The organism is Armatimonadota bacterium (assembly GCA_031460175.1).
Taxonomy (GTDB): domain Bacteria; phylum Sysuimicrobiota; class Sysuimicrobiia; order Sysuimicrobiales; family Sysuimicrobiaceae; genus Sysuimicrobium; species Sysuimicrobium tengchongense.
In genome coordinates, this window is sequence record JAVKGW010000002.1 from 227,696 (window position 1) to 285,366 (window position 57,671).

47 protein-coding genes and 3 tRNA genes (2 of these 50 running past the window's edge) are annotated in these 57,671 nt (G+C 69.6%); 8 read left to right on the top strand and 42 right to left on the bottom strand.

The features are described from left to right. The 8 genes from pyrH to topA all read right to left on the bottom strand — a co-directional run. On the bottom strand, positions 1-200 hold the 5' end (the start) of the coding sequence (gene pyrH / locus QN206_03865) for a UMP kinase (protein MDR7613941.1). Its footprint begins 532 nt before the window's first position; the window shows 200 of its 732 coding nt (coding positions 1-200); the start codon lies at positions 198-200; its stop codon lies off the left edge, out of view. 13 nt (positions 201-213) lie between these two features. Then, positions 214-807, bottom strand: coding sequence for a translation elongation factor Ts (gene tsf / locus QN206_03870; protein ID MDR7613942.1), 594 nt, complete (start codon positions 805-807; stop codon positions 214-216). A gap of 23 nt (positions 808-830) precedes the next feature. Continuing rightward, a complete protein-coding gene (rpsB, locus tag QN206_03875) occupies positions 831-1,673 on the bottom strand; it encodes a 30S ribosomal protein S2 (protein ID MDR7613943.1) in 843 nt (280 codons plus the stop codon). Positions 1,674-1,843: 170 nt separating this feature from the next. Continuing rightward, positions 1,844-2,587, bottom strand: coding sequence for a GTP-sensing pleiotropic transcriptional regulator CodY (locus QN206_03880; GenBank protein MDR7613944.1), 744 nt, complete (start codon positions 2,585-2,587; stop codon positions 1,844-1,846). A 60-nt stretch (positions 2,588-2,647) separates the two neighbouring features. Further along, on the bottom strand, positions 2,648-4,036 hold the full coding sequence (hslU, locus tag QN206_03885) for an ATP-dependent protease ATPase subunit HslU (protein MDR7613945.1): 1,389 nt from the start codon (positions 4,034-4,036) through the stop codon (positions 2,648-2,650). A 26-nt stretch (positions 4,037-4,062) separates the two neighbouring features. Next, positions 4,063-4,593: an ATP-dependent protease subunit HslV gene (gene hslV, locus QN206_03890; GenBank protein ID MDR7613946.1), complete on the bottom strand. Its 531-nt coding sequence runs from the start codon at positions 4,591-4,593 to the stop codon at positions 4,063-4,065. Next, entirely contained in the window at positions 4,590-5,537 is a 948-nt protein-coding gene (locus QN206_03895; protein MDR7613947.1) for a tyrosine recombinase XerC, read from the bottom strand. The genes hslV and QN206_03895 overlap by 4 nt, the downstream gene beginning before the upstream one ends. Then, a complete protein-coding gene (topA, locus tag QN206_03900) occupies positions 5,465-7,564 on the bottom strand; it encodes a type I DNA topoisomerase (GenBank protein ID MDR7613948.1) in 2,100 nt (699 codons plus the stop codon). Before topA ends, QN206_03895 begins: the two co-directional genes overlap by 73 nt. Positions 7,565-7,650: 86 nt before the next feature. Here topA and QN206_03905 point away from each other — a divergent pair, with 86 nt between their 5' ends. Further along, a complete protein-coding gene (locus QN206_03905) occupies positions 7,651-10,110 on the top strand; it encodes an adenosylcobalamin-dependent ribonucleoside-diphosphate reductase (GenBank protein MDR7613949.1) in 2,460 nt (819 codons plus the stop codon). Here QN206_03905 and dprA read toward each other — a convergent pair. The 3 genes from dprA to QN206_03920 form a co-directional block, all read right to left on the bottom strand. Then, on the bottom strand, positions 10,107-11,165 hold the full coding sequence (gene dprA, locus QN206_03910) for a DNA-processing protein DprA (protein ID MDR7613950.1): 1,059 nt from the start codon (positions 11,163-11,165) through the stop codon (positions 10,107-10,109). The genes QN206_03905 and dprA overlap by 4 nt on opposite strands. Before the next feature lie 10 nt (positions 11,166-11,175). Beyond that, positions 11,176-12,699: a YifB family Mg chelatase-like AAA ATPase gene (locus tag QN206_03915; protein ID MDR7613951.1), complete on the bottom strand. Its 1,524-nt coding sequence runs from the start codon at positions 12,697-12,699 to the stop codon at positions 11,176-11,178. A gap of 158 nt (positions 12,700-12,857) precedes the next feature. Next, on the bottom strand, positions 12,858-13,067 hold the full coding sequence (locus tag QN206_03920) for a hypothetical protein (protein ID MDR7613952.1): 210 nt from the start codon (positions 13,065-13,067) through the stop codon (positions 12,858-12,860). A 78-nt stretch (positions 13,068-13,145) separates the two neighbouring features. Here QN206_03920 and QN206_03925 point away from each other — a divergent pair, with 78 nt between their 5' ends. Next, entirely contained in the window at positions 13,146-14,114 is a 969-nt protein-coding gene (locus QN206_03925; protein MDR7613953.1) for a dihydrodipicolinate reductase, read from the top strand. On the opposite strand, the gene QN206_03930 is transcribed toward QN206_03925, so the two are convergent. The 19 genes from QN206_03930 to QN206_04020 all read right to left on the bottom strand — a co-directional run bounded on the left by QN206_03930 (position 14,111) and on the right by QN206_04020 (position 37,634). After that, on the bottom strand, positions 14,111-15,727 hold the full coding sequence (locus QN206_03930; GenBank protein ID MDR7613954.1) for an amidase: 1,617 nt from the start codon (positions 15,725-15,727) through the stop codon (positions 14,111-14,113). The two genes, QN206_03925 and QN206_03930, sit on opposite strands and share 4 nt — an antisense overlap. Continuing rightward, a complete protein-coding gene (gene dtd / locus QN206_03935) occupies positions 15,724-16,176 on the bottom strand; it encodes a D-aminoacyl-tRNA deacylase (protein ID MDR7613955.1) in 453 nt (150 codons plus the stop codon). Before dtd ends, QN206_03930 begins: the two co-directional genes overlap by 4 nt. 2 nt (positions 16,177-16,178) lie before the next feature. Next, the gene (locus QN206_03940) at positions 16,179-16,913 is read right to left on the bottom strand and encodes an enoyl-ACP reductase (GenBank protein MDR7613956.1); all 735 of its coding nucleotides are present in this window, start codon (positions 16,911-16,913) and stop codon (positions 16,179-16,181) included. Positions 16,914-16,970: 57 nt separating this feature from the next. Further along, complete coding sequence (locus tag QN206_03945; protein ID MDR7613957.1) at positions 16,971-19,172, bottom strand: bifunctional (p)ppGpp synthetase/guanosine-3',5'-bis(diphosphate) 3'-pyrophosphohydrolase; 2,202 nt, start codon at positions 19,170-19,172, stop codon at positions 16,971-16,973. A 7-nt stretch (positions 19,173-19,179) separates the two neighbouring features. Next, entirely contained in the window at positions 19,180-22,500 is a 3,321-nt protein-coding gene (gene recJ / locus QN206_03950) for a single-stranded-DNA-specific exonuclease RecJ (protein MDR7613958.1), read from the bottom strand. Then, positions 22,475-22,783, bottom strand: a complete 309-nt coding sequence (locus QN206_03955) for a hypothetical protein (GenBank protein ID MDR7613959.1) — start codon at positions 22,781-22,783, stop codon at positions 22,475-22,477. The genes recJ and QN206_03955 overlap by 26 nt, the downstream gene beginning before the upstream one ends. A gap of 25 nt (positions 22,784-22,808) precedes the next feature. Continuing rightward, positions 22,809-23,783 carry a protein translocase subunit SecF gene (gene secF / locus QN206_03960; GenBank protein MDR7613960.1) on the bottom strand — a complete coding sequence of 325 codons (975 nt, stop codon included), beginning with the start codon at positions 23,781-23,783 and terminating at the stop codon, positions 22,809-22,811. Next, on the bottom strand, positions 23,780-25,129 hold the full coding sequence (secD, locus tag QN206_03965; protein MDR7613961.1) for a protein translocase subunit SecD: 1,350 nt from the start codon (positions 25,127-25,129) through the stop codon (positions 23,780-23,782). The genes secF and secD overlap by 4 nt, the downstream gene beginning before the upstream one ends. Positions 25,130-25,132: 3 nt before the next feature. Next, positions 25,133-26,365, bottom strand: coding sequence for a thiolase family protein (locus tag QN206_03970; GenBank protein ID MDR7613962.1), 1,233 nt, complete (start codon positions 26,363-26,365; stop codon positions 25,133-25,135). A gap of 12 nt (positions 26,366-26,377) precedes the next feature. Then, positions 26,378-27,157: an enoyl-CoA hydratase-related protein gene (locus tag QN206_03975; protein ID MDR7613963.1), complete on the bottom strand. Its 780-nt coding sequence runs from the start codon at positions 27,155-27,157 to the stop codon at positions 26,378-26,380. A 10-nt stretch (positions 27,158-27,167) separates the two neighbouring features. Continuing rightward, positions 27,168-29,816 carry a valine--tRNA ligase gene (locus tag QN206_03980; protein MDR7613964.1) on the bottom strand — a complete coding sequence of 883 codons (2,649 nt, stop codon included), beginning with the start codon at positions 29,814-29,816 and terminating at the stop codon, positions 27,168-27,170. Positions 29,817-29,912: 96 nt separating this feature from the next. Next, entirely contained in the window at positions 29,913-30,890 is a 978-nt protein-coding gene (locus QN206_03985; protein MDR7613965.1) for an ornithine cyclodeaminase family protein, read from the bottom strand. Positions 30,891-30,905: 15 nt separating this feature from the next. After that, a complete protein-coding gene (gene lon / locus QN206_03990) occupies positions 30,906-33,341 on the bottom strand; it encodes an endopeptidase La (GenBank protein ID MDR7613966.1) in 2,436 nt (811 codons plus the stop codon). Positions 33,342-33,414: 73 nt separating this feature from the next. Next, a complete protein-coding gene (gene clpX, locus QN206_03995; GenBank protein ID MDR7613967.1) occupies positions 33,415-34,680 on the bottom strand; it encodes an ATP-dependent Clp protease ATP-binding subunit ClpX in 1,266 nt (421 codons plus the stop codon). 41 nt (positions 34,681-34,721) lie between these two features. Then, positions 34,722-35,345: an ATP-dependent Clp endopeptidase proteolytic subunit ClpP gene (clpP, locus tag QN206_04000; protein MDR7613968.1), complete on the bottom strand. Its 624-nt coding sequence runs from the start codon at positions 35,343-35,345 to the stop codon at positions 34,722-34,724. Continuing rightward, the gene (gene tig, locus QN206_04005; protein ID MDR7613969.1) at positions 35,342-36,625 is read right to left on the bottom strand and encodes a trigger factor; all 1,284 of its coding nucleotides are present in this window, start codon (positions 36,623-36,625) and stop codon (positions 35,342-35,344) included. Before tig ends, clpP begins: the two co-directional genes overlap by 4 nt. A gap of 15 nt (positions 36,626-36,640) precedes the next feature. Then, a tRNA-Leu gene (locus tag QN206_04010) sits at positions 36,641-36,725 on the bottom strand. Positions 36,726-36,798: 73 nt separating this feature from the next. After that, positions 36,799-36,874, bottom strand: a tRNA-Lys gene (locus tag QN206_04015). Between the two features lie 37 nt (positions 36,875-36,911). Next, on the bottom strand, positions 36,912-37,634 hold the full coding sequence (locus tag QN206_04020; GenBank protein ID MDR7613970.1) for a DUF881 domain-containing protein: 723 nt from the start codon (positions 37,632-37,634) through the stop codon (positions 36,912-36,914). 146 nt (positions 37,635-37,780) lie between these two features. Here QN206_04020 and groL point away from each other — a divergent pair, with 146 nt between their 5' ends. Then, the gene (groL, locus tag QN206_04025; protein ID MDR7613971.1) at positions 37,781-39,406 is read left to right on the top strand and encodes a chaperonin GroEL; all 1,626 of its coding nucleotides are present in this window, start codon (positions 37,781-37,783) and stop codon (positions 39,404-39,406) included. A 64-nt stretch (positions 39,407-39,470) separates the two neighbouring features. On the opposite strand, the gene aceA is transcribed toward groL, so the two are convergent. From aceA to QN206_04050, 5 genes are all read right to left on the bottom strand, one after another. Next, positions 39,471-40,784, bottom strand: coding sequence for an isocitrate lyase (aceA, locus tag QN206_04030; GenBank protein MDR7613972.1), 1,314 nt, complete (start codon positions 40,782-40,784; stop codon positions 39,471-39,473). Further along, positions 40,781-41,002, bottom strand: coding sequence for a hypothetical protein (locus QN206_04035; GenBank protein MDR7613973.1), 222 nt, complete (start codon positions 41,000-41,002; stop codon positions 40,781-40,783). Before QN206_04035 ends, aceA begins: the two co-directional genes overlap by 4 nt. A 115-nt stretch (positions 41,003-41,117) precedes the next feature. After that, positions 41,118-42,218 carry a bis-aminopropyl spermidine synthase family protein gene (locus QN206_04040; GenBank protein ID MDR7613974.1) on the bottom strand — a complete coding sequence of 367 codons (1,101 nt, stop codon included), beginning with the start codon at positions 42,216-42,218 and terminating at the stop codon, positions 41,118-41,120. 78 nt (positions 42,219-42,296) lie between these two features. Further along, entirely contained in the window at positions 42,297-43,004 is a 708-nt protein-coding gene (locus QN206_04045) for a LytTR family DNA-binding domain-containing protein (GenBank protein MDR7613975.1), read from the bottom strand. Beyond that, positions 43,001-44,161: a histidine kinase gene (locus QN206_04050; protein ID MDR7613976.1), complete on the bottom strand. Its 1,161-nt coding sequence runs from the start codon at positions 44,159-44,161 to the stop codon at positions 43,001-43,003. The genes QN206_04045 and QN206_04050 overlap by 4 nt, the downstream gene beginning before the upstream one ends. Before the next feature lie 160 nt (positions 44,162-44,321). Between QN206_04050 and QN206_04055 the strand changes: the two genes are divergently transcribed. The 3 genes from QN206_04055 to QN206_04065 all read left to right on the top strand — a co-directional run bounded on the left by QN206_04055 (position 44,322) and on the right by QN206_04065 (position 47,898). Beyond that, entirely contained in the window at positions 44,322-45,158 is an 837-nt protein-coding gene (locus QN206_04055) for a sigma-70 family RNA polymerase sigma factor (GenBank protein ID MDR7613977.1), read from the top strand. 56 nt (positions 45,159-45,214) lie between these two features. Beyond that, positions 45,215-47,050 (top strand): phosphoenolpyruvate carboxykinase (GTP), encoded by a 1,836-nt coding sequence (locus QN206_04060; GenBank protein MDR7613978.1) that lies wholly within the window; start codon positions 45,215-45,217, stop codon positions 47,048-47,050. 104 nt (positions 47,051-47,154) lie between these two features. After that, positions 47,155-47,898, top strand: coding sequence for a ZIP family metal transporter (locus tag QN206_04065; protein ID MDR7613979.1), 744 nt, complete (start codon positions 47,155-47,157; stop codon positions 47,896-47,898). A 9-nt stretch (positions 47,899-47,907) separates the two neighbouring features. Here the strand turns inward: QN206_04065 and ppdK are convergent, their stop codons facing one another. Further along, entirely contained in the window at positions 47,908-50,556 is a 2,649-nt protein-coding gene (ppdK, locus tag QN206_04070) for a pyruvate, phosphate dikinase (GenBank protein MDR7613980.1), read from the bottom strand. 88 nt (positions 50,557-50,644) lie between these two features. Between ppdK and QN206_04075 the strand changes: the two genes are divergently transcribed. Continuing rightward, a complete protein-coding gene (locus QN206_04075) occupies positions 50,645-51,646 on the top strand; it encodes a CapA family protein (GenBank protein ID MDR7613981.1) in 1,002 nt (333 codons plus the stop codon). Here the strand turns inward: QN206_04075 and QN206_04080 are convergent. From QN206_04080 to QN206_04090, 3 genes are all read right to left on the bottom strand, one after another. Next, positions 51,634-52,794, bottom strand: coding sequence for a VLRF1 family aeRF1-type release factor (locus QN206_04080; GenBank protein MDR7613982.1), 1,161 nt, complete (start codon positions 52,792-52,794; stop codon positions 51,634-51,636). The genes QN206_04075 and QN206_04080 overlap by 13 nt on opposite strands. Positions 52,795-52,858: 64 nt before the next feature. Further along, positions 52,859-53,851 carry a zinc-dependent alcohol dehydrogenase family protein gene (locus QN206_04085; protein ID MDR7613983.1) on the bottom strand — a complete coding sequence of 331 codons (993 nt, stop codon included), beginning with the start codon at positions 53,849-53,851 and terminating at the stop codon, positions 52,859-52,861. Between the two features lie 52 nt (positions 53,852-53,903). Then, a tRNA-Pro gene (locus QN206_04090) sits at positions 53,904-53,980 on the bottom strand. A 36-nt stretch (positions 53,981-54,016) separates the two neighbouring features. Between QN206_04090 and QN206_04095 the strand changes: the two genes are divergently transcribed. Further along, complete coding sequence (locus QN206_04095) at positions 54,017-54,598, top strand: DUF2939 domain-containing protein (GenBank protein ID MDR7613984.1); 582 nt, start codon at positions 54,017-54,019, stop codon at positions 54,596-54,598. Here the strand turns inward: QN206_04095 and QN206_04100 are convergent. The 3 genes in view from QN206_04100 to QN206_04110 are tightly spaced (at most 16 nt apart) and all read right to left on the bottom strand, a layout consistent with a single transcriptional unit that may run on beyond the window. Next, complete coding sequence (locus QN206_04100; GenBank protein MDR7613985.1) at positions 54,595-55,812, bottom strand: type II secretion system F family protein; 1,218 nt, start codon at positions 55,810-55,812, stop codon at positions 54,595-54,597. The genes QN206_04095 and QN206_04100 overlap by 4 nt on opposite strands. Positions 55,813-55,827: 15 nt before the next feature. Then, entirely contained in the window at positions 55,828-56,985 is a 1,158-nt protein-coding gene (locus tag QN206_04105) for a type IV pilus twitching motility protein PilT (protein ID MDR7613986.1), read from the bottom strand. A gap of 16 nt (positions 56,986-57,001) precedes the next feature. Then, positions 57,002-57,671, bottom strand: the 3' end of a protein-coding gene (locus tag QN206_04110) for a DnaB-like helicase C-terminal domain-containing protein (protein ID MDR7613987.1). The gene runs 869 nt beyond the window's last position; only the last 670 of its 1,539 coding nucleotides appear in the window; the start codon falls outside the window, past its right edge; it ends in the stop codon at positions 57,002-57,004.

The following is a 57,671-nucleotide window of genomic DNA, read 5'->3' on the forward strand; positions in this document are numbered from 1 at the left end:
AGCCGACGGCTCAGGTCCCCGCCCCGGACGATGTTCCCACCCCCCACCACCAGGGCCACCTGGACGCCCAGCTCGTGAACGGCCTTCACCTCCCGCGCCACCAGCTCCAGGACCCGGGGATCCAGGATCTCCCGGCCGTTCCCGCTCAGCTCCTCCCCGCTCAGCTTGAGGACGATGCGCCGGTAGCGCAGGTCCGCCATGGCAGGCCCGTTCCTACGAGGCCTCCCCCACCCGGAACCGGCAGAAGCGCCGGACCACGATGTTCTCCCCTGTCCTCGCCACCACCTCCGCGATCACGTCCGAGACCTTCCGCTTCTCATCCCGGATGAAGGGCTGCTCCAGCAACACCACGCCCTCAATCCACTTCTCCACCTTCCCTTCCACCGCCCGTTCCAGGGCCTGAGGGGGCTTTCCCGCCATGGTCTCCTGGAGCTGGCTCCGGGCGATCTCGCGTTCCCGCTCCAGCTCCTCGGGAGGGATCTGGTCCCGGGAGATGTACTTCGGGTCCGTGGCCGCCACCTGCATGGCCAGGTCCCGGACCAAACGCCGGAATTCCTCCGTGCGGGCCACGAAGTCCGTCTCGCAGTTCACCTCGATGAGCACCCCCAGCACGCCGTTCCCGTGGATGTAAGCGTCCACCACGCCTTGGGCCGCCGAGCGGCCCGACCGCTTCGCGGCGGCCGCGAGCCCCCGGGACCGCAGGATCTCGATGGCCCGCTCCAGGTCCCCCTGCGCCTCCACCAGGGCCTGACGGCAGTCCAGCACACCGGCACCCGTACGGGCCCGGAGTTCCCGGATGGCCTCCATGGAGACTTCCTGGTTCCTCCCGCTCACAGATCCTCATCCTCCTCGAGGTCAAAGGCTTCCTCCATCTCCGACTCCAGATCGAAGGTCTCCATCTCCTCCAAGGACTCGGCCGCCACGGGCTCCTCCGCGGGCACGGGCACCGCGGGCGGCACCGCCACCGCCTCCTCTCCCAGCAGCTTCCGCCGTTCCTCCACGCCCTCCAGGCAGGCGTCCGCCATCTTGCTGGTCACCAGCCGCACGGCTCGGATGGCATCGTCGTTTCCGGGAATCGGGTAATCCACCTCGTCCGGATCCGCGTTGGTGTCCACGATGGCCACGATGGGAATGCGCAGCTTCCGCGCCTCCGCCACCGCGATGTGCTCCTTCCGGGTGTCCACCACATACACCGCACCCGGCAGCTTGGGCATGTTCTTGATCCCGCCCAGGTACTTCTCCAGGCGTTCCAGCTCCTCCAGGAGCCGCACCTGCTCCTTTTTGGGCAGGAGCTCGAGCTCTCCCAAGTGCCTTCGCATCTCCAGCTCCCGCAGGCGATCCACCCGGCGGCGAATGGTCTGGAAGTTGGTCAACAACCCCCCCAGCCACCGCTGGTTCACATAGGGCTGACCCGCCCGCGTGGCCTCCTCCCGGATGGCATCCTGGGCCTGCTTCTTCGTGCCCACGAACAGCACCTGATCCCCGGCCGCGGTGACGCTGCGCACGAACCGGTAGGCCTCTTCCAAAAGCGGCAGGGTCTTCTGAAGGTCGATGATGTGGATCCCGTTGCGCTCCGTGAAGATGAAGCGGGCCATCTTGGGGTTCCACCGGCGGGTCTGGTGCCCGAAGTGGACCCCGGCCTCCAAGAGCTGCTTCATGGTAACGACCGACATCCTCTCTCCCTGCCTCCTCCGCCCGCACGTGCGCGGGGTTCTCGAGTCCCTGGGCTCTCGCCGAAGACACAACAGGCCCTGGGCGGGCCCACGCGCCCGCGGTAGTATACCAGACCCATTTCCGGTCCGGAAGCGTGGGCCCCGGGGGACCATCCCCCGGATCCGGATCTTCAGCGGCCGGACCGGCCGTGCTCCAGCGCCTCCCGCAGGAAGGGATTGAGGATCTTGATGTAGGTTCCCTTCATCCCCAGGGAGCGGGATTGGATGACGCGGGCGCTCTCCAGCTTGCGCAGGGCGTTCACGATCACGGACCGGGTGATGCCCGCCCGGTCCGCCACCCGGCTTGCGACCACGATGCCCTCGGCATCCCCCAGCTCCTGGAGGATGTGGCGGATGGCCTCCAGCTCCGAGTACGAGAGGGCTCCAAGGGCCGTCCGGACCTGCTCTGCGGCCTGGGGTTCGAGAAGGGCACGGCTTTCCACCACCAGCACGTGGAGGGCCAGTACCGCCGCCCCGTACCCCACGAGCCCCTCCTCCTCCGGCCGGAAGGCCTCTTTTCGAAGCAGCAGGAGGGTCCCGACCCGACGGCCGGAGGCCTGCAGAGGAAAAGCCAGCAACGCGTTCTCCCCTCCATCCAGGGCCTCGAGGAGGGGACCGGACCGGAGGTTGACCGCGGGCTCCGTCAGCTCCTCCAGGGCCTGCATCGCGGCGGGCGGCAGCCCCGCGCCCTCCTCCAGGGGACGGGGCAGGACTCCGCACGTGGCGAAGACCTTCCCTTCCGCGTCCAGGAGCACCCCCGCGCTTCGGGTGGCCTCGCCCAGGATGGTCAGAACTTCCCGGGCACTTGCCCGTCCCACTTCCCTGCCGATCGCCTGGGCGATCCGCCTCGCGCTCTCCAGGAGTACGTCCTTCAAGCCTCCTCCATGGGCGCTCCCCTCGGGGCCGCGTCTGTAATTTTACCATAAATTAGGAAGTTACAGGATGTAGCGGCTCAAGTCCCGATCCTGCAGCACGTCCGCGAGCCGGGCCCGGACATACGCGGCGTCAACGACCACCTTCCGCGGGCCTTCGGGACCGGCGAAGGAGATCTCCTCCGTGACCTTCTCCAGCACGGTGTGCAGCCGCCGGGCACCGATGTCTTCCGTGTGCTCGTTGATCCACGCGGCGATGTGGGCCATCTCCCGCACCGCGTCCGGGGTAAAGGTGACCTCCACCCCCTCCGTCCGCATGAGGGCCACGTACTGCTTGAGGAGGGCGTTCTGGGGCTCCGTGAGGATGCGGACGAAGTCCTCCTCCGTGAGGCGTTCCAGCTCCACCCGGATGGGCAGCCGACCCTGGAGCTCCGGGATGAGGTCCGAAGGCTTGCTCCCGTGAAAGGCCCCCGCGCAGATGAACAGGATGTGGTCCGTGCGTACAGGTCCGTACTTGGTGGAGACCGTGCAGCCCTCGATGATGGGCAGTAGATCCCGCTGCACGCCCTCCCGGGAGACGTCGGGCCCTACGGTGGATCCGGAGCTCGCGATCTTATCGATCTCGTCGATGAACACGATTCCCAGCTCCTCCGCCCGCCGCACCCCCTCCCGCTGCACCTCTTCCTGGTCCACGAGCTTGGCGGCCTCCTCCTGGGCGAAGATCCGCAGGCCCTCCGCCACGGTGACCCGACGACGCTTGCGCCGTTTGGGAAGCAGGCCTCCCAGCAGGTCCTGCACGTTGATGCCCATCTCCTCCACGCCCTGGGCACCGATGATCTCCACCACGGGGATCCCCCCCTCCTCCACCTCGATCTCCACCACCTCCCGGTCCAGCTCTCCCCGCACCAGGCGCGGCCGCAGCGCCTCCCGGCGGGCCCTTGCGGCCTCCACCTCCCGATCATAGGACTCGCCCGGACCCGCCGGACCCCGCCCGCCGAAGAGGATCTCGAAGGGGTTCTGGGCTCCCGGGCGAACGGGGTCCGGAGCCAGCACGTGCAACATCCGTTCCTGCGCCAGGCGCCAAGCCTCCTCCTGCACCGCGCTCAACCGCTCCGTGCGTACCATCTGGACGGAGACCTCTACCAGGTCCCGGATGATGGCGTCCACGTCGCGACCCACGTAGCCCACCTCGGTGAACTTCGTGGCCTCCACCTTCACAAAGGGGGCCCGCACGAGGTGGGCCAGTCGCCGGGCGATCTCGGTCTTCCCCACCCCCGTGGGCCCGATCATGAGGATGTTCTTGGGGATCACCTCACGGCGCAAGGGGTCCGGGAGGAGGGCCCGGCGGTACCGGTTCCGGAGGGCGATGGCCACGGCCCGCTTGGCCGCCCGCTGCCCCACGATGTACTTGTCCAGCTCCTCCACGATCCGCCGGGGCGTGAGCTCCCGCATGGACTCCAGGAGGACATCTTCCGGCCTCACGGTAGGGTCTCCACGGTGATCTCCGCGTTCGTGAAGATACAGATCTCCGCGGTGATCCGCATGGCCTCCCGGGCGATCTCCGCCGCGGAGAGGTCCGTGTGACGCGCCAAGGCCCGGGCCGCGGCGAGGGCATAGGGACCTCCGGAGCCCACCGCGGCGATCCCGTCATCCGGTTCCACCACGTTGCCGTCTCCGGAGAGGACGAAGAGGTGCTCCCGGTCGCACACCACCAGCAGGGCTTCCAGGCGCCGCAGGACCCGATCCGTGCGCCACTCCTTCGCAAGCTCCACCGCGGCCCTCGGGAGGTTCCCGCGGTATTCCTGGAGCTTCGCCTCGAACTTCTCGAACAGGGTGAGCCCGTCCGCCGCGCTCCCCGCGAACCCTGCCAGCACTCGGTCCCCCACCCGCCGCACCTTCACCGCCCGGTGTTTGAGCACAGTCTCCCCCAGGGTGACCTGCCCGTCACCCGCCACTGCAGCCTCTCCCCGTCGGCAGATGCCGAGGATGGTGGTGCCCCAGAACCTCATGCCCTGGGATGCGATCGGTCGTACACCTCCTTCAGCCGGGCTCGGGAGAGGTGGGTGTAGATCTGAGTGGTGGCCAGGTTCGCGTGGCCCAGCAGCTCCTGGACGACTCGGAGGTCGGCCCCGCCCTCCAACAGATGGGTGGCGAAGGTATGGCGGAAGGTGTGGGGACTGGCCCGCCATCCCCACCGCCGCGCTACCCAGCACTGCACCAGCCACTGCAGCCCCCGCACGGAGAGGGGTCGACCCCGGACGCTGACGAAGAGGGCCTCCTCCTGTCCCCGCACGAGCCGCGGCCGGCCCTGCCGGAGGTAGGCGTCCAGGCTCGCCCGCGCGGCCTCCGTGAGGAGCACCACCCGTTCCCTCCCGCCCTTGCCCACCACCCGCAGCTCCCGCCCTCCCTGCTGGACATCCTGCACCCGCAGGCCCACCACCTCGGAAGCGCGCAGCCCGCTCCCGTAGAGGAGCTCCAACAGGGCCCGATCCCGAAGGCCCACAGGACCCGGCCGCACGGGCGAGGCGAGCAAGTTCCGCATCTGCTCGAGGGTGAGGCAATGCGGGAGCCGGCGGGCCGTCTTGGGGGTCCGGACGGTGCGGGCGGGATTGGCGGGAAGGCGCCCTGCCCGGACGAGGAACCTACACAGTCCCCGCAGGGCGCTGAGTTCGCGGGCCACGGTGGCGCGGGACACCCGTTGGCTTCTGCGCGCGAGGTACCGGCGCAGCAGGGTCGGCGAGAGCTCCTCCCACCGGGAGAGGCCCTCCTCCTGGAGGAATCGCGCCACCTCCGAAAGGTCCCGGGCATAGGCCCGCTGGGTATGGGGAGAGACCCCCTGCTCCGCCACGAGCGCCTCCAGGAAGCGGGCGATGTCCACCGCTAGGGGTGAGCCATCGCGGCTTCCTGGACGCGGGACGGGACCACGGTGGTGGCGCACTCGGGATTCAGGCATCGCAGTTCCACCTCCCCCCGCCGGGTCCGCTTCTCCGCCATGGGGTAGCCGCACGCGGGGCACCGCACGTCCTGCGGCCGGTCCCAGGAGGTGAAGGTGCAGGCAGGGTAGTTCACACATCCGTAGAATAGCCGACCCCGGCGGCTGCGGCGCTCCACGATCTCTCCCCCGCACCGGGGGCATCGGACGCCGATCCCCACCGGCCGGGTGTAGGTGCACGCGGGGTAGCGGGTGCACGCGATGAACTCCCCGAAGCGGCCCTGCTTACGCACGAGGGGAGAGCTGCATTGCGGACAGCTCTCGCCCGTGGGCTCGGGGCGCAGCTCCACCTCCTCGATGAGCTGCTCCGCGCGCCGGAGGTCCTGCTCGAAGGGCTCGTAGAAGGCTCGGACCACCCCCACCCAGTCCGCCTTGCCCTCCTCGATGCGGTCCAGGCTGCTCTCCAGACGGGCCGTGAACTCCACGTCCACCACGTTGGGAAAGTGGGTGGTGAGCAACTGGTTCACGAGCCGACCCAGGGGCGTGGGCACCAGCCGCTTCTGCTCCGTGCGCACGTATCCTCGTCTCTTGAGGATCTCCAGGGTCGGTGCATAGGTGGAGGGCCGACCGATGCCCTTCTCCTCCAGGGCCTTCACCAGGGTGGCCTCCGTGTAGCGCGGGGGCGGGGTGGTGAAGTGCTGCTGAGGACGGAGGTCCAACAGCTCCAGTTCCTCCCCCACCGCGAGAGCAGGCAGCCAGGTTCCCTCCTCCTGGTCCTCCCGGTACACCGCGAGGAACCCGGGGAACTTCAGCCGCTGCCCCGTGGCCCGGAAGAGGTAGGGACCGGCCGCGATGTCCACGGAGAGGGTGTCGAAGAGGGCGGAGCTCATCTGACTCGCCACGAACCGGTCCCAGATCAGCTTGTAGAGCTTGAACTGATCGGGCCGCAGGTACGGCCGTACCCGATCCGGTGTGCGGGCGACGGAGGTCGGCCGGATGGCCTCGTGCGCGTCCTGCGCGGACCGCTTGGCCGCGTAGCGGCGGGGGACCGGAGGGACGTAGTCGGGCCCGTACCGCTCCTGGACGTACGCCCGTGCCTCCGCCACCGCGCTCTCGGCCACCCGCACGGAATCCGTGCGCATGTAGGTGATGAGGCCCACGGTCCCCTCCTCCCCCAGGTCCAGCCCCTCGTAGAGCTGCTGCGCGATGGCCATGGTGCGGGCGACGGTGTACCCCAGCCGGCGGTAGGCCTCCTGCTGGAGGGTGCTGGTGGTGAACGGGGGGGCAGGGTGGCGCTGTTGGTCACGCCGACGTACCTCCACCACCCGGTACGTGGCTCCCTCCAGATCCGCAAGCACGGCCCGCACGGCCTCCTCGTTGGCGAGCTCCACCCGTTCCTCCCCCCGGCTGTGGAGCCGGGCCTCGAAGGAATCCCCGTCCTGTGGTTTGCGGAGGAGGGCGGAGAGGCTCCAGTACTCCTGAGGCACGAAGGCCTCGATCTCTGCCTCCCGCTCGCACACCAACCGCAGGGCCACGGACTGCACCCGCCCCGCGCTGAGCCCGCTGCGGACCTTGCGCCAAAGGAGCGGACTCAGCTTGTACCCCACCAGCCGGTCCAGGATCCGACGGGCCTGCTGAGCCGCCACCAGGTTCAGGTTGATGTCCCGGGGGTTGTCCAGGGCCCTCCGCACCGCCTCCGGGGTCACCTCGTGGAACTCGATCCGGCGGATGTTGCGGTTCACCTCCTCCAACAGCTGCTGGAGGTGCCAACTGATGGCCTCCCCCTCCCGATCGGGATCCTGGGCGAGGTAGACGGCCCGGGCCCGCTTGGCCGACTCCCGCAGCTCCCGGAGGATGGGTCCCTTGCCCTTGATCACGATGTAGTGGGGCCGGAAGCCGTCCGCGATGTCCACGCCGAGTCGGGACTTGGGGAGGTCCCGGACGTGCCCCATGGAGGCGAGGACCTCATACCGGCGGTCCAGCATCCTCTTCAGGGTACGCGCCTTCGCGGGCGACTCCACCACGATCAGGCTTTTTGCCCTCGTCAACTTCTCCCCTCCCCTCCGGGAGTCCCGCTCGCGCCTCATGGTAGCACAGGGCGTCAACCCGGGAGGCGGCGTACAATGGGTCTGGGATGGCGGAACCTTCGCTCCCGCCCGAGACCCTGGAGGCTTTCGGGGGAGATCCCCTCCGGGCCCTGGTGTTCTACGAGAAGTATGCCCTTCGGGATCTGGAGGATCGGGTCCTGGAGACCCGCCCTGAGGCCATGTGGCTCCGGGTGGCCCGGGAGCTGGCGAGCGTGGAGCCGGATCCGGAGCGGAAGGCTTCCTGGGAACGGGCGTTCTACTGGCTCCTGGAGGACTTCAAGTTCCTCCCGGGGGGGCGCATCCTGCACGGGGCGGGGAACCCCCGCAAGGTCACCCTCATCAACTGCTACGTGGAGGCCATTCAGGGGGACAGCCTGGAGGCCATCTTCGCCGCGGTGCAGAACTGTGCCCGCACCTATAGTCGCGGGGGTGGGGTGGGCACGGACATCTCGCCCCTGCGGCCCCGGGGCGCTCCCGTGCACAACGCGGCCCGGGTGAGCACGGGAGCCGTGAGCTTCATGGAGCTGTTTTCCCTCACCACGGGCATCATCGGACAGGCGGGCCGGCGCGGCGCGCTCATGATCACCATCGCGGACCACCACCCGGACGTGTTGGAGTTCTGCAGGGTCAAGCGGGATCTGGCGAGCGTCCGGTTCGCGAACATCAGCGTGCGGCTCAGCGACGCCTTCCTGCGGGCCGTGGAACGGGACGAGCCCTGGCGTCTGTGGTTCGAGGGGCCGGAGGTGGGCCGGATCGAGCGGGTGATCCCCGCCCGGCAGCTGTGGCAGGAGCTCGTGCAGGGAGCCCGGGACTGGGCGGAGCCCGGGGTACTTTTCTGGGACACGGTGCTGCGTCTGAGCACCTCCAACTACGGAGGGATGGCCCCCGTGACCACGAACCCATGCGGCGAGGAGCCCCTGGAGCACGGAGGGTCATGCGATCTGGGCTCCCTGAACCTGGTGTGGTTCGTGCAGGACCCCTTCACCCCGCAGGCCCGGCTGGACTTCGACACCCTGGGACGCGCGGTGGAGGTGGGCGTGCGGCTGCTGGACAACGTGCACGACTACAATCGGGGTCGGCACGCCCTCCCCCATCAGGAGGAGGCTTCCCTCCGGGCCCGCCGGATCGGGCTCGGGATCACGGGGCTCGCGGATGCCCTCATCCTGTTGGGACTCCGGTACGACAGCGACGAGGGCATCGCCTTTGCGGAGCGGGTCATGCGCTTCGTCAAGGAACGGGCATACCGGGCCAGCATCGCCCTCGCGCAGGAGAAGGGCCCGTTCCCGGCCTTCGACCCCCACCGGCACCTGGATTCCCCGTTCTTCCGCGACTTCCCGGAGGACATCCTGGAGGGGATCCGCAAGCACGGACTGCGGAACGTGAGCCTCCTCACCATCCCGCCCGTGGGAAGCGGGTCCGCCATGGCCGGGGTCAGCAACGGGCTCGAACCCGTCTTCGCCCTCAGCTACGTGCGGCGCAGCGAATCCCTCTCGCGGCAGAGCTTCCGCGTGCTCCATCCCGTGGTGGCCCGATACCTCGAGGTGGCGGGACAAGGCCTGGACCCCACGGAACTAGAAGGCACGGAGGACCCGGAAGGGTATCTCGCGGAGCGGCTCCCCCCGTACTTCGTCACCGCGCACCGCGTGGATCCCCTGAGGCGGGTGGAGATGCAGGCGGCCCTCCAGCGCCACATCGACCAGAGCATCAGCAGCACCATCAACCTCCCCCGCACCACCCCTGTGGAGACCGTGGAGCGCATCTACCTCCACGCATGGCGCATGGGGCTGAAGGGCGTAAGCGTCTACCGGGAAGGGTCCCGGGAGGGGATCCTGCTGACCCCGGAGGAGGCAAGGCGCAGCTCCATCACACTCCTCCGGGATCGCGTGCAGACCTTGGCCCGGCAGGCCCTGCCGGATCTCCAGGTGGGAGAGGAACGGCCGCCGGAGGAGCAGATCGAGGCGGTGGTGCGGGCCCTGGTGGAGCGGGTGCGGGGGAGGGGCTCGGAAGGGGAGGGGTTGTTGCAGGAACGGCCGGAGCGGCTAGAAGGGCCCACCTACCGCATCCCCACGCCCTTCGGCACCGCCTTCGTCACCATCACGGAGCACGGGGGGGAGCCCTTCGAGGTCTTCGGCCGGCTCGGGAAGGCGGGAAGCGACGCGGAGGCGGACGCGGAGGCCATCGGCCGGCTTTGCAGCATCCTGCTGCGGCTGCGGGGTCCCGGGAGCGGGCTGGAGCGGCTGCAGCTCATCGTGGACCAACTGGAAGGGATCGGCGGGTCCCGCTGGCTGGGCTACGGAGCGGAACGGGTTCGCAGCATCCCGGACGCCTTCGCCCTGGCCCTCAAGAAGTACCTCGCGGACCGGGGGGTACGGCGGGAGGAGGGGCATCTTGCGCCTTCCGCGGAGGCGCGGGGGTTTGCCAACCTCTGCCCCCGCTGCCAGCGGTGGGAGCTCGTGACCGTGGGCGGGTGCACGGTATGCACCCACTGCGGGTTCCGGGAGTGCTAACGGGCCCGCCCGTACCGGCCTCCCGCAAGCCGCCGCACGACCCCCCGGACCTCCAGGGCGACCAGGAGGGCGGCCACCACGGCCGGAGACCGGCCCGTGGCCCGTACCAGCTCGTCGAGGTATCGGGGTTCCTCCAGGAGGTTCACCAGGGCGGCCTCCGCGTCTGAAAGCGGTGCTGTGGGCCCGCGCGAGCCCCGGGGAAGCCCCAGGACGGAGAGCACGTCCTCCGCGGACTCTGCGAGGTGCGCGCCTTCCCGCAGCAGCTGATGCGGTCCCCGGCTTCGGGGGTTCAGCACACAGCCGGGGACCGCGAACACCTCCCGTCCCAGATCCAGGGCAAACTCCGCGGTGAGGAGGGCTCCGCTCCGCTCCCGGGCCTCCACCACCACCACGGCCCGGCCGAGCGCGGCGAGAATCCGGTTTCGGGCCGGGAAGTGGTGCCGGAGCGGTGGGGTACCCGGTGGGTACTCGGAGAGGACCGCGCCGTGTTCCGCGATCTGCTCCAGGAGATCCGCGTGTTCCGCGGGCCAGATCCGGTCGATCCCACACCCGAGGACGGCCACGGTCAGGCCATCCCCCTCGAGCGCTCCCCGGTGCGCGGCGGCGTCGATTCCCCGGGCGAGCCCGCTCACCACGCAGACCCCAGCCGCGGCGAGGTCCGCGGAAAGCCGGCGGGCCACCTCCAGGCCGTCCGGGGAGGGCCGGCGGGTCCCCACCACGGCCACGCGGCAAGCCTCTGGAAGGCTTCCCCGGACGTACAGGGCGAGGGGTGGGTCCGAAAGCGAGCGGAGGAGATCCGGGTACTCGGGATCCGCGAGGGTGACGAGTCGGGCCCCCAGGGCCTCCGCCTCGGTGAGGAACGCTTGTGGATCATGGGCGGCGCAGAAGGCCGCGATCCGCTCCGCAGCCCGTTCCGTGACGAATTCCGCCAGTACGTCCCGGGGGGACCGCACGACCGCGGCGGGAGATCCCAGGGCCCCGAGGAGGCGGTGCTTGGTGCGGGGTGGGATCCCGGGCACGGCGTTGAGCAGGATGCAGGCCTCCCGGTCCGTCAAGGCCACCCCCCTACAGCACCCGCCGGTCCAGCACCCGGTACTGGATGGCCTCCGCGAGATGGGCGGGCGTGATGCGCTCGGACGCTTCCAGGTCCGCGATGGTGCGGGCCACCCGGAGGACGCGGTCGCACGCGCGGGCGGAAAGCCCCAGGCGCTCGATGGCGGTGCGCAGGAGCGCCTTGCCCGCCTCGTCCAGCCCGCACACCCTCCGCACCATCCCGGGAGGCATCTGGGCGTTCGTGCGGTACGGTGTCCCACGGAGCCGCTCCTGCTGGATGCGCCGGGCCCGGACCACCCGCTCCCGGATGACCCCGGAGCCCTCTCCCGGACGCTCCTCCAGCAGAGCGTGCGGCGCAAGTCGCGGAACCTCCACGTGCAGATCGATGCGGTCCAGGAGCGGGCCGGAGACCTTGGCCTGGTAGCGACGCACCTGGCTCGGCGTGCAGGTGCACTCCCGCACCCGATCGCCCAGGTGCCCGCAGGGACATGGATTCATGGCGCAGACCAGCAGGAAGGCCGCGGGGAAGGTTACCGTGGCCGCGGCCCGGGCTAGGGTCACCCGGCCCTCCTCGATGGGCTGGCGCAGGGCCTCCAACACGTCCCGGTGGAACTCCGGAAGCTCGTCCAGAAAGAGCACCCCTCGGTGGGCCAGGCTCACTTCCCCCGGACGCGGAACCGTCCCACCGCCGAGGAGGGCGGCGGCGCTCGCGCTATGATGGGGAGCCCGGAAGGGCGGCCGCCGGAGAAGGGTGCCCCGGGCCGGAAGCATTCCCGCCACGCTGTAGATGCGGGTTACCTCCACCGCCTCCTCCCACTCGAGGGGGGGAAGGATGGTGCTGAGCCGGCGAGCCAGCATGGTTTTGCCGGACCCGGGAGGCCCCACCAGCAGCACGTTGTGCCCGCCCGCGGCCGCGATCTCCAGGGCTCTCCGGGCGTGCTCCTGGCCCCGGACCTCCGCGAAATCCACCTCGTCCGCGGGTTCTTCCCCCTCCGTCCCGTTGCGCTGCACCGGCCGGAGGTTGAGCTCGCCGGCCAGAAACTGCACCGCCTCCAGGAGGTGGGAGACCCCGTAGACCTCCAGTCCCGGGACGATGGCGGCCTCCATAGCGTTCTCCGCGGGCACGAGGATGCGCCGCAGGCCCATCCGGGAGGCCACCAGGGCCGCGGAGAGGACGCCGGTGATCGGCCGCACGCTCCCGTCTAGACCCAGCTCGCCCAGCATCGCGGTCCCGTGGGAGGCCTCCCGCGGGAGCTGTCCCGTGGCCACCAGGATCCCCACGGCCATGGGAAGATCGAACCCGGGACCCTCCTTGCGCACATCCGCGGGCGCCAGGTTCACGGTGATGCGGCGGGCGGGAACCTCGTAGCTCGCGTTCTTGAGGGCGGCCCGCACCCGTTCCTTGGCCTCCTGGATCGCGGCGTCCGGAAGCCCCACGATGGTGAAGCCCGGAAGCCCCGTGGCCACATCTACCTGCACGGCCACGGGATAGGCCTCCAGCCCGAACACCGACGCGGAGACGACCTGCGCCAGCATGCGCGCCTCCTCAGAGATCCTTCCGCGGGAGTGAACGCGGGCGGAGCCGGATTTTCGGGCCGGAATCCTCCGCAGGTCAATGGTCGGGGACGATGCGGGTTCCCGCCTCCCCCTGTACCGCCCGTACCACCTCTTCCGTGGCGGCGATCACCGCTTCCTTACCCACCCGCCTCCCGAGGGCCCGGGCCTCCTCCTCGGAAGAGGTCCCGGACGTTAGAAGGCGCGCTCCAGCGCCTCCGCGGAGCGGTGAGCGCCGCGATCTGCTCCGCGGGACTCCGGAGGGTGGCCTGCTCTGCCTCCACGGAGACGTCTCCTCCTTCCCGCAGGAGGGCGTTCCCGCCCGGGGCCAGCACCGCGAATCCCGCCACACCCTCTCCTTCTGCGCCTTCCGGTGCGTCCCCTCTTCGGCGCGGTATACTGGCCTGAGATCCCGGAGGGAGGATGGAGTGCGGTTCCGGGTGGTGCAGTACGGGTTAGGCGCCATCGGGCTCGGCATCGCCCGGATCCTCCTCGAGCGCCCGGAGGTGGAGCTGGTGGGCGCCGTGGACGTGGCGCCCGAGAAGGTGGGGCGCGACCTGGGAGAACTCCTCGGCACGGCCGAGGTGGGTGTCCGGGTGAGCGCGGATGGTGCCATCGCGGAGCAGGCCGACGTGGTCCTCCACGCCACCCACTCGCACCTCGCTCAGGTGGCGCCGCAGATCCTGGAACTGGTCCAAGCGGGGGCCAACGTGATCTCCACCTGCGAGGAGCTGGCGTATCCCTGGTTCCACCACGCCCGGGAGGCGGAGCGGCTGGACGAGGCCGCCCGCGCCCGCGGGGTCACGGTGACCGGGGTCGGGGTAAATCCGGGCTTCGTGATGGACCTCCTTCCCGTGGTGCTCACCGCGGCGTGTGTCAAGGTAGGGTCCGTCCAGGTGGAGCGGCGGGTGGACGTATCCCGCCGGCGGGAAGCCCTCCGGCGCAAGGCCGGGGTAGGGCTCTCGGAGGAGGAGTTCTGGAGCGGGATCGCGGAAGGCAGGGTGGGACACGTAGGCCTCCCGGAATCCGTGGCGCTCATCGGCGCGGCGCTGGGCTGGCCGCTGGAGATCATCGCGGACCACGTGGAGCCCGTGCGCGTCCCCGGTCTTCCGGGGGTGGCCGGGGTGCACCAGGTGGCGAGGGGTCTGGTGGACGGGGAGGAGCGCATCCGGCTGGAGCTCACCCTCGCCCTGGGCCTGACCCCCGTGGATCGGATCCGGATTCAGGGGGAGCCTCCCATCGAATTGGAGATTCCCGGCGGCCTCCACGGGGATGTGGCCACCTGCGCCCTCGCGGTGAACACCATCCCCATCGTGGCCCAGGCTCCCCCCGGGCTCCGCACCGTCCTCGACCTCCCGCCCATCCGATATACGGGTTCGGCCCCGCCCGCCTTCTAGCGACCTGGGTCCCGGGGACCACCGGTGGGCATGGGAAGGGGACCGCGGGCCTGCTCGTAGGCCCGGGCCACCCGGAGGAGCACCGCCTCCTGGAAGGGGGGACCCACCAACTGCAGCCCCACGGGGAGGCCCGCCACGAACCCGCACGGGACGGAGAGGGCAGGGAACCCGAGGGCGTTGAAGGGGTTGGTGAACCGGGTGAGGAGCGCGCGGGTGTTGTAGGGTTTCCCCGCGAGGTACGTGGTCTCCTCCTTCAAGGGTGGAGCGGGAACGGGAACCGTGGGGGAAACCAACACGTCCACCCGGGGGAACACCTCCTGCAGGAAGCGGCGGATCAAGGCGCGGCGCACGGATCTCGCGCGTACGTAGCGCTCGCCCGCGAGGGCCAATCCCACCAGCAGCCGCTCCCGCACGTCCTGGCCGTAGGCGTGGGGGGTTTCCCGCAGGGTCTGTAAGTGCCCCGTGCTCGCCTCCACCATGAGGAGGGCCGTGGCCACCGCGGAGGCCACCTCCAGCCCGTCCACCTGCACCTCTTCCACGTTCGCCCCCAGGTGCTGGAGGGTTTCCACCGCGGCCTCGACCGCGCGGGCCACCTCCGCATCCAGCGCGTCCTCGAAAAAGGTCCGGAGCACCCCCACCCGCACGCCCCGGATCCTCGCGCTCCTCCCCCAGGGAGTTCCGGTCAGCACCTCCAGGAGGAGGGCCACGTCGTCCACGGTACGGGCCATGGGACCCACGTGATCCAGGGACCACGAGAGGGGGTAGACGCCGTGCGTGGGCAAAAGCCCGTACGTGGGTTTGAGGCCCACGATGCCGCAAAGGGCCGCAGGGATCCGGATGGATCCCCCGGTATCCGTCCCCAGGGACCCGTAGACGCACCCGGTGGCCAGCGCCACCCCGCTCCCACCGCTGGAGCCGCCGGGCGTGCGCCCGGGATCCCACGGGTTGCGGGCAGGGCCGAAGTGTGGGTTCTCGTTGGACACCCCGTAGGCCCACTCGTGCAGGTGCGTCCTCCCCACGAACACAACCCCCGCCCCCCGCAGCCGGGCCGTCACCTGGGCGTCCTCCCTGGCCACCACGTCCCGGCGGAGGATGGATCCGCAGGTCCACGGGGCGCCCTCCTGGGCGATGAGGTCCTTGAGGGCGACGGGGATCCCGTGTAGCGGCCCCCACCACGCCCCCCGCACGGCCGCCTCCTCCGCCTCCCGGGCCCGCCGCAGGGCGGTCTCCGGGTCCACGGAGAGGAAGGCCCCCAGGGTGGGATTGATCCCCTCGATGCGCTCGACAGCGGCCTCCACCACCTCCCGCGGGGAGATCCTCCGATGGCGGATGGCCTGGGCCACGTGCACCAGGGAAAGGCTCAGGGGATCCTCCGGAGGGTGAGGAGGCTCTCTCGACAATCCCTCCACGATGCTCCCGAGCCGGTTCCGCGGCGCGCAAGCGAACTCCGCCCAATCCAGGTCCGCGGGTGGATCGTGGGCCTCCACCCACTCCAGAGGCTCCAGGCGGCGCAGGACTGCCCGGAGCTGCGCTGCGGCGCGCTCTTCATCCTCGGGTGAGACCCGCAGGCCGTACCGCCGCAGGGTCTCGCGGACCAGCTGGGCCTCCGTCACGATCGCAGCTCCGCGGTATCCAGCAGGATGGTGACGGGCCCCTCGTTGAGGATCTCCACCCGCATCACGGCGCCGAACACCCCCGTCCGCACGGGCACGCCGAACGCCCGCAGGGTCTCGTTGAAGACCTCGTACAGTCCTCGGGCGACCTCCGGGGGAGCCGCCTCCACGAACCCGGGACGGTTGCCCCTGCGCACGTCCCCGTACAGGGTGAACTGGGAGACGGAGAGCACGGAGCCGCCCACCTCCCGCACAGACCGGTTCAGCTTCCCGCCCTCGTCCGGGAAGACCCGCAGCTGCGCCACCTTCCGGGCAAGGTACCGGGCCTCCTCCTCCGTGTCCCGAACGTGCACGCCCACCAGCACCACGAGCCCCGGGCCGATCTCCGCCACGAGCTCCTCCCCGATCCGAACCGCGCCCCGCGAGACCCGCTGCACCACCGCCCGCATGGCTAGATGCCCAGGACGTGGTAGCCCGCGTCCGCGAAGAGCACCTGACCCGTCATCGCCCGGCTGAGGTCGCTCGCCAGGAACACCGCCACGTCCCCCACGTCCTCCGCCTCCACAGTGCGGCGGAGAGGGGCACGCTCCGCGTAGACCCTGAGGAACTCCGTAAAGCCCGCCACGGCCCGGGCGGAGGCGGTCTTGATGGGGCCCGCGGAGATGGCGTTCACCCGGATCCCCTGCGGCCCCAGCTCGTAGGCCAGGTACCGCACGATGCACTCCAGGGCCGCCTTCGCGGGGGCCATGACGTTGTAGTTGGGGTACACCCGGGAGCTCGCGGCGAAGGTGAGGGTGAGGATGCTGCCGCCGGAAGGCATCAGCGGCGCCAGGGCCCGGGCGCATGCCACGAGGGAATAGGCACTCACCTCTTGGGCCACCAGATATCCCTCCCGGCTCGTGTCCACGAACCTCCCCCGGAGATCCTCCGTGCGGGCATAGGCGATGCTGTGCACGAGGACGTGGACCTCCCCCGGGTCCTCCCGCAGAGCCTGCTGCAGCCGGGCCAGGTCCTCCTCCCGCGAGACGTCGCAGGGCAGGGCCCTGGCTCCCCCCAGCTCCTCCGCCAGCTTGCGGACCGTCTCCTCCTCCCGTTCCCCGAGATAGGTGAGAAGGCAACGGGCACCCTCCCGGTGGAGGGCACGGGCGATTCCCCAGGCGATGCTCCACCGGTTCGCCACCCCCATCACGAGGGCGTTTTTCCCCGCCAGCAACCCCGGCACGGTCTCCCTCCCTCCGTGGCGTCAGCTGGAAACGCGCTCCACGCGGTAGACGTCAGGCACCTTGCTGATGCGCTGCATCACCGTGGTGAGCTGGCCCACGTTGCGGATGTCCAGCACGAGATCGATGACGCCCACCTTGTCCCGCCGAACCCGGGCATTCACGCTCCGCACGTTCGTCCGGGTGTCCGCCACCGCGCTCAAAACATCCTTCAAGAGGCCCACCCGGTCCAGGGCCTCGATCTGGAGCTCCACGGGATATGTGCCGTCCTCGGACGGCTCCCACTCCACCTCCAACAGCCGTTCGGGCTGCCGGCGGAGGTGCTGGAGGTTGGGACAGTCGCGGCGGTGGATGGTCACTCCCCTTCCCCGGGTGATGTAGCCCACCACCGGGTCCCCCGGCAGGGGCATGCAGCAACGGGCCAGGGTGGTGAGCAGGTTGTCCGCGCCCCGGACCCGGAGCCCCCGGGCCGTGTGCACGGGCGGCGGGGGAGCCGGCGCGTGTGCGGGGGGGGTCTCCGGGACCGGCGTTTCAGGCCCCTGCAGGGCCTGCACCACCTGCAGGAGGGTGAGGTCGCCGTTCCCCAGGGCCGCGTAGATGTCCTCCTCGGCCTGCAGCTGCAGCCGCTCCGCCGCTTGGCGCAGCCGCTCCGTTTTCAGCAGCTGCCCGAGCAGCCCCAGCCGGCGCAGCTCCCGCTCCAGCAGCTCCCTTCCCCGGGCGATGTTCTCCTCCCGCTGCTGCTTTCGGAACCACTGCCGGATCTTGGTCCGGGCGTTGCTGGTGACCACGAACCCCAGCCAGTCCCGGCTGGGTCCCGGGGAGGTCTTCGAGGTGAGGATCTCCACGATGTCCCCGCTCTGCAACCGGTAGCTCAGGGGGACCAGGCGCCCGTTCACTTTGGCGCCCACGCAGTGGTGGCCCACATCCGTGTGGATGCGGTACGCGAAGTCCACGGGCGTGGCCCCGCTCGGCAGGTCGATCACGTCCCCCTTGGGGGTGAAGACGAAGACCTCGTTCTGGAAGAGGTCCAGCTTTACGGACCGCATGAACTCCCGGGCGTCCTTCATCTCCTGATGCCACTCCAGGAGCTGCCGCAGCCAGCTCAGCTTCTCCTCGAAGGCCCGATCCCGGACGCCCACGCGGCCCTCCTTGTACCGCCAGTGGGCCGCGATCCCGTACTCCGCCTCCTGGTGCATCTGGTGGGTGCGGATCTGCACCTCCAGGGGCATCCCCCGGTAGATCACCGTGGTGTGCAGGGACCGGTAGCCGCTGGGCTTCGGGTTCGCGATGTAGTCGTCGAACTCCCCCGGAATGGGCCGCCACAGGGAGTGGATGACCCCCAGGGCCGCGTAGCAGTCCTTCACGTCGTCCACGATGACCCGAACCCCCAGACGGTCGTAGACGCGGCTCAATCCTTTCCCCTGATACTCCGGTCGCTGCAGCTTCCGGTAGATGCTGTAGGCGTGCTTGGGACGTGCGGTGATGTTCGCGCGATCCACCCGGATCCCCGCCCGGTTCAGCTCCCGGTACAGCTCCTCCTTCACGCTCTGCAGGATCTCCTCCTGCTGGGCCTGGGCCTCCCGCAGGGCCTCCGTGATCTCCCGGTACGCCTCCGGCTCCAGGATGGCGAAGGAGAGGTCTTCCAGTTCGTTCTGCAGCTGCCCGATGCCCAAGCGCTTCGCCAGGGGCGCGTAGATCTCCAGGGTCTCCTGGGCCTTGCGGCGCTGGTGGTCCGGAGGCATGGCGGCGATGGTGCGCAGATTGTGGAGCCGATCCGCCAGCTTGATGAGGATGATGCGGATGTCCTTCGCCATGGCGAGGAGCATCTTGCGGAGGTTCTCCGCCTGGCGTTCCTCCCGGCTCTTCCACTGGATCCTGCCGAGCTTCGTGACCCCGTCCACCAGGGCGGCGATCTCCTCCCCGAAGGTCTGGCGGATCTCCTCGAGGGTGTGCTTGGTGTCCTCGGGGACGTCGTGCAGCAGTCCCGCGGCCACGGTCACGGGATCCAGGCGCAGGGAAGCCAGGATCTCCGCCACCGCGATGGCGTGGTGGACATAGGGTTCCCCGCTGCGCCGGTACTGCCCCTCGTGCGCCTCCGCGGCGAAGGCATAGGCCCGCTGCAGCAAGGCAAGGTCCGCCTGCGGATTCGCCTCCCGGACCCGTTCCAGAACCCGCTGCATCTCCGGCGGCAGCGCCGCTTCCGCCCTCAGCTCCTCAAGCGCCATTCCCGCTTCACCCCACGGGAGGAACGGCGGGGCCAGCCACCGCCTCCAGGACCTCCACGGCACCCGCCCGCCGCATCCACCGGATCCCCTGCTCCAGGGCTCGCCGGATCTCCTCCCCTTCTAGAAACCGGTCGGATGCCGCCAGATCTGCCCGCTTCTGCCCCGGGCACACCCGCCACTCCCCTCCGACCTCCTCCACCACCCCGAGCTCCGCGAGGATGGCGAGCGCCGCGGGGAGGCTCTCCGCGGAGGTCACGGGTCGGACGCCCGCCCGAAGCCGCCGGTACGCCCGCGCCAGGGTCTTCCGCGACGGATACGCCTCCTCCCACGCCTCCCGGACCCGCCTGCCGTCCTCGGCATCGAAGGCTAGATGCAGTGTAACACGCTCCCGGCCCGATGCGGCACACGCGGCCTGGAGGAGGAAGAGGGCTCGGGGTTGTGGGACGCGCCACACCACGTGATCAGCCCGTGCACTCCCTTCCTCGGGCGGGGGACCCACGCACACCAGAACCTGCAGGCGGCGGAGGGAGAGGAGGGCGTGCAGGCCGACCCGGAGGGGTTGCGGGAGAAACGGGTGATCGTAGGCGATGCCCACCTCCGGGAACCGGGCCTGTAGGACCTCCGCGGTCCGCACCGCTTCCTGAGGGCTCGCCTCGAAGACCACGACCCGCTCTCCGAACCCCACGAGGTCCTCGATCAGGTCCGCTCCCCGTCGGCCCCGGCAGTCGTCGAGAGTCACCTCCAGGCGTGCCCCACCCCCGTACTCCGAGACCCATCCCGGGGGCGGTTCCGCGTGTGTGGACCACAGGTTCCACCGCACGGGGCCAAGGTGCCGGAGCGCCATCTCCGGAAGGAGCAGGGACTCCCCCACGAGCACGTCCTGAGGGGTCAACAGATCCGGGTGGCGGGAGAGGTAGGAGAAGGTGGTGAAGACCACGGGCGCCTGGGCCGTACCGGGTTCCCTGAACATCCCGTGCATGCAGGTCACCCGGATCCCGCACGCCCACAGCTTCGGACCCCACTGCCTCCATCGGGCATCCGCGAGGTCATGGGTGGGCCAGACGCACACCACCCTCCTTCCCCGACAGGCCTCCTCCGCGATCCCGACCAGCAGCACCTTCCACAGACCCCGCCCAGGGCCGCCCACGAGGGCTCCCTTGCCCTGCCGCGTCGCGTCCAGCCATCTCCGGGCCCGGTCCACAAGCCTCTCCCCCTGGAGGAGTCGGCTCTCCAGCGCATTCTCCCCTTCCGACCCGCTCTCCCCCACCTCCCGCTCCACCCGGATCCGCACGCGGTCCGATCCCGCCTCCACCACCACGGCCCGATAGGACCCGCCCCGATCGAGGTCCGGGGCGATCTGGCCTGCCACCTCCGGGGGAAGGAAACCGAGGGAACGTCCGTCTTCCAGGTTCAGCCGGACCGCGTACGGGTCCAGGGGATGGTCCGGCTCCCGGTGGAACCGGAGGACCCGTCCGTCCGCCAGGTCGGGGGTCCCCACCGCGCAGGGGATCTCCAACTCGAACGAGCGGGACCGCACCCACCCCCATCGATCCGGTTCCCAGTACTCGCTCGCCCGTCCGAACAGGCGCTCCAGAACCCGCTCCGTCTCCGGGCAGGTCCTGGCGAGCCGGAGGTCCTGGATCAGGAGCCGAACCCCACCCCGATCGGGCCAGGGGGTCGGTTCCACGGAGGCCGCCACGTCCACCCGCGGGGCAGAAAGGGCGAGGGGCTCCGCCCGCTCCCCTAACCCGAACGCGATGGCTTCCACCCGGCGGGTGCCCTGAAGAAGCCAGAGCTGGAGGTGGGCGGCGTCGTTGCCCACCAGACGGCTGTCCACCACCTGGAGGCCGCGCAGGGAAAACAGGGGACGGGGATTTCCCACTCCGTGCGGTTCCAGGCTTAGCAGCGCCTGGACGAGCCGGTCATCGAGTTCCGCGAGCGAGAGCTCCGCGTCCAGGTCCAGGGTGGGGACGAGGTCCTCGGGGCGGATCCGGGACCGTACCGCCTCCTCGAACCGCTCCCGGAAAGCCTCCAGGTGCTCGACCGGAAGACTCAGGCCCGCGGCCTGGGCATGGCCTCCGAAGGCCTCCAGCAGCGGGGCGCACGCCCTCAGGGCCTCCACCAGGTTCACCTCCGGGACGCTGCGGCCGCTCCCCCGGGCTCTCCCTCCCTCCACGCTCAGCAGGACGGTAGGCCGGTAGAAGGCTTCCCGGACCTTGCCCGCGGCGATCCCCAATACCCCCGGGTGCCACTCCCCCCAGAGGACCAGGGTGGCGCGGCTCCCGGGATCCAGGCTCCGCGCGGCCCGCACGGCGGCCTCCACCACCTCCTCCTGCAAGCGCTGGCGCCTCTGGTTGAGGGCCTCCAATTCCGCGCTCAGCCGTCCCGCCTCCTCCGGATCCTCCGTGAGGAGCAACTCCAAAGAGAGCCGGGCGGACTGGAGCCGGCCACTCGCGTTCAGGCGGGGAGCCAGGCGCCACACCACATCGTCCGCGGTCACGCGGTCGGACAAGCCCGCGACCCGCAGGAGGGCCTGCAGCCCCGGCAGGGGGCTCGTGGGCATCCGGGCGAGGCCGACCTTGGCGAGGATCCGGTTGGGGCCCACGAGCGGCACCACGTCCGCCAGGGTTCCGATGGCCGCCAGCTCCAGGAGCTCTCCGGTTCGTCCCATCCCTCGTCGGGACCACAGGAGTCGCATCAGCATCCACGCAAGCCCGGCGGCGCAGTACTCCCGAAACCCCGTCCCGACCAGCTTCGGGTCCACCAGGGCGTCCGCATCGGGCAGGAGCGGGGGAGGCTCGTGGTGGTCCACCACCACCACCCCCATTCCCAGGCGGCGGGCGAGGGCGACCTCCTCCACCGCGGCGATCCCGCAATCCACGGCCACGAGCAGGCGGGCACCGCCCGCGGCGATGCGCTCCACGGCCTGGGCGGAGAGCCCGTATCCCTCCTGGAGCCGGTGGGGGATGTACGGGATCACCGAGGCGCCCAGCCCTCTAAGCCCACGGACGAGGATGGCGCAGGCGCAAACCCCGTCCGCGTCGTAGTCCCCGTACACCACGATCGGGTCCCCGCGGGCCACCGCCTCCTCCACCCGGGAGGCCGCCTGCGCCATCCCCGGGATCTGTTCGGGATCCGGGAGGTCCTCCAGATCCGCCCGCAGGAAGGCCCGGATCGCCTCCTCCGTGCGGCAGCCGCGCCGCAGGAGGACCTGTACGAGGACGGAAGGGAGCTCTAACCGGCGGGCGAGGACTTCACAGAGGGGATCCGGGTCCGCGATCCGCCACCGGAGGGCGGAGCCCTCAGAGCCTGCGCGTGGGCTCCGCATCGCCTCCCGTCAGGGGGTCGGCCGTAGGGGCGGCGGGCGTCCGGACCACCCGCTCTAGTCGCCGAAGCCTGGTGCGGAGCAGGAGATTGCTCACGAGGAGCGGAAGGCCGAGAAGCCCCGCGCCCACGAACAGGGCCGCCACGATGGCACTGGGGAGGGGACCCTCGAAGGCCACCCACGGCCCCCACCGCAGGGACACCGTCTCCGGGGTCTCGAGGTTGCTCAGGACCACGCCTACCGCGAGGAGGGCCAGGAGAAAGGTGGCGACCAGGAACACGCGCATGGGAACTCCCTTAGCATCCAGCGCGTCAAAACCGTGAAGGGCGCCGGCCCCGGCGCGTTCCCGCCGCCACCGCCTCCCCCCGGGAGGCGGGCGGGGAGGTGGAGGCGAGGAGGGCTCTGCGCTCCGCCCGGGCCACGAGGTCCACGAGGAGGGGGCTTGCGACCCCGATGGAGGAGTAGGCCCCCGTGAGGACCGCCACGCACAGGCCGAAGGCGAAGTCCCGAATCGTGGGGCCGCCGAACACGTAGACGGCCCCGATGGCGAGCAGGGTGGTGGCGCTCGTTCCCAGGGAGCGTACCAGGGACTCCAGGATGCTGCGGTTCACGAGCTCCGGAAACGGCTCCCGGGTGCGCAGGTTCAGGTTTTCCCGGATGCGGTCGAAGACCACGATGGTGTCGTTGATGCTGTATCCCACCACCGTGAGGAGGACCGCCACGAAGGCGCTATCGACCACGGCCCGGGTCAGGGCGAAGGCCCCCAGGACCACCAGCACATCGTGCACCAGGGCCACGTCCGCGGCGAGGGCGTAGTGCCAGGAGCGGAAGCGGACGGTCACGTAGACCACCTGGAGGGCGAGCCCGATCACCACGCCCAGGATGGCGATGTTGCGCAGTTCCCGACCGATCTTGGGCCCCACGTCGTCCACGCTGAGCACCGTGAACGGACCCACCGCCCTGCGCAGGGTCTCGAGAACCCGGTTGCGCTCCGCGACGCTGAGGTGCCGGGTCCGGATGGAGACGTCCGCGGTCCCCGGGGTCTGCTGGATCACCGATTCCCCGAGCCGGAGTGGGGTCAGGGCGGCCCGCACCTGGCCCGTGGTGACCGCCCGGTTCTCGAACCGGAGGAGGAGCAGGGTTCCCCCCGTGAAGTCCACGCCCCAGTTGAGGGGAGGGCGTCCCGCGGCCAGGTTGCCCCCAAGCGCTGCCCCCGCGATGAGGACGATGAGGAGCGAGGCCAGGTACAGGTAGCGGCGGTGTCCGATCAGATCCCAGCGTCTCATGCCGCCGCCTCCGTGGGACGCGGCAACCGGGCCATGCGCACGAACCAGCCCGCAAGCCCCCCGTCCACGCACAGCTCCACCAGCCACCGGGTGACGAAGACGGCGGTGAACACGCTCACCAGCACGCCGATCACGAGGGTGACCGCGAATCCCCGGATGGGGCCGCTCCCCAGCCACAGGAGGACCGCGGCGCCGATCAGGGTGGTGGCGTTGCTGTCGATGATGGTCGCGATCGCCCGCCGCCAGCCCGTGGCGATGGCCGTCCGCAACGGCTTTCCGGTACGGAGCTCCTCTTTAACCTTCTCGAAGATGATCACGTTGCCGTCCACCGCCATCCCCAGGCTCAGGATGAACCCCGCGATTCCGGGAAGCGTGAGGGTGGCGCCGAGGGCGGTGAACGCCCCGAGCACGGTGATCCCGTAGATCCCCAAGGCCACGGAGGCCAACAGCCCTCCGAGGCCATAGTAGGAGGTCATCAAGGCCACCACCATGGCCGCGGCGACCCAGCCCGCCCGCAGGCTGCGGTCGATGGAATCCCGCCCCAGGGTGGGCCCTACCGTGCGCTCCTCGACGGGCTGGACCGGTACGGGAAGCGCCCCACCCCGCAGCAGGATGGCGAGGTCCCGGGCCTGGTCCGGGGTGAAGTTCCCCTCGATCACCCCTTCTCCGGGGATCCGGGCCCGGATGACGGGCGAGCTGATCACCCGGTTATCGAGGACGATGGTGAGGTACTCCCCGATGCTGCGGCCCGTGTGCTCCTCGAACTTCCTGGCTCCCTCTCCCCCAAACCGGAACCGCACCACCCAGTTCAACCCTTGCGGATCCAGCTCCGCCCGCGCGTCCCGCAAATCCGCCCCCGTCACCACCACCTTTTTGGGAAGCGTGAGGACGCGGCCGTCGGGGAGCCGCACCCGTCGGTTGTCCGGGAGCCACTCCGCGCCCTCCGGGAGACTCTGGTGGTCTGTGTCCACGAACTCCAGCAGGGCCGTGCGGCCGATGAGCTCCTTCGCCCGCTGCGGATCCTGCAGGCCCGGGAATTCCACGATGATCCGGTCCGTGCCCTGGCGCTGCAGGAGCGGCTCCGCGATCCCCAGGGCGTCGATGCGGCGCTCGATGACCCGCATGGCGGCATCCACCTTATCCGGGGTGACCTGGACCCCGGGACGAGGCTGGGCCTCCAGCACGATGCGGGTCCCGCCCTGGAGGTCTAGCCCCAGCCGGATGTGAGGCCGGAGGGGCTGCAGCACGGGCCGGAGGCCGTCAAACCCCAGGGGCTGAAAGGTCAACTGGAAGGCCCCGAGGACGATCGCCAGGAGGATCAGAATGCGCAGGGGATGTCCTCGCAACCGTCACGCTCCTCGTTCGGCATCGCGCCCATTATATCCCATCCGCTCCACGACCACCGCGATCCCCTGCCCCACCCCGATGCACATGGTGGCAAGCCCGTACCGAGCCTGGCGACGATGCAGCTCCCACACCAGGGTGGTGAGGATGCGGGCGCCGCTGGCGCCGAGAGGGTGGCCCAAGGCGATGGCCCCGCCGTTGGGGTTCACCCGCTCCGGAGGAAGTCCCAGCTCCCGCACGCACGCCAGCACCTGGGCCGCAAAGGCCTCGTTGAGCTCGATGAGGTCGAGGTCCTCCACCCGCAACCCAGCTCGGGCCAGGGCCTTCCGGGTGGCGGGAACAGGCCCCAGGCCCATAACCGCGGGATCCACCCCTGCCACCGCGCTGGCCACGATGCGGGCCAGGGGCCGGAGGCGGAGGTCCGAACAGGTCTGGGCATCCACAAGCAGCAATGCCGCGGCCCCGTCGTTGAGTCCGGAGCTGTTGCCCGCGGTCACGGTCCCCTCCCTGCGGAAGGCGGGACGGAGGGCGGCGAGCCTGTCCAAGGTGACGTCCGGGCGGGGGTGCTCGTCCGCCTCCACCACCACGGGTTCCCCCTTCCCCGGGACGACCACGGGAACAAGCTCCTCCCGGAACCGTCCCTCCGCGATGGCGCGGGCCGCCCGCCGCTGGCTCTCGAGGGCGTAGCGGTCCTGCTCCTCCCGGGTGATCCCGTACCGCTCCGCCACGATCTCCGCGGTCTCGCCCAGGGCCATGGCCACGCCGGGCCACTTCTCCACGAGGCGCGGGTTCGTGAAGCGCGGGCCCAGGGTGGTGTCGTAGACCTCCAGCCTGCGGCTCCACGCCTCCGGAGATTTCGCCACCACGAAGGGCGCCCGGGTCATGCTCTCCACCCCGCCCGCGATGACCACGTCTGCCTCCCCGCACCGGATGGCGTGATAGGCGGTCACCACGGCCTGCAGCCCGCTCCCGCACAGCCGGTTTACCGTCTGGCCCGGGACCTCCGCGGGAAGCCCTGCCTGCAGCAGGGCCATCCGGGCCACGTTCCGGCCGTCCTCGCCCGCCTGGTTGGCACATCCCAGGATCACGTCGTCAACCCGGCCCGGATCCAGTCCCGCCCGCCGGATGAGGGCGGAGATCACCACCGCGGCGAGATCATCCGGGCGCACATCCCGCAAGGCCCCCCCGTACCGGCCGATGGGGGTGCGCACCGCGTCCACGATCACCACGTCCCGCATTCCCTGCTCCCGCTATCGGCCCGTGAAGTGCGGCGGACGCCTCTCCCGAAACGCCCTCCAGCCCTCCCGATGGTCCTCCGTGCGGCTCGCCACCTTCTGGAGCATGGCCTCGTAGTCCAGGGCAGAGGCGAGGTCCCCGTCCAGGGAGCGCAGGAACGCCCGCTTCATTAGACCATAGGCCCGGGTGGGGCCTTGGGCGAGCCGGCTTGCCACCTCCCCTGCCCGGTCCCGCAGCTCGCCTGGGGGGACCACCCAGTTCACCAGCCCCCATCGCAGGGCCTCCTCCGCACTGAGGGCGTCGGAGAGGGCACACAGCTCGAATGCCCTCCCCAGGCCCACGAGACGGGGGAGGAAGTAGGTGCTTCCCGCGTCCGGAACCAGGCCCACCTGGGCGAAGGCGGTGAGGAACCGGGCGTCCGCGGAGGCCATCCGGAGGTCACACGCCAGAGCCAAGCTCCACCCCGCTCCCGCCGCCACCCCGTTCACGGCCGCCAGCACCGGCTTCTCCATCCGGCGCAGGTGGAGGATGAGGGGGTTGACGTGCTCCCGGAGGTGCTCGAGGATGTCTTGTCCCTCCGGTTCCAGTTCCTCAAGGTCTTGCCCCGCGCAGAAGGCCTTCCCGGCCCCCGTCAGCACCACGCACCGGACCCGCGGATCCCGCTCCGTCTCCCGGAGGACCGCCCGGAGCTCGGCGAGCATCTGCCGGTTGAGGGCGTTGAGGACCTCGGGTCGGTTCAGGGTGAGGGTGGCCACCCCGTCCCGAAGCTCGTACTGGACGGTCTGCCCGGACATATCCGCCTCCTCAAACCCTCTGCAGGGCATCCAGGTACCGGCGCAGCTTCTGCTCCCTCGTCCGGGCCTCCCACAACCTCTCCTCCTCCGCCCGCACCACCTCCGCGGGGGCCTTCTGCTGGAACTCGGGGTTCTGGAGCTTGCGCGCCAGCCGTTCCTGCTCCCGGGCGAGGGCCTCCAGCTCGCGCCGCACCCGATCCACCAGGGCCCGGCTCTGCGTGGCCTCCAGGGGGATATACAGCTCCACGGCCCCCGCAAGGCCCAGGGCGGCAGGGGACGGCCGGGGCACATCGAGGGGCAGCAGCTCCAGACGCTCCACCCGGGCCAGGGACCGGAGGTAGGGCTGGAGCTGCGCGAGGAGCTCCCGCTCCGCCTGAGGGGCGAACACCTGCACATCCACCCCCTGGTGGGGCCCCAGGCCCAGGTCCGCCCGCAGGCTCCGGATCTCCCGCACCGCCTCCTGAAAGAGCCCCATGCTCCGCTCCACCTCCTCGTGCACCCGACGCGGGTCGCTGCGGGGCCAGGGACCCAGCATCAGCGTCTCGCCCTGATGCGGCAGGCTCCGGAACACCTCCTCCGTGAGGAAGGGCATGATGGGGTGCAACAGGCGCATGGTCTCCAGGAGGACATGCCACAGGACGTAGCGGGCGGTGCGGGCCGTGTCTTCCCCCGCCGCGAGATCCACCTTGCTCATCTCCACGTACCAGTCGCAGTACTCGTCCCACAGGAACCGGTAGAGGGTCCGGGCGGCCTCGTCGAACTCGTAGGCCTCGTAGGCCCGGGTCACGGCCTGGACCGTGCGCTCCAGGCGGCTGAGGATCCACACCTCCGGCATCCCGTACCGCAGGGCGCTGGGGTCCACCCGCGTGGGATCCTCGGAGGCAAGGTTTCTGTGCACGAACCGGGCCGCGTTCCAGATCTTGTTCGCGAAGGTGCGCACGTCCGCGATCATCTTCTCGTCAAACCGCATGTCCTGCTGGGCCGCGGAGCACCGGGCGGTGAGGGCAAACCGGAGGGCATCGGCCCCGTACTTCTCGATCACCACCATGGGATCGATGCCCGTGCCCAGGGACTTGCTCATCCGGCGGCCATGGATGTCGTGCACCGTGGGGTGGATGTACACGTCCCGGAAGGGCACTTCGTCCAGGAACTCCAGCCCGAACATGATCATGCGGCACACCCACAGGAAGATGATCCCCCGGTCCGTGACGAGCACGCTGGTGGGGTAGAAGTAGCGGAGATCCTCCGTCTGCTGCGGCCAGCCCAGGGTCGCAAGCGGCCAGAGGGCGGAGCTGAACCAGGTGTCCAGCACGTCCGGGTCCTGCCGCCAGGCCTTCCCGCCGCACCGCTCGCACGCGAAGGGCTCCACCTTGGAGGCCACCTGAGCCCCGCAGCCCGTGCAGTTCCACACGGGGATCCGATGCCCCCACCACAGCTGCCGGCTGATGACCCACGGGCGGATCCCCTCGAGCCAGTCCAGGGCCACCCGGGTCCACCGCTCCGGGTGGAACCGTACCCGTTCCGTGCGGATGGCTTCCGCGGTGCGCTGGGCCATGTCCCGGACGTCCAGGAACCACTGATCCGTGATGTAGGGCTCGATCACCGTGTGGCACCGGTCGCACTTCCCCACCCGGGTCCGGTACGGCTCTGTCCGCACCAGGAATCCCTGCATCTCCAGGGCTCGGGCCACCCGTCCGCGGGCCTCGAACCGGTCCAGCCCGAAGAACTTGGGGGCCAGTTCGTTCATGCGGCCGTCCTCGGTCAGGGTCACGAGGATCGGGAGCCCGTGGTCCCGACCGACCTCGTAGTCCAGGGGATCGTGGCCCGGGGTGATCTTTACCGCGCCCGTACCGAGGGCAGGATCCACCCGGCGATCCGCGATCACGGGCACCCGGCGGTTGGCGAGCGGCACCACCACCTCTCTTCCCACCAGCTCCCGGTACCGCTCGTCGTCCGGATGGACCGCCACGGCCACGTCCGCGAAGATGGTCTCCGGCCGCTGCGTGGCCACCACCACGTCCGGGCCGTCGTCCGCGGCCCGATACCGCACGTACCAGAGATGACTGTCCACCTCCTCGTACTCCACCTCCAGGTCGGAGATGGCGGTGCGGCAACGGGGGCACCAGTTCACCATGTGCTTGCCCCGGTAGATGAGGCCCTTGCGGTACAGGCGCACGAAGGCCTCCAGCACCGCGTCGTAGTAGGGGGGATCCAAGGTGAAGACCTTCCGGTCCCAGTCGCAGGAAACCCCCAGGCGTTCTAGCTGGGCGTAGATGATGCTCCCGTACTTCCGCACCCAGGCCCACACCCGCTCCTCGAAGGCTTCCCGACCCAGCTCCTCCCGCCGCAGACCCTCCTTCGCCAACTCCCGCTCCACCACGTTCTGGGTGGCGATCCCCGCATGGTCCGTGCCGGGCTGATAAAGGGCACACTTCCCCTGCATGCGGTGAAAGCGCGTGAGGATGTCCTGCAGGGTGTTGTTGAGGGCGTGCCCGATGTGCAGCTCCCCCGTCACGTTCGGAAGCGGCATCATGACCGCCCAGGGCGCTCGGGCGGGGTCAGGCCTTGCCCGGAAGTAGCCCGCGGCCTTCCAGGCTGTGTACAGGCGCATCTCCACGGGCCCGGGTTCGTAGACCTTGGGGAGCTCCCGGATGGCCATCCTACCCTCCTCAGCGCAAAGCGCCGCCCCGCCCGCCACGGGTGGAGCGGCGTCCGCTGGCTTCGATTATGCGGTAGCCCCCCGTCCGCCTGCAACTCACCACGGGAGGAGCGTGCCCACTCCCCGCTCCTCCGCCCGCCGGAGGACCAGCATCCCCACCGCGAGGTCCTGGACCGCGTGGCCCACGGACTTGAAGAGGGTGATCTCGTCCGGGGCCGTGCGGCCGGGCCGGGCTCCCGCGACCACCGCCCCCAGTTCCGTCACGGCACCCCAATCCAGCCGGCCCTCCGCCGCGGCGAGGATCAGGTCTCCCGCCTCGGCCCGGGCAGTTTCCAGGCTCTCCACGAACACCCGGCTGCGGGCCACGAGGTCCGCGGGGATCTCCCGGGCGGTCGGGGTAAACGCACCGATGGCATTGAGGTGCGTGCCGGGCGATACGTCCTCTGCCCGGAGCACGGGGACGGGGCTCGTGGTGGCGGTGATCACGATGTCCGCGCCCCGCACCGCGGTTTCCGCGCTCGGCGCCGGGTACACGGAGGCCCCCCGGATCCAGGGCTGGCCCCGGGCCCAGGTCGCAAAGGCCTCCCGGTGCTCCGGGGTGCGGGCGTATACCCGGACCTGGGTCACCTCCCGAACCGCGCACACCGCCTCCAGCTGCGTCCGGGCCTGCACCCCGGCTCCGATCAGCCCTACGATCGCCGGCTCCCCGCGGGCCAACAGATCCGTGGCGAGTCCGCTGACCGCTCCCGTGCGGAGGGCGGTGAGGCTAGCGCCTTCCAGGAGCCCCAGCGGTCGGCCGGTGGAGAGGTCCTGGAGCAGGACGGCCGCGTGAAGGGTGGGAAGCCCCATCCCGGGGTTCTGCGGGTAGACGGCGACCGCCTTCACCCCCAGTCCGATCCCTTCCGCGAACCCGGGCATGTAGAGGGCACTCCCGGAGGGGGTGGGCAGGTGGATGCGTGGGGGGACGTGGACCCGGCCTTCCCACAAGGCCACGAAGGCCGCCCGGACCGCGGCGATGGCCTCCGCCATGGAGACGGTCCGGGCGACCTCTTCCGCGGAGAGGACCCGCAGCACGAACCGCCTCCCAGGTTATGCCTGGGGCGGAGACGGGGGGACCTGAGCAGGTGTCTCCACCGGGATCCGGGGGACCTCCAGCAGCGGCTGCGGGGGAGCGGCTTCGGGTACCGCCGCGCGCTCCTTGGCGGGCAGCAACGCGGTCTCGAGGACTTCATCCATGTGCTCCACGAGCTTGAAGCGCAGCCGGCGCCGCACGTTCTCCGGGATCTCCACGAGGTCCCGCTCGTTCTCCTTGGGCAGGATCACGGTCTCGATCCCCGCCCGGTGGGCGGCGATCACCTTCTCCTTCACCCCGCCGATGGGCAGAACCTTGCCCCGGAGGGTGATCTCGCCCGTCATGGCCACATCCTTGCGCACAGGCCGGCCCGTGAGGGCGCTGGCGAGGGCCGTGGCCATGGTGATGCCCGCGGACGGGCCGTCCTTGGGCTGGGCCCCCGCGGGGACGTGGATGTGCACGTCGTACTTGCTGTACCAGTCCTCGTCCGCCCCGAGCCACCGGGTCCTCGACCGCACGTAGCTCACCGCGGCCTGGGCGGATTCCTTCATCACGTCTCCCAGCTGACCGGTGAGCACGAGCTTGCCGCTCCCCTTGACCAGGGCCACCTCCACGGTCACGATGTCGCCGCCCACCTCCGTCCACACGAGGCCCGTGGCGGCGCCCACCTCGTCCTGCTTTTCCGCCACGCCATAGCGGAACCGGGGCGGCCCCAGGTAGCGGTGCAGCACCTTGTGCGTGATCCTTCGCGGTGCCCTTGGGTCTCCGCTCGCCACCCGGGTAGCCACCTTCCGGCAGATGGTGCCGATCTCCCGCTCCAGGTTCCGCACCCCCGCCTCCCGGGTGTACTCCCGGATGATCCGAAGGATCGCCTCATCGCTGAAGTGCAGACCCCGGTCCGCGAGGCCGTTTTCCCGCAGCTGCTTGGGCACCAGGAAGTGCTTGGCGATGGCCAGCTTCTCCTCCTCGATGTAGCCGGGAAAGCGGATCACCTCCATCCGGTCCCGGAGGGCGGGCGGGATGGTGTCCAGGATGTTGGCGGTGCAGATGAACATCACCTCGCTCAGGTCAAACGGAAGCTCCAGGTAGTGGTCGCTGAAGGCGTGGTTCTGCTCCGGGTCCAGGGCCTCCAGCAACGCCGCGGAGGGGTCTCCCCGGAAGTCCAGGCCCAGCTTGTCAATTTCGTCCAGCATGAATACGGGATTCTTGCTCCCCGCCATCTTCATGCCCTGGATGATCCGGCCCGGGAGCGCCCCCACGTAGGTGCGCCGGTGGCCCCGGATCTCCGCCTCGTCCCGCACTCCGCCCAGCGACACCCGCACGAACTTCCGACCGAGGGCCCGGGCGATGGACTTGCCGAGGGAGGTCTTGCCCACCCCTGGCGGTCCCACGAAGCAGAGGATGGGGCCCCGGGTCCCGGGACTCAGCTTGCGCACCGCCAGGTACTCGATGATCCGGTCCTTCGCCTTCCGCAACCCGTAGTGATCCTCGTCCAGGATCCGCCGGGCCTCCTGGATGTCCAGGCGGTCCTCCGTGCGCACGCTCCAGGGAAGGGCCAGGATCCAGTCCAGGTAGGTGCGCACCACCACCGCCTCCGCCACCATGGGCGGCATCTTCTCCAGGCGGCTCAGCTCCTCCAGGGCCTTCTCCCGGACATAATCCGGGAGATTCGCGGCCTCGATCTTCTTCCGGTACTCCTCCACCTCCGCCTGCCGCTCGTCCCGCTCTCCCAGCTCCTGCTGAATGGCCTTCAGCTGCTCCTTGAGGTAGTACTCCCGCTGGGAGCGCTCCATGGACTTGCGGACCCGGTTCTGGATCTTCCGCTCCAGCTCCAGGATCTCGAGCTCCCGGTGAAGGATCTGGGCCAGGAGCTCCAGCCGGCCCGCGGGGTCCAATTCCAACAGCTGCTGGCGCTCCTCCACCTTGAGGGGGAGGTGCTGGGCCACGAGGTCCGCGAGCTTGCCGGGCTCCTCCGTCCCCATGATGGCCATGAAGGCCTCCGGAGGCACGGACCGGCTCAACCGCGCGTACCGCTCGAACTGCGCCGACACGCCCCGCATGAGGGCCTCGATCTCCACGGTGCGCTCCGCGGTGTCCTCCACCGCCTCCGCCCGCACCGCGAAGTAGGGATCCGTGCGGACGAACTCCAGGATCCTCGCCCGCACCAGCCCCTCCACCATCACCTGGAGGACCCCGTCGGGCTGGCGGCCCACGTTGATGATCCGGGCGATGGTCCCCCACCCGAAGAGGTCCTCAGGCTTGGGATCCTCGATGTTCTCGTCCCGCTGGGCCACCAGCAGCAGCAGCCGTTCGCCCTCCATGGCCTGCTCCAGGGCCCGGATGGACTTGGGTCGTCCCACGCCCAGGGCCAGGGAGGCGTGCGGGAGGACCACCACCCCCTTCAGGGCAAGCAGGGGAAGGACTGCCGGATATCCCGTCCGTGTCTCGCTCATGATCCCTCCACCGGTTCGCGCCTTCACCCCTGTATACGCAAGGGAGGGCGGGAAGATTCCACCGCGCGGCGAACTAGCTGGCCGGCCGTTCCTTCGGCAACCGCTTGGCCTCCGCCGCGGTGATCAGGATGGGGGGGACCCGACGCTCCACCGCCTCCAGGGTCACCAGACACCGCTTCACGTCCGGGCGGGAGGGGATCTCGTACATCACATCCAGCATGATGTCCTCGATGATGGTCCTGAGCCCTCGGGCGCCCGTGTTGCGGGCCATGGCCTCCCGGGCGATGGCCCGCAAGGCCTCTTCCGTGAACACCAGATCCACCCCGTCCATCTCCAGGATCCGCTGGTACTGACGCACCAGGGCGTTTTTGGGTTCCACCAGGATGCGCACCAACTGTTCCTCCGTAAGGGGGTCCAGGGTGACCACGATGGGGAGCCGGCCGATGAATTCCGGGATGAGGCCGTAACGCAGGAGGTCCTGGGGCATCACCTGACGCAATAGCTCGCCCGTGTCCCGGGCCCGGGCCTCGCTCTGGGCTCCGAACCCGATGCTGGCCCGCCGCACCCGGCTCTCCACGATCTTGTCCAACCCCTCGAAGGCTCCCCCACAGATGAAGAGGATGTTGGTGGTGTCGATCTGGATGAACTCCTGGTGGGGGTGCTTCCGGCCCCCTTGCGGGGGGACGTTGGCCACCGTCCCCTCCAGGATCTTCAGCAGGGCCTGCTGAACCCCCTCCCCGCTCACGTCCCGGGTGATGGAGGGGTTCTCGGACTTGCGGGCGATCTTGTCCACCTCGTCGATGTAGACGATTCCGCGCTCCGCGCGCTTCACGTCGTAGTCCGCGGCCTGGATGAGGCGGAGGAGGATGTTCTCCACGTCCTCGCCCACGTATCCCGCCTCCGTGAGGCTCGTGGCATCCGCGATGGCGAAGGGAACGTCCAGGATCTTCGCCAGGGTCTGGGCCAGGTACGTCTTGCCGCAGCCCGTGGGCCCGATGAGGAGGATGTTGCTCTTCTGGAGCTCCACGTCGTTGGGGCGGCGCTGGCCGATGCGCTTGTAGTGGTTGTACACGGCCACGGCCAGGACCTTCTTCGCCCGCTCCTGCCCCACCACGTACTGGCACAGAGCCTCGTAGATTTCCTGGGGCTTGGGAAGGCTGCGGGGGGTTACCTCATCCGGCTCCCCGTAGAGCTCCTCCTCCAGGATCTCGTTGCACAGCTCGATGCACTCGTCGCAGATGTATACCCCTGGCCCGGCCACCAGCTTGCGCACCTGCTCCTGGGGCTTCCCACAGAAGGAGCACTTGAGCCGGTCGTGCTCGTCCCCGAACCGGAACATGCGTCCGCCCCCGAAGCCCTTCGCCATCGTCCCCTCCGGTCCTAGCCGGTTTGGTTTGCCTTCGCGTACGCGGCCACCTTCTCCGGCCGCGGTTCGATGACTTGATCGATGAGCCCGTACTCCTTCGCCTTCTGAGCACTCATCCAGAAGTTCCGGTCCGTGTCCCGCTCGATGCGCTCGAGGGGCTGGCCCGTATGCCGACTCAGGATCTCGTTCACGATCCGACGCATCTCCAGGAACTCCCGGGCCTGGATCTCGATGTCCGTGACCTGCCCCTGCGCGCCGCCCCACGGCTGGTGGATCATGATGCGGGAGTACGGCAGGGCTCCCCGCTTCCCCTTCGTGCCGCCCGCCAGCAGCAGGGCCGCGGCAGAGGCCGCAAGCCCCACGCAGATGGTGGCCACGTCTGGCTGGATGTGCTGCATGGTGTCGTAGATGGCGAGCCCCGCGGTGATGGATCCGCCGGGACTGTTGATGTAGAGCTGGATGTCCTTTTGAGGATCCTCGTAGGCCAGGAACAACAGCTGCGCGATCACCAGATTCGCGGTCTCGTCGTCGATGGGACCGCCCAGGAAGACGATGCGATCCTTCAGCAGACGCGAGTAGATGTCGTAGGCGCGCTCTCCCCGCGCGCTCTGCTCGACCACGATGGGTACCAGGGTCATACGGACTCCTCCCCCGACGAACTCTGAATCTCCGCTCCGCTCGCCACCGCCACCAGGAAGGCCAGGGTCTTGCGCCGGCGCAGCTGGGACCGCAGGGAAGATTCCCGTCCTTCCTCCTGCAGCCACCGCCGCACCTCCGCCGCCTCCCGACCCAGCTCCTGCGCTAGGTTCTCGACCTCCCGCCGAAGCTCCTCCTCCGTGGGCTCCAGGCGTTCGAGCTCCCCGATCCGGTCCAGGACGAGCCGGGCCCGCACCCGGCGCTCCGCCGCGGGCCGGTACTCCTCGTGCAGCTGCTCCAGGGTCTTCCCGGACAGGGCCAGGTACCGCTCCAGGGTCAGGCCCCTCCCCCGGAGCCGGTCCACCAGGTCCTCCAGGAGCGCGTGGATCTCCGCGTGCACGAGGCTCTCGGGCAGGTCCACCTCGCTTCCCTCCACCACCCTCCGCAGAACCTCCGTTTCGTACTCCTCCGCGGCGCGCCGGGCCGCCTCCTCCCCGAGCTTCTGGCGCACCTCCTCCCGGAGGGCCTCCAGGGTCTGGTGATCGCTCACCTGACGTGCGAAGGCATCGTCCAGGGGCGGGAGGTCCCGGCGGCGCACGCCAACCACTACAACCTTCAGGAGGTGCCCCTCATTCCAGGGAACCTCCACGGTCTGGCCTTCCCGGGCTCCCTGAAGGGCCTCCGCCAGGGCTTTCGGGGTCTCCTGGCCTCCCAGTTCCAGGAGCAGCTCCCTGCCCGGTCCGAACCGGGACTCCCCCTCCGGTGCCTCCTCCACCCGGATCAGGACGAAGTCACCCGGTTCCGCGGATCCCTCCTTCGCCACGAGTTGTGCGAACTGGGCCCGCATGGCCTCCAGGGTCCGGTCCACCTCTTCCTCCGTTACTTCCGGCTCCGGCCGGGGAATCCGGAGGGAGCGGTAGTCCATGGGCCGAACCTCGGGAACCACCTCCACCGTGGCCCGCAGCCGGAGCGGCTGGCCTTCCACCAGCCCCTCCACGTCCACCTGAGGGCGGGTGAGGGGTCGGATTCCCGTCTGGGTCACCGCCTCCTGGAGGACCTCCGGCACCAGCTCCTCGAGGGCCGTCTCCTGCACCACCTGCTTACCAAGGTACCGCTCCAGGAGAAACCGGGGAGCCCTGCCCCGCCGGAAGCCCGGCACGGTGGTGGAGCGTCCCAGACGGGCAAACGCACGCTCGAGGGCTCGATCCACCCGCTCCGGGGGAACCTCCACCTCCAGGATCGCCCGGCTTCCCGGTTCGCGATGCACCTCCACCTTCAGCATCGGCTCCTCCCTGGGTGGTGCGGGCGGAGGGACTCGAACCCCCACGGGCAACCCCACCGGATCCTAAGTCCGGCGCGTCTGCCGGTTCCGCCACGCCCGCGACTCATCGAACTCCTTCCCGAAACCAAAGCCCCGCAGGCCACCTCACCCCTGCGGGGCCAAAGTCCACATCCTGGTGGGCCGTGCAGGACTCGAACCTGCAACCTTGGGATTAAGAGTCCCCTGCTCTACCAGTTGAGCTAACGGCCCATCCACATGGTAGCAACGGACCTCTGTCCTGTCCAGGTTACGGGACGGGCCTCGCCCACCGCGCTCCCAGGGGCCCCGCGTAGGCCGGAAGGCGCAGGGAGGGGACCCGGCGGATCCGGATCGAGACCCCCATGGACCGCAGACCCTCCACGTATCCTCCGGGGATCCGGAGGGCCGCCTCCATGAGATCCGCGTCTCCGATCGCCCGGATCACGTAGGGAGGGGAGATGGGGACCCCGTCTACCAGGATCCTCGGGCCGGACTGCTGGAACCCCGACCGCGCCAACACCCGCTGGCCGCTCACCGCAACAGCTTCTGCCCCGGAGGCCCACAGCTCGTTCACGAGCCCCGCCAACTCCGTGGCCTGCACCCGCCCTCCCGAGGGGCCTACGAGCGAGTTCACCCCCCCCTCCACCCGCACCTCGACTCCAGGTCCCCGCACGGGCACGAGTCCGAGGGCCATCCGCTGCTCTTCCAGCTCCTGAGCCAGGACGGCGCCCAGGGCCTTCCCCTCCGCGACCAGGGTCTCGTACTCCTGTAGCCGCCTCCGGAGGTCGGTCACCTCTGCTTCGAGGGCCTTCCGGGCGGTCTCCGCCTGGGCCACCAGCGCCGCCAGCTCCTCCACCCGGCGGGAGGGGAGCTCCGTCCGCTGCCGGAGCTCCCGGGCGCTGCGGACCTGGACCACCACCAGGAACCCCAGGAGGAGGCCAACCCCTCCCAGGGCAGCCCACGCTTCCCAGAACCGGTGCCGCCCCTCCACAGGCTCATCTACCCGGGCCATTTTACCAGAACGACTTGCAACTCCCGTCAGACCGCCCAAAAATGGAAAACCGGGGTTAGCACTCTCCGGACGCGAGTGCTAACCGGTGGCTCCGAAGATCTTTGGGAGGAAAGGAGGGAGCAGACATGCCGGCCAAGCTCCTGCTGTACGACGAGACTGCCCGGAGGGCCCTGGAGCGGGGGGTGGAGAAGGTGGCGAACGCGGTCCGCGTGACCCTGGGGCCCAAGGGGCGCAACGTGGTGCTGGAGAAGAAGTGGGGGTCTCCCACCATCACCAAGGACGGGGTGACGGTGGCGAAGGAGATCGAGTTGGAGGACCCCTACGAGAACATGGGGGCGCAGCTCGTGAAGGAGGTGGCCAGCCGGACCAACGACCAAGCCGGGGACGGCACCACCACGGCCACGGTGCTCGCCTGGGCCATGGTCCGGGAAGGGCTGAAGAACGTGGCCGCGGGCGCCAACCCCATGCTCATCAAGCGGGGGATCGATGCCGCGGTGGAGGCGTGCGTGGAGGAGCTCAAGAAGCTCAGCCAGCCCGTGGCGAACCGGGAGGACATCGCCCACGTGGCGGGGATCGCGGCGAACGACCCCAGCATCGGGGAGATCATCGCGGACGCCATGGAGAAGGTGGGCCGGGACGGCGTCATCACCATCGAGGAGTCGAAGGGGATGGAGACCACGGTGGAAGTGGTGGAGGGGATGCAGTTCGATCGGGGTTACATCTCCCCCTACTTCATCACGGATCCGGACAAGATGGAGTGCGTCCTGGAGGAGCCCTTCATTCTGCTCACGGAGAAGAAGATCAGCGCCGCCCGGGACATCGTGCCCGTGATGGAGAAGGTGATCCGGTTCGGCAAGCCCCTCGTGGTGATCGCGGAGGATGTGGAGGGGGAGGCCCTGGCCACCCTGGTGGTCAATAAGCTGCGGGGGGTGCTGCCCAGCGTGGCGGTGAAGGCTCCCGGCTACGGGGACCGCCGGAAGGCCATGCTGCAGGACATGGCCATCCTCACGGGCGGCCGGGTGATCTCGGACGACATCGGCATCAAGCTGGAGAGCGTGGAAGTGGACATGCTGGGCCGCGCGGAGAAGGTTCGGGTCACCAAGGACGACACCACCATCATCGGCGGCAAGGGCAAGCCCGAGGACATCAAGGGCCGGATCGCTCAGATCAAGAAGGAGATCGAGGAGACCACCTCGGACTACGACCGGGAGAAGCTGCAGGAGCGGCTGGCGAAGCTGTCCGGCGGGGTGGCCCAGATCCGGGTGGGGGCCGCCACGGAGACGGAGATGAAGGAGCGCAAGATGCGCTTCGAGGACGCGGTGAACACCACCAAGGCCGCGGTGGAGGAGGGGATCGTGCCCGGCGGCGGCGTGGCCCTCGTCCGGTGCCTGCCGGCCCTGGAGAGGCTGAAGATGGAAGGGGACGAGCAGGTGGGGGTGCAGATCGTCCGGCGGGCCCTGGAAGAACCCCTCCGCCAGATCGCGGAGAACGCGGGGTTGGAGGGCTCGCTCGTGGTGGAGCGGGTGAAGGAGAGTCCAGACCGCAACTTCGGCCTCGACGTGCGCACCGGGGAGTTCACGGATCTGGTGAAGGCCGGGGTGGTGGACGCCACCAAGGTGGTGCGGCTTGCCCTGCAGAACGCCGCTTCCGTGGCGGGGCTGTTGCTCACCACGGAGGCCCTGGTGGTGGAAAAGCGGGAGAAGAAGAAGGAAAAGACCCCGACCCCGGGCATGCAGGAGGAGGAGTTCTAGACCGGGAAGGAAGGCCGGGCCGGGGACCTGTCGGTCCCCGGCCCGTTCTGTTTATCGGGGACGGTCACGGACCTGCCCGGACGGGCGCTTCCGTGAACTGCTCCGCCTCCGTGGAGCCCTGTAAGGCCAGGGTGGAGGCCTCCCCACCGGAGATCACCTGGGCCACGAGGTCGAAGTATCCCGTGCCCGCCTCCCGCTGGTGGCGCACCGCGGTGTATCCCATCCGCTCCAGCTGGAACTCCCGCTCCTGCAGCCGCACATAGGCGCTCATCCCCTCCTCCACGTACCCCCGGGCGAGCTCGAAGGTGCTGGCGCAGAGGGCGTGGAACCCGGCCAGGGTGACGAACTGGAACTTGTAGCCCATGGCCCCGAGCTCCCGCTGGAAACGGGCGATGGTGTCCGGATCCAGGTGGCGCCGCCAGTTGAAGCTGGGGGAGCAGTTGTAGGCGAGGAGCTTGCCCGGATAGCGGGCATGGATGGCCTCCGCGAAACGCCGGGCCTCCTCCAGGTCGGGCCGGGAGGTCTCAAACCACAGCAGGTCCGCATACGGCGCGTACGCGAGCCCCCGGGCGATGGCGGCCTCAAGCCCCCCGCGCACCCGGTAATACCCCTCCGGCGTCCGCTCCCCCACGAGGAAGGGGTGGTCGTAGGGATCCGCGTCGCTCAGCAGCAAGGGGGCGGAGAGGGCGTCCGTGCGGGCGATGAGAACCGTGGGGACGTCGAGGACGTCCGCGGCCAGGCGGGCCGCGGTGAGGGTCCGGATGAACTGCCGGGTGGGCACCAGGACTTTCCCCCCGAGGTGCCCGCACTTCTTCTCGGAACTCACCTGGTCCTCGAAGTGGATGCCCGCAGTTCCCGCCTCGATGAGGGCCTTGGTAAGCTCGAAGGCGTTGAGGGGTCCTCCGAATCCCGCCTCCGCGTCCGCCACGATGGGCACCAGCCAGTCCCGGGTCCGTCTGCCCTCAGACCACTCGATCTGGTCCGCCCGCCGCAGGGCATTCTGGATGCGGCGGACGAGGGCGGGCACGCTGTTGGCAGGATACAGGCTCAGGTCCGGGTAGACCTGCTCGGCCAGGTTGGCATCCGCAGCCACCTGCCACCCGCTCACGTAGATGGCCTGCAGTCCCGCCCGCACCATCTGAACCGCCTGCATCCCCGTCAGGGCCCCGAGGGCCGCCACGAACGCCTCTCTCTGCAGCATCTCCCACAGGCGCTCCGCGCCCCGCCGGGCCAGGGTGTACTCCACCCGGATGGACCCCCGCAGCCGCACCACGTCCTCCGCGGTGTAGCCTCGCCGGATCCCCCGCCACCGGGGATCCGTCCGCCAGCGATGCTCGAGCTCTTCCGCCTCCCTGCGGAGGTCCACCGTTTGGCTCATCGAACTCCCTCCATCTGCATCTTCCATCCGTAGACGTCAAGGCCCGCGATCCCCGCGAGCGCGGGTTCCGCCCACGAAGACCGGTCCGCACAGTCCTGGCAGTAGATGGTGGCCTCGGGGCGGTACGCGCACTCCGGGCAACACGGCGCACCGCAGGCCTGGCAGGTCCAGGCGTCCATCCACCGTACCACACGGCCGCACGGGCACTTCCGCATCATGGCGCACCCCTCCCTTTTCAGTGTGGCCGTGGATCCGGGCGGGTTCCACTTCCGGGCGACGAACGGTCGGATTTTCCGGTTCAGCGGTGGGTTTTGTGAGACGTTTCCCCGCGCCTCAGGTGGTGGCCGCCTCCTCGTCCTCGAAGAGGTTTCCCTCCAGGGGCAGGTTCTCCACCGAGGGCGTTCGGAGGAGCTCGATCCGGAAGAGGGCGGAGAAGTACCAGAGGTGCCCCGGCCGGGTGCGCACGGGAAGCCACTGCCAGGCCCGCATGGTCTCCACGTAGTCCCAGTTGGCGTAGGCGTTGAACGCGTCCCGGATGTCTGTAATCACCGCGCCCAGATCCAGAAGGATCCGCTGGATGCGGGCCCACTTCTCGAGGCTGGACTCCCCGTGGGTGAGGCCGAAGTACCCCGCGGCTCCCGCCCCGTGGAGGGCCGCCACTCCCCGCTCCAGGAAAGCCCGGAATCCCCGCAGGCTTTCCGTGGGATCCGTGAAGAAGGTGTCGAAGCGCGCCCGCCACACCTCCGGAAGGGGAGAGCGCACGTCGTAGACGTGGGCCTCCACCCGGTCCAGGCCCTCCCGGTCCGCCACCTCCCGGATGAATCCCACGATCCGTTCGTCCACGTCCACCACCACCACCCGCCGGGGTTGGCGGGTGAGGGCGAGGGCGATGCTCACCAGGTCGTCGTCCCCGAGAACGAAGACCTCCTTGTCCTGTACGTCCCCCCGCTCCAGGGCAAAGGCCACCCGGGCCAGGGTGGTCTCCTCCGTGACGTAGCCCTGGTCGAAGGCCTGGAGGGCGGGTGGGCGGTCATGGGCGATGGCGCGGAAGCGCCTCGTGACCTCCTCCCCCAGGACCCCGGGATCTACCCCCCGCCCCCCGCAGCGGGAGCAGGCGGCTTCCCGGGTCGGGGGGATCCCGAGGGTTCCGACCCACCTCGACCCCTCCGGGCTGAGGCGCAGGTGGGCCCCCTCCGGCAGCACCAGCCCCTGGAGGATCAGCTCCTGCAGGAAGGCGCAGAGGAAACGGATGGGGGCCCGGCTCAGCCGGAAGACCTCCCAGAGGTCGGCCGTGACCTGAAGGGCTCCCAGGGCCCGCTCCGCATCGCGCCGGCTCACCACCACCGGCACCCGCTCGCGCACCCGTTCGAGAACCGCGTGCAGGCGTTCCTGGGCTTGCCGGCGATCCGCCACGCGGGGTACGTTCCGTCCCATGCGCTCACCTCCTCCGCCCAAGGGCTGCATCCTAAAGGGTACGGTCAGGACGGAAATGAGGAAAGGCGAGGGAAACGGCTATAGCTGGAGGAGGGCTTTCAGGAAGCGGGCCGCGGAGCGGCTCACCGGGATCTCCGTGCGATGGGGGTCGTCCAGACGGAGGAGCATGGTCCCGGAGAAAAAGGGGTGCAGCTCCACCACGTGGTCGAGGTTCACGAGGTAGCTGCGGTGGACCCGGAGGAAACGGGTGGGGGGGAGACGCCGGGCCACCTCCCGGAGGGTTGTGCGGGCCTCGTAGGTGCCCTCCCGGGTCACCACCCGGATCAGGTCGCCCTGGGCCTGCACGTAGAGGATCTGATCGGGATCCAGCAGCACCACCCGGTCCGCGGTGGGAAGGGCCAGGCGCGAGGGAGGCCCCGGAAGGGGTTCTGCCGCCAGTCGTTCCAGGGTCTTCCGGAGGCGGTCCGGATCCACGGGCTTGAGGAGGTAATCGAAGGCCGCGGCCTCGAAGGCCTCCAGGGCGTGCTCGTCGAAGGCGGAGACCAGCACCACCCGGGGGCGCTGCGGGAGGGCGTTGAGGGCGCGGAGGGCATCAAGCCCGCTCAGGCCAGGCATCCGGATGTCCAGGAACACCACCTCCGGCGGGGCGTCCCGGATCCGGTCCAGGAGGGCATAGGCGTTCTCCGCGGTTTCCACCTGGTCCTGGCCCAGCTCTCGGAGCAGCCGTTCCAGGTGTGCCCGGGCCGTGGGGTCGTCGTCCACGATCAGAATCCGGAACGGCCTCATGGACGGCGACCGGGGAACCCTCGGGGGATGCGGACCACCACGCGGGTTCCTTTGCCCTCCTGGCTCTCCACGCGGAGCCCGAACCCGGGCCCGTAGATGGTCTCCAGGCGGCGGTGCACGTTAAAGAGGCCCACTCCCAGCCCGGACCCGACTCCCCGCTGGGTGACGTGCTCCGCCAACCCCTCCGGAATCCCCACCCCGTCGTCCTCCACGGTGAAGACCGCGACTCCGTCCTCCTCCCACCCTCGCACCCGGACCGTGCCGGGTCCTGGCTTAGGCTCCACCCCGTGCACCACCGCGTTCTCCACCAGAGGCTGAAGGGTCAGCACGGGGACCAGGAGGTTCCACAGGGAACGGGGGATCTCCACCTCCACCCGCAGCCGTTCCCCCAGCCGCATCCGCTCGAAATTCAGGTAGTGCTCCACGTACCAGAGCTCCTCCTCCACGGTGCAGAACTCCCCGTGCGCCCGGAGGGCGTGCCGCAGGAACTCCGCGAAGTCCAGCACGAGCCGCCTCGCCCGCTCGGGATCGTGTCCGCAGGTGGCGGCCACCGCATGCAGGGTGTTGAAGATGAAGTGGGGGGAGATCTCCATCCGCAGCGCCCGCAGCTCCTCCCGTTCCAGCCGCCGGACCTCCGCTTCCAGAAGGCTCAGCTCCAGCTGGGCACCCAACAGCTCCCCCAACAGGACCGCACCCTCCACCGCCTCTGGCCGGAAGGGCCGGCCGTCGGTCCGGTACAACTTGAGGGCCGCGGGCACCATCCCCTTCACCCGCATGGGGACCACGATGGCCGCGGTCAGGGGGCAGGTGGGATCCGGGCAACCGATGGCGATCCGCTCCCGGGCGACCGCGGGCTGTCCCGTGGACAGCACGCGCTTGGTGAACTCCGTGGTCACGGGCTCTCCCGGCCGGTGGTGGTCGCTCCCCGCACCCACGAAGGCCAGGACCTTCGCGCGGCCCACCAGGGAAACCGCGTCCACCTCGAAAGCTTCCCGGACCAGGGTAGCGACCCGGTGGGCCGCCACCTGCGTGAGGCCCGAGTGGAACTCCTCCCGGGACGCCCGGGCGACGGACCGGAGGCGGCGGATCATCACCCGCAGCCACACCCGGCTGCTGAGGGCGTCAAGGTTCCTGTGAATGCGCGCGGTGGAAGGCATCTTCACCATCAGCATACCGCGGGGGGAAGGCGGACCGGAACGCCCCGCCGATTCATGGGAATTCATAAACGGCGGAGAAGGGGGAAGGAGGGAAGGGATCGAATCTTTTCCCCGGGGAAGGGGATCGAGCCCCGCGGAAAAATCGGCTTCGGAAAACGGGATGCGCTCGGGAACGCAGCGCCCGGATCCGTGGATCCGAGTGTACCTAAACCGGGTTTCGCGGAGCCCGCGCCTGACGCGGGAAGAGGAGGAGCGCCTCGGCCAGCGGATCCAAAGCGGGGACAAGGATGCCCTGCGGGTCCTCGTGGAAGCGCATCTCTACCTCGTGGTCTGCCTGGCCCGACGGTTCGCCCGCCTCGGGGGATCCCTGCCGGACCTGATTCAGGAGGGCAACTTGGCCTTGGTAGAGGCCGCGGCCCGGTTCGACGGGCGGAGGGGTCAACGCTTCAGCACCTACGCCTCGTGGTGGGTCCGCCACGCCCTCCAGCGAGCCCTGGCGGAGCAGAACCGGGTCCTCCACCTCCCCACCTACCGCCGGCGGGAGCTGGCCAGCCTCCGGAAGGAGCAGCGGTCTCTGGCACAGCGCCTGGGGCGGGAGCCCACACCCCAGGAGATCGCCCGCGACCTGGGATGGCCCTTGGACCGGGTCCTTCAGGACCTGTCCCTCCTGGAGGCCCCCGTGTCCCTGGAGGCCCTGGTCCCCGACGACGACTTTGAGAAGCTCGTCCCGGCCCTGGAAGTCCCCGACCCGGACGAGGCACTGGCCCCCCGCCTGCGGCGGGAGGTCCTCCAGCGGCTGCTGGAGCGACTCCCCGAGCGCGAGCGCGCGGTCCTTCGGCTGCGCTACGGGCTCGACGGCGAACCCCCCCGGACCATGCGGGAGGTGGCCCGGAGGCTCGGGCTCACCGCGGAAGGGGTCCGGCAGGTGGAGCTGAGAGCCCTGGCCAAACTGCGCCGACCCGCCTGGCTGGCGCGCCTGCGGGATCTCGCCGGCTAATTGCTCCCAAGGAGACCTGGACCGGGAAAGGGTATACTCCCGGAGAGGAGCGACCCATGGTGCATGAGTTCACCCGGAATCGGGCTCTCGTGCGGTGGGTGGAGGAGGTGGCGGAGCTCACCCGGCCGGACCGCATCCACTGGTGCGACGGGTCCCGGCAGGAGTACGAGCGGCTGTGTCAGGTGCTGGTCCGAAAGGGAACATTCGTCCCCCTAAACCCGAAGAAGCGGCCCGGATGCTACGCGGCATTCTCCGACCCCTCGGACACTGCCCGGGTGGAGGAGCGCACCTTCGTGTGCACCCGGCGCCGGGAGGACGCGGGCCCCACCAATCCTTGGGTGGATCCCCAGGAGATGAAACGAACCCTGGAGCAACTCCTGCGGGGATGCATGCGGGGCCGTACCCTCTACGTGATCCCCTTCAGCATGGGGCCCCTGGGCTCGCCCTATGCCCGGTTCGGGGTGCAGATCACGGACTCCGAGTATGTGGTGGTGAACATGCGCATCATGACCCGCATGGGACGCCACGCGCTGGAGGCCCTGGGAACGGGGGAGTTCGTCCGGTGTCTGCACTCCGTGGGCTTCCCCCTCCGCCCCGGGGAGCAGGACGTCCCCTGGCCCTGCAACACCACCAAGTACATCGTGCACTTCCCGGAGGAACGCCTCATCGTCTCCTTCGGCAGCGGCTACGGCGGGAACGCGCTTCTGGGCAAGAAGTCCTTCGCCCTCCGCCTCGCCAGCTGGATCGCCCGGGAGGAAGGGTGGCTGGCGGAGCACATGCTGATCCTGGGGGTTCGCTCCCCGGACGGGGAGAAGACGTACCTGGGAGCCGCGTTCCCCAGCGCCAGCGGCAAAACGAACTTCGCCATGCTGGTGCCGCCCGAGAGCTTCCGCCGCCGGGGCTGGACGGTGACCACCGTGGGGGACGACATCGCCTGGATCTTCCCCGCGGGCGACGGAGACCTCCGCGCCATCAATCCGGAGGCCGGGTTCTTCGGGGTTGCGCCCGGGACCAATTGGGAGACCAACCCCAACGCCATGGCCACCGTGGAGCGCGACACCATCTTCACCAACGTGGCCCTCACCCCGGACGGGGACGTATGGTGGGAGGGACTCACGGAGGTCCCGCCTCCGGGGCTGGTGGACTGGCGGCGGCAGCCGTACGATCCGGAGCGCGGACAACCCGCGGCCCACCCCAACGCCCGGTTCACCGCCCCCGCCCACCAGTGCCCCTCCATGGACCCCGCGTGGGAGGATCCTCGGGGGGTACCGGTGAGCGGGTTCATCTTCGGCGCCCGGCGTGGCGATACGGTCCCGCTCGTGTATCAGGCGGTGAACTGGTACTTCGGCGTGTACCTGGCAGCGACCATGGGCGCGGAGACCACCGCGGCGGCCGCGGGGGAGGTGGGACGGGTGCGTCGGGATCCTTTTGCCATGCTTCCCTTCTGCGGCTACCATATGGGGGATTACTTCCAGCACTGGCTCCAGTTCGGCCGGGAGCTCCCGAACCCGCCCCGCATCTTCTTCGTGAACTGGTTCCGGAAAGGTCCCGACGGAACGTACCTCTGGCCGGGCTACGGGGAGAACATGCGGGTCCTGCGGTGGATCGTGGAACGGGTACGGGGCCGCGCATACGCGGTGGAGAGCCCCATCGGCTGGATGCCCCGCTACGAGGATCTGGACTGGGAAGGGCTGGAGTTCAGCCGGGAGCGGTTCGGGCAGGTCATGCGGGTGGATCGAGCCGAGTGGATGCAGGAGATCCAGGCGCACGAGGAGCTCTTCACCCTCCTCTACGACCGTCTCCCCAAGGAGTTCCTTTTCCTGCGGGAGCTTCTGCGCAGCAGCCTGTGGCGTTCCCCGGAACGGTGGAGCTCCGTGGCGGAGCCGGAGTAACCCTTGGCCCGCCGAACGCGGGTCGGACGGGTCCCCTTACCGCCTTTACTCAGAATCGACGAATCCGCCCCCGGGCACCTATCCTGGTGCGGGAGCGCAGGAGCATGTTCCACGGCGGCCTGGAATCCGTCTTCCTGTATGCCCTGGGGACCGCGGCGTGCACGGGGCTTGGGGCCTTCCCCTTCCTGTTCTACCGGAACGCCACGCGCATCTGGCTGGGGGCCAGCAACGCGGCGGCCGCGGGACTCATGCTGGCCGCCAGCTTCGGGCTCCTGCAGGAGGGGCTGCGTTTCCATCCGGGACGCGTGCTGCTGGGAGCGGTGACGGGCATCGGCTTCATCGCCTGGACCTCGAACCTCCTGCGGGGGCAAGAGGACCTGCGCCTGGGGAAGCTGTCCGGGATGGATGCCCGCAAGGCGCTCCTCGTGGTGGGGGTGATGACCCTGCACTCCTTCACGGAAGGCATCGGGATCGGCGTCTCCTTCAGCGGAGGGAGGGAACTCGGTCTGTTCATCGCCCTCGCCATCGCCGTGCACAACATCCCTGAAGGCCTTGCCATCAGCCTGGTGCTGGTGCCCCGGGGGATCCCCGTCTGGCAGGCCGTGTGGTGGAGCATCTTCAGCAGCCTGCCCCAGCCCCTCCTGGCCCCTCCTGCCTACCTCTTCGTGGAGGCCTTCCGGGCACACCTGCCCACGGGGCTCGGGTTTGCCGCCGGGGCCATGATCTGGATGGTGTTCTCCGAGATCCTGCCGGATGCCCTCCTGGATGCCCCGCAGGGGCTCGTGGCCACCACCGTGACCCTCGCTTCCCTGGCCATGGTGGCCTTCCAGGCCCTCCTGAGGGCCTGAGGATCCACCCTACACGTCCCGGACCCGGTCTCCCAGGGCCGCCTGGGCGGCGGCGAGCCGGGCCACGGGCACCCGGTAGGGGGAGCAGGAGACGTAGTCCAGCCCCACCGCAAAGCAGAACTTCACGCTGCTGGGTTCTCCGCCGTGCTCCCCGCAGATCCCCACCACGAGGTCCGGCCGGGTCAGGCGGCCCCGTTCGGTCCCCATCCGCAGCAGCTGTCCCACCCCCTCCCGGTCCAGGACCTGGAAGGGGTCTTCGGAGAGGATCTTCTGGTCGAGATAGCGGGGCAAAAACCGGCCCGCATCGTCCCGGCTCATGCCGAAGGTGAACTGGGTGAGATCGTTCGTCCCGAAGCTGAAGAACTGCGCCACCTCCGCGATCCGATCCGCGATCAGGGCCGCCCGGGGGACCTCAATCATGGTCCCCACCCGGTAGGGGATCCGCTGACCCGTACGGGCCATCACCTCCTGGGCAACCCGGTGGACGACGTCTGCCTGGGCACGCAGCTCGTTGAGATCCGAGACGAGAGGGATCATCACCTCCGGCTCCACGTGCACCCCCTCCGCTTGGCAGGCGGCCGCGGCCTCGAAGATGGCCCGGGCCTGCATCTCCGTGATCTCCGGATAGAGGATCCCCAGCCGGCACCCCCGCAGGCCCATCATGGGGTTGAACTCCCGTAGCGCCGCGACCTTCTGCCGGATCGCCTCCACGGATACCCCGATGCGCTCCGCGGTCTCCCGGATGGCCTCCTCCTCCTGGGGCAGGAACTCGTGGAGGGGCGGGTCCAGGGTGCGGATCACCACCGGGTATCCGTCCATGGCCCGGAAGATCTCCACGAAGTCCTGTCGCTGGAGGGGCTCGATCTTCGCCAGGGCCGCCGCGCGCTCCTCCGGGGTGGTCGCCATGATCATCTCCCGCATGGCGTAGATGCGGTCTCCGGTGAAGAACATGTGCTCCGTACGGCACAGCCCGATCCCCTCCGCCCCGAACTGCCGGGCCCGGCGGGCGTCCTCGGGGGTGTCCGCATTGGCCCGGACCCTCATGGTCCGGAACTCGTCCACCCACTGCATGAAGGTGAGGAACTCCTCCGTGGGGGTCGGCTCCCGGGTGGGGAGCTCCCCCAGGAACACCTCGCCCGTCCCTCCGTCCACGGTGATCCACTCCCCGGCCCGGACCACCCTCCCGTTGACTCGCATCTCACGGGCTTCCGGATCGATCACCAGGGCTTCCGCGCCCACCACGCAGGGTTTCCCCATGCCCCGGGCCACCACCGCCGCGTGGGAGGTCATCCCCCCCCGGGCGGTGAGCACAGCGCGCGCTGCCACCATGCCGTGGAAGTCCTCCGGGGAGGTCTCCGTGCGTACCAGGATCACCCGCTCTCCCCGGGCGGCCCGCTGCTCCGCCTCATCCGGATGGAAGACCACCTGGCCGCTCGCGGCGCCCGGGGAGGCGGGAAGCCCCCGGGCGAGGAAGCGGCCGTCCCGGTGGGCCCCTTGACGGGCGGCCTCGTCCACGGTAGGGTGCAGGAGCTGCGCGAGCTGCTCCGGATCCACCCGCAGGATCGCGGTGCGCCGATCAATGAGCCCTTCCCGGACCATGTCCACCGCGATGCGCACCGCGGCCGTCCCCGTGCGCTTGCCAGAGCGGGTCTGCAGCATCCACAGCTGCCCGTTCTCGATGGTGAACTCCACGTCCTGCATGTCCTTGTAGTGCCGCTCCAGGAGTTCCGCCACCCGCACGAACTCCCGGTACACCTCCGGCATCTCCTCCGCCAGCTGGGCGATGGGTTTCGGGGTACGGATGCCCGCCACCACGTCCTCCCCCTGGGCCTGGGGAAGGTACTCCCCGTAAAGCTGCCGCTCTCCCGTCACGGGGTTGCGGGTGAAGGCCACTCCCGTGGCGGATCGCGGGCCCAGGTTGCCGAACACCATGGTCTGGACGTTCACCGCGGTGCCCAGGGTGTCCGGGATTCGGTGCACCCGTCGGTAATCCACGGCGCGCTTGCCCATCCAGGAGTCGAACACCGCGGCGATGGCGAGCCGCAGCTGCTCGTAGGGATCCTGGGGAACCTCCCTGCCCGTGTGCTTCCGGATAATGTCCTTGAACCGTTCGCAGATCTCCTGCAGCTCCTCCGCGGTGAGGTCCGTGTCCGAACGCGGCTCGGTCCCCCGGTGCTTGTACTCCTCCAGCACCTGCTCGAAGAGCTCGCCGGGGACGTCCAGGACGATGCGGCCGAACATCTGCAGGAAGCGCCGGTACGCGTCGTAGGCGAAGCGGGGATCCCCGGAGATCCGGCCAAGACCCTCCGCCACCCGGTCGTTCATGCCGAGGTTCAGGACCGTATCCATCATGCCGGGCATGCTGAACTTTGCGCCGGAGCGCACGGAGACCAGAAGCGGCCGGCCGGGGTCCCCGAAGCGTTTGCCCGTGCGGGTCTCCACCTCCCGCAGGGCCTCCAGCACCTGTTCCCACAGCCCTTCCGGCAATCGACGGCCCGCCTCGTAGTACGCGTTGCAGGCCTCGGTGGTGATCACGAACCCCGGGGGAACCGGAATTCCTGCCCGGGTCATCTCCGCGAGTCCTGCACCCTTTCCGCCCAGCAGATCCCGGAGGGCCTCACCGCCTTCCTCGAACCGGTAAACCCACTTCCTGTCCATTCCGCACCCCCACGCATTCGTTCCCTGCCTAAAGCCTACACAGCTCCCAGGGAGTTGCGCATCCCGCGGCGAATGAAAATCTGAGGCCATGCCCACCCTGGCCCTCGTGGGAGACGTGATGCTGGGCCGCGGCGTCAACGCGGTCATCCCGCGACGTCCCCCCGAGTGGTTCTGGGGGGATGTGCTGCCCGTGCTGCGGGCCGCGGACGCGGTGTTCGCCAACCTGGAGTGCGCCATCACCACGCACCGTCGCCCGTGGGGGAAGACCCCCAAGGTCTTCTACTTCCGGGCGGACCCTGCGGCGGTGGAGGTCCTCCGGGCCGGGAACATCCGGTACGTGAGCCTTGCGAACAACCACGTGCTGGACTACGACATCCCGGGGTTGCTGGATACCCTCCGGTACCTGGACGAGGCCGGCATCGCGCACGCGGGCGCGGGTCGCAACCGGGAGGAGGCGGAGGCTCCCGCCCTAGTGGAGGTCGGCGGGATCCGGGTGGGGGTTGTCTCCGCCACGGACAACGAGCCGCCCTTTGCCGCGGGGCCGGAGCAGCCGGGCACCAACTACCTGGAGATCCGGGCGGACCCGGAGACCCTGGGTCGGGTGGAGGGATGGGTGGCCCGGGCCCGGAGGGAAGGGGCGCAGCTCGTGGTGCTCTCCCTGCACTGGGGGCCCAACATGGTCCTCGCGCCCCCTGCCCCCTTCCGGGCCTTCGCCCGGGCGGTGACCAGCCGGGGCGTGGACCTCCTGCACGGGCACTCCGCCCACCTCTTTCAGGGGGTGGAACGGATCGGGGAACGCCTCGTGCTCTACGACACGGGGGACTTCCTGGACGACTACGCGGTGGACCCGGACCTGCGCAACGACTGGTCCTTCGTGTTCCTCGTGGACCTCGATCCGCATGCCCTCCCGCGCCGCCTGCGCCTGATCCCCGTCCGGCTGCGCTACGCCCGGGTACAGCTCGCCCGCGGGGAGGAGTTCGAGGCCATCTGTGAACGCATGCGGGCGCTGAGCGCGGCCTTCGGCACCCACCTCCGGCAGACCCCGGAGGGCCTGGAGCTCCGGCTGGAATCGGCAGGTCAGGTGGGGTAGCGGAGCAGGGCGCCGATGCCGCCGTGCGACCGCAGGATGGGCTGCGGGTTAACGAGCTCCATCCCCGCGTGGTTCCGGTGCGCGAGGAGGGGCAGGACCTGGGTGAGCCAGGTGTGCACCACCGTCGCCCCGCACACGGGACAGGCCTGCGCGGGCCGGACGCCCACGTATCCGCAGCTGGGGCACTCCACCACTTCCGTCTCCAGCTCCCGATCCACCACCACGAGCCGCACCTGCCGCCGCACGAGGGCCTCCAGGGTGGGCTCCAGTCCCAGAACCCCTTCCCCTTGTCCGCTCCGGTCCACCAGTTCCTGAATCCGCTCCGCCTCGCGTTGGCGCTCCGCCTGCCGTGCCACCGCCAGGATCCGGTCCCGGATCTGTGGCCATTCCTCCAGCGGTGAGGGAAGCGGGACCACCGCCACCACCTTCCGGGCCACGGATTCCGGGAGATGCTCCCGCACGCCGAAGGCGGCTTCCTCCGGACCACCGAGGAGAAGCCGCTCCACGCGGCGTTCCTCCACGAACCGCGCGGCCGCCTCCGCCACCCCCGCCCAGAACCGGCGCAGGTGGTCATCCACCCGGGCATCGAAGGTATCCCGCTGCGCGCCCCGGGTGGCGCCGGTGCCCAGGCGCCCGGTGAAGGTTGGGGGGCGCCCCGCGGTGAACCGCCAGCTGGCGGTATCGAGTTCCAGGGTTTCCTCCTCGATCAGGCTCGCGGATCCCAGATAGGCCACCAGCAGCCGCGCGTGATCCCGGTGCACGATGAGGATGGCGTGCGGCTGGTACTCGTCGGAGGCCCACAGCAAGGGCCACACGTCCGGCCGGCCGTACCGGACCCGGTTGGGGAGCGGCACGGGCAGCGGATACTCCTTCCACAGGTCCGTGGCCGCGAAGAGCGCAAGGCCCCGACCTTGGGGCCGGCTGTCCCGGAGGTGCTGGACGATGCGATCCGCGACCTCCCGGGCTGGGCGCCGCTCCTCCTTCGGGAGCCTCTCCACCACCTCGTGCAGGGCGTGCCGGGCCCAGATGCGCCAAGCAGGTTCAGGCCGTTGGTTCTCGGGCTTGGTGGGGTCCACGTCCAGGCAGACGGAGAACACGTCCCGCCGGGACAGGCTCATGAGGGCTTCCAGATCCTCCACTTCGAACATCCCTCACCTCCGATGCCGTGCTTCGGAACAGTATCCTCCCTGCTCCCTCGGCACGCAAGGACGTTCAGGATCGGACCACCAGGACCGCGGCCCCGCGGCGGATGCGGCCTGTCCGGAGATCCTCAAGGGCCCGGTTGGCCTCCTCCAGGGGATAGGGCTGTACCTCCGTGCGCACGGGTACCCGAGGCGCCAAGTCCAGGAACTCCTCCCCGTCCTGCCGGGTGAGGTTCGCCACGCTCCGCAGCACCCGCTCGCGCCACAGGAGCTCGTACGGAAACGAGGGGATGTCCGTCATGTGGATCCCGCCACACACCACCACTCCACCCGGAGCAACCGCGCGCAGGGCCACGGGGACGAGTTCCCCCGCGGGGGCAAACAGGATGGCGGCATCCAGCTCTTCGGGAGGGGGCTGGCTCGCCTCCCCAGCCCACGCCGCGCCCAGCTCCTGTGCGAACCGCTGGGCATCCAGATCTCCCGGGCGGGTGAAGGCGAACACCCGGCGTCCCTGGAACCGGGCGACCTGGGTAACGATGTGGGCCGCGGCTCCGAACCCGTAAATCCCCAACCGCTCCGCGTCCCCCGTCATCCGCAGGCAGCGGTAGCCGATGAGCCCCGCGCACAGCAACGGTGCGGCCTCTAGATCCGGGTATCCCTCGGGGATCCGGAAGCAGTAGCGAACATCCGCCACCGCGTACTCCGCGTATCCCCCATCCAGGTGGTAGCCGGTGAACCGGGCCTGCGGGCACAGGTTCTCCTGTCCCCGCCGGCAGTACCGGCATTCCCCGCAGGTCCAGCCCAGCCAGGGAACCCCCACCCGATCGCCCTCCTGAACCCCCTCCACCCCTTCCCCCGGCTCCACCACCACCCCCACGATCTGGTGCCCGAGGATGAGGGGAAGTTTGGGTGCCGGAAGCTCCCCGTCCAGGATGTGGAGGTCCGTGCGGCAGACCCCACACGCGTGCACCCGGAGGAGGACCTGGCCCGCTCGCGGGGCGGGGACCTCCCGCTCCGCCAGCTGGAGGGGAGAGCGGGGGCTCACAAGGACCATGGCCCGCATGGTTCCCCGAGAACCCGCGGGCGAATGGCTGGATGAGGGACACAGCCTTTCCTGGTCGGGCCGGCCGGATTTGAACCGGCGACCTCCTGAACCCCATTCAGGTGCGCTCCCAGGCTGCGCCACGGCCCGACGCGGCTAGGAGGATTATATCATGGAGGAGGTCGCATGGGTGGGATCCGCGCGGTCGTCCTGGCCTTGCTCGTCCTTCTGCTCTTCGTGGGCGTGGGCTACTTCTACAACAGCCCCTACGACGACGTGATCGGCCTCGCGCACGCCCTGCGCTCCGGAGATCCCGAGGCGGCGCTCCGGTGGATCCACGTCCCCTCCCTCGCCGCGTCCGTGGTGGATGCCCTCGAGGAGATCTGGATCGCCCAACGGACGGGTGATCCAGATCGCTTTCCCCTCTCTCCCTGGCTGCGCCCATTCTTCCGGGCCGCCTTCGGCCTTGCCCGCCCCCTCGCCCAGCGACGGGTGGAGGCGGAGATCCGGGAGATGGTGCGCCGGATCGCCCTCGGCACCCCGGATGCGCCGGTCCATCTTCCCCGGTGGGGTGGGCTTCCCCTGACGGTCGCCGCGGTCCTCGCCCTCGTGCGATTCGAGGCGCTTCCCGAAGGCAAGATCCGCTTGTCCGTGTTGGGCCCATCCCCTCCCATGCAGCTGGTGCTGGCCCGCGCCGACGGCCGGTGGGTCATTGTGGCCGTGGACCACGCCTGGCTCCGGGGCCTCCTCGCCCCCCGGACCCGCTAGCCCGCCTGGGCCACCAGCTTGAAGATGGGCAGGTACAGGGAGATCACCATGGCCCCCACCACGGCCGCCATGAACACGATCATGGTGGGCTCCAGGGTGCTGGCCAGGGCCCCCACCGTGGCCTCCACCTCCGTGTCGTAGAAGTCCGCCACCTTCACCAGCATCTCGTCCAGGTTCCCCGCCTCCTCCCCGACCCGCACCATCTGCACCACCATGGGAGGGAACAGTTGGATGGAGGAGAGGGGAACCGCGATGCTCTCCCCTTCCCGGATGCTGCTCCGCACCTTCTGAATGCCTTCCTCCACCACCACGTTGTCCACCGCCTTCCCCGTCACCTCGAAGGCCTGCAGCAGGGGCACTCCGGCACCCAGGAGGGTCCCCAGGGTCCGGGCGAACCGGGCCAGGATGGCCTTCTGCACGAGGGGCCCGAACAGGGGTAGGTGCAGTTTTGCCCGATCCCACCACGCCTTCCCGGCCGGCGTCCGGATCCACCGCCTGAGCCCGTAGGCACCCAGGGCCAGGGCGGGGACCCAGAGGTACCAGAAGGAGCGGATCATGAGGCTCACCCACATGAGGATCTGGGTGGGCACGGGGAGATCGCCGACATTCAGCTCCCGATAGAACACCACGAACTGAGGGATGATGAACACCGTCATGAAGAGGAGCGCCAGGGTAGCCACCACGGCCAGGATCACGGGGTACACCATGGCGGACCTGATCTTCTGGCGCAGCGCGTACTCCTTCTCCAGGAAGGTGGAGAGGCGCTGCAGCACGTCGTCCAGCACCCCGCCCGCCTCCCCGGCCCGCACCATGTTCACGTACAGGGAGCTGAAGGCCTGCGGGTGCTTCGCCATGGCGTCCGCCAGGGCTCGCCCTTGCTCCACGTCCGCCCGCACCTGCGCCAGGATCCGCCGTAGCTTCGGGTTGGTGGCCTGCTGCTCCAGGATGCTCAGAGCCCGCACCAGGGAGAGCCCGGAGTTCACCATGGTGGCGAACTGCCGGCTCATGAGGGCGAGCTCCCGCAGGCTGATCCCTCGCAGGAGGTCCAACAGGCCGCGGGCCTCCCCCGGACCCGTCCGCAGGGGCTCGATGGCCGTGATGAAAAGCCCCATCTCCCGCAGCCGGCTCGCCACCTGGGCTCCGTTCTCCGCCTCCAGGACTCCCGTGATCACCCGGCCCATCTGATCCCGCGCCGTGTACTGAAAGACGGCCACAGCCTCACCTCCTCCCTACCGGTGCCCCGCGATCATCTTCCGAAGTTCGTCGGGCCGGATGGCCCGGCTGATGGCGTCCTCGAAGGAGATGAGCCCCCGCTCGTAGAGGTCCCGCAGGGACTGGTCCATGGTCTGCATCCCGTGCTGGTGTCCCGTCTGGACCGCGGCGTCGATCTGATGGGTCTTCCCCTCCCGGATGAGGTTGCGGATGGCGGGTGTGGCGATCATCACCTCCACCGCGGGTACCCGTCCCACCTCCTCCAGGGTGGGCCATGTCCGGGGAACCGTGCTCACCCCCCGCTCCCGCCGGGCCACCGGGAGCTGCTCCGGGCTCCCGTACCGGCGCAGGAACAGCTGGTTGGGCAGAAGCTGCTGGCTGATCACCGCCTCCAGGACGTTCGCCAGCTGCACCCGGATCTGTTGTTGCTGGTGGGGCGGGAAGACATCAATGATCCGGTCAATGGATTGCGCCGCGGTTCCCGTGTGCAGGGTGGCGAGCACCAGATGCCCGGTCTCCGCGGCGGTGAGGGCCAGGGCGATGGTCTCCAGATCCCGCATCTCTCCCACCATGATCACGTTGGGATCCTCCCGGAGGACCGCCCGCAGGGCATTCGGGAAGGATTGGGTGTCGAACCCCAGCTCCCGCTGGTTTACGATGCTCCGCTTGTGCTCGTGCAGGTACTCGATGGGATCCTCGATGGTGACGATGTGGCAGCTGCGCTCCTCGTTGATCCGGTCGATCATGGCCGCCAGGGTGGTGGACTTCCCCTGACCCGTGGGACCCGTGACCAGGATGAGCCCCCGGGGCCGCCGGGTGAGCTCCACGAGGATCGGGGGGAGGTTGAGATCCTCGATCCTGGGGATCCGGTGAGGGATCACCCGGATGGCTATCCCCACCGCTCCTCGCTGCCGGTAGACGTTGACCCGGAACCGCCCCAACCCGCTCACCCCGTACGAGAGGTCCAGTTCCCAGGTCCGCTCGAACTTCTGCTTCTGGAACGCGTTCATCATGCTGTAGGCCAGCTGGTACGTGTCCTCGGGGGTGAGCACGGGGTAGTGGGCCATGGGCACCAGTCGCCCCCAGATGCGCAGGGTGGGCTGGATCCCCGCGGTGAGGTGGAGATCCGAGGCCTGATGGTCCACCGCGTACTGCAGCAGCTCGTGGATCTCCATGTCCTTCCTCCAGATGCTAGAAGGCGGCAGGCTGGGGCCTCAGGAGCCCCGACTCCCGCAGCACGTTGTACATTTCCACGATCTTGGCGAAGGCCCGGTAGTCGCCCCGGTATTCCTTCTCCAGCTTGAAGCCGATCTCCACGAACCGGTTCAGGGTGACGAAGAAGGCGAACTGCACGATGTTCGCTTCCGCCTCCGGCGCATCCCGGTTCTTGTCGATGAAGAGGTTAAGGATATCGATCTTCGGGAGTGTATCCGGATCGATCCCCTCCTGTCGCGCCTTGGATTCCAGGTACTCCCGCAGATCCTGGGTGGCCTTCCAGTCCTTCACCAGCACCATGGCCACGTCCAGGTCGTACTCCAGGTCCCCGGAGCCCACGCTGTGGTGCATGGTGGGCCGCGCGTAGGGGCTTCCGAGCTCCTCCTCCGCGGGCTTCTCATCCAGCCGACACCCCTCCTTGTCGAGGGGGGAGATGGCCACGACGGGCGCCCGCAGCTCCAGGCTGAGCTCCGCCAGTTGGCTGCTGATGAGGTCCGTACGGGCCTTGTCGTCTTCGATGGGCTGCGGGAGGGGGATCTTCTGGAGGTAATCGAGACAGATGAGGATCTGGTCAGTGCCGTGCTCCTGCATCACGTTGTAGGCGTGGACCTTGATCCGGTCCAGGGTATCCTTCCGGCCTGCCTCG

Excerpts from the sequence above, each read along its gene's own strand:
- tsf (MDR7613942.1), bottom strand. The coding sequence starts at position 807 with ATGGAGGCCATCCGGGAACTCCGGGCCCGTACGGGTGCCGGTGTGCTG.
- rpsB (MDR7613943.1), bottom strand. The coding sequence starts at position 1,673 with ATGTCGGTCGTTACCATGAAGCAGCTCTTGGAGGCCGGGGTCCACTTC.
- hslU (MDR7613945.1), bottom strand. The coding sequence starts at position 4,036 with ATGCGGGAGCTCACGCCCCGGCGGATCGTGGAGGAGCTGGACAAGTAC.
- hslV (MDR7613946.1), bottom strand. The coding sequence starts at position 4,593 with ATGAGGTTCTGGGGCACCACCATCCTCGGCATCTGCCGACGGGGAGAG.
- QN206_03895 (MDR7613947.1), bottom strand. The coding sequence starts at position 5,537 with ATGCCTGAATCCCGAGTGCGCCACCACCGTGGTCCCGTCCCGCGTCCA.
- QN206_03905 (MDR7613949.1), top strand. The coding sequence starts at position 7,651 with ATGGCGGAACCTTCGCTCCCGCCCGAGACCCTGGAGGCTTTCGGGGGA.
- QN206_03915 (MDR7613951.1), bottom strand. The coding sequence starts at position 12,699 with ATGCTGGCGCAGGTCGTCTCCGCGTCGGTGTTCGGGCTGGAGGCCTAT.
- dtd (MDR7613955.1), bottom strand. The coding sequence starts at position 16,176 with ATGCGGGCGGTGGTGCAGCGGGTCTCGCGGGGCGCGGTTCGGATCGGG.
- QN206_03940 (MDR7613956.1), bottom strand. The coding sequence starts at position 16,913 with ATGGGGGTGGCGAACCGGTGGAGCATCGCCTGGGGAATCGCCCGTGCC.
- QN206_03945 (MDR7613957.1), bottom strand. The coding sequence starts at position 19,172 with ATGGCGCTTGAGGAGCTGAGGGCGGAAGCGGCGCTGCCGCCGGAGATG.
- recJ (MDR7613958.1), bottom strand. The coding sequence starts at position 22,500 with ATGCGGAGCCCACGCGCAGGCTCTGAGGGCTCCGCCCTCCGGTGGCGG.
- QN206_03955 (MDR7613959.1), bottom strand. The coding sequence starts at position 22,783 with ATGCGCGTGTTCCTGGTCGCCACCTTTCTCCTGGCCCTCCTCGCGGTA.
- secF (MDR7613960.1), bottom strand. The coding sequence starts at position 23,783 with ATGAGACGCTGGGATCTGATCGGACACCGCCGCTACCTGTACCTGGCC.
- QN206_03970 (MDR7613962.1), bottom strand. The coding sequence starts at position 26,365 with ATGCGGGACGTGGTGATCGTGGACGCGGTGCGCACCCCCATCGGCCGG.
- QN206_03975 (MDR7613963.1), bottom strand. The coding sequence starts at position 27,157 with ATGTCCGGGCAGACCGTCCAGTACGAGCTTCGGGACGGGGTGGCCACC.
- QN206_03980 (MDR7613964.1), bottom strand. The coding sequence starts at position 29,816 with ATGGCCATCCGGGAGCTCCCCAAGGTCTACGAACCCGGGCCCGTGGAG.
- lon (MDR7613966.1), bottom strand. The coding sequence starts at position 33,341 with ATGAGCGAGACACGGACGGGATATCCGGCAGTCCTTCCCCTGCTTGCC.
- clpX (MDR7613967.1), bottom strand. The coding sequence starts at position 34,680 with ATGTTCCGGTTCGGGGACGAGCACGACCGGCTCAAGTGCTCCTTCTGT.
- clpP (MDR7613968.1), bottom strand. The coding sequence starts at position 35,345 with ATGACCCTGGTACCCATCGTGGTCGAGCAGAGCGCGCGGGGAGAGCGC.
- tig (MDR7613969.1), bottom strand. The coding sequence starts at position 36,625 with ATGCTGAAGGTGGAGGTGCATCGCGAACCGGGAAGCCGGGCGATCCTG.
- groL (MDR7613971.1), top strand. The coding sequence starts at position 37,781 with ATGCCGGCCAAGCTCCTGCTGTACGACGAGACTGCCCGGAGGGCCCTG.
- aceA (MDR7613972.1), bottom strand. The coding sequence starts at position 40,784 with ATGAGCCAAACGGTGGACCTCCGCAGGGAGGCGGAAGAGCTCGAGCAT.
- QN206_04035 (MDR7613973.1), bottom strand. The coding sequence starts at position 41,002 with ATGATGCGGAAGTGCCCGTGCGGCCGTGTGGTACGGTGGATGGACGCC.
- QN206_04040 (MDR7613974.1), bottom strand. The coding sequence starts at position 42,218 with ATGGGACGGAACGTACCCCGCGTGGCGGATCGCCGGCAAGCCCAGGAA.
- QN206_04045 (MDR7613975.1), bottom strand. The coding sequence starts at position 43,004 with ATGAGGCCGTTCCGGATTCTGATCGTGGACGACGACCCCACGGCCCGG.
- QN206_04050 (MDR7613976.1), bottom strand. The coding sequence starts at position 44,161 with ATGCCTTCCACCGCGCGCATTCACAGGAACCTTGACGCCCTCAGCAGC.
- QN206_04055 (MDR7613977.1), top strand. The coding sequence starts at position 44,322 with ATGCGCTCGGGAACGCAGCGCCCGGATCCGTGGATCCGAGTGTACCTA.
- QN206_04060 (MDR7613978.1), top strand. The coding sequence starts at position 45,215 with ATGGTGCATGAGTTCACCCGGAATCGGGCTCTCGTGCGGTGGGTGGAG.
- QN206_04065 (MDR7613979.1), top strand. The coding sequence starts at position 47,155 with ATGTTCCACGGCGGCCTGGAATCCGTCTTCCTGTATGCCCTGGGGACC.
- ppdK (MDR7613980.1), bottom strand. The coding sequence starts at position 50,556 with ATGGACAGGAAGTGGGTTTACCGGTTCGAGGAAGGCGGTGAGGCCCTC.
- QN206_04075 (MDR7613981.1), top strand. The coding sequence starts at position 50,645 with ATGCCCACCCTGGCCCTCGTGGGAGACGTGATGCTGGGCCGCGGCGTC.
- QN206_04080 (MDR7613982.1), bottom strand. The coding sequence starts at position 52,794 with ATGTTCGAAGTGGAGGATCTGGAAGCCCTCATGAGCCTGTCCCGGCGG.
- QN206_04085 (MDR7613983.1), bottom strand. The coding sequence starts at position 53,851 with ATGCGGGCCATGGTCCTTGTGAGCCCCCGCTCTCCCCTCCAGCTGGCG.
- QN206_04095 (MDR7613984.1), top strand. The coding sequence starts at position 54,017 with ATGGGTGGGATCCGCGCGGTCGTCCTGGCCTTGCTCGTCCTTCTGCTC.
- QN206_04105 (MDR7613986.1), bottom strand. The coding sequence starts at position 56,985 with ATGGAGATCCACGAGCTGCTGCAGTACGCGGTGGACCATCAGGCCTCG.